The organism is Stenotrophomonas sp. AB1(2024), assembly GCF_037482345.1.
Lineage (GTDB): Bacteria > Pseudomonadota > Gammaproteobacteria > Xanthomonadales > Xanthomonadaceae > Stenotrophomonas.
This window is the reverse complement of record NZ_JBBHKO020000001.1, coordinates 1,417,480-1,472,168: the sequence shown is the minus strand read 5'-3', so window position 1 is coordinate 1,472,168 and position 54,689 is coordinate 1,417,480. Positions and strand designations below refer to the sequence as shown.

General features: G+C 67.4%; 57 protein-coding genes and 1 riboswitch (2 of these 58 only partly in view). Of the genes, 24 read left to right on the top strand and 33 right to left on the bottom strand.

Annotated features, from left to right (window positions below):
• The 9 genes from WIX41_RS06965 to WIX41_RS06925 form a co-directional block, all read right to left on the bottom strand.
• Window positions 1-58: the 5' end (the start) of a hypothetical protein gene (locus WIX41_RS06965; protein ID WP_339446373.1), read on the bottom strand. Its footprint begins 737 nt before the window's first position; 58 of the gene's 795 nt are visible here — the first part of the coding sequence; its start codon is at window positions 56-58; its stop codon lies off the left edge, out of view.
• Between the two features lie 50 nt (window positions 59-108).
• Window positions 109-669, bottom strand: a complete 561-nt coding sequence (locus tag WIX41_RS06960; RefSeq protein WP_339446372.1) for a Sua5/YciO/YrdC/YwlC family protein — start codon at window positions 667-669, stop codon at window positions 109-111.
• A 97-nt stretch (window positions 670-766) separates the two neighbouring features.
• On the bottom strand, window positions 767-2,272 hold the full coding sequence (locus tag WIX41_RS06955) for a hypothetical protein (protein WP_339446371.1): 1,506 nt from the start codon (window positions 2,270-2,272) through the stop codon (window positions 767-769).
• Between the two features lie 125 nt (window positions 2,273-2,397).
• Complete coding sequence (locus WIX41_RS06950; protein ID WP_339446370.1) at window positions 2,398-4,878, bottom strand: DNA topoisomerase I; 2,481 nt, start codon at window positions 4,876-4,878, stop codon at window positions 2,398-2,400.
• Between the two features lie 187 nt (window positions 4,879-5,065).
• Window positions 5,066-5,974, bottom strand: coding sequence for an RDD family protein (locus WIX41_RS06945; protein WP_339446369.1), 909 nt, complete (start codon window positions 5,972-5,974; stop codon window positions 5,066-5,068).
• 39 nt (window positions 5,975-6,013) lie between these two features.
• Window positions 6,014-6,754, bottom strand: coding sequence for a GYF domain-containing protein (locus WIX41_RS06940; protein WP_339446368.1), 741 nt, complete (start codon window positions 6,752-6,754; stop codon window positions 6,014-6,016).
• A gap of 39 nt (window positions 6,755-6,793) precedes the next feature.
• Entirely contained in the window at window positions 6,794-7,267 is a 474-nt protein-coding gene (locus WIX41_RS06935; protein ID WP_068854172.1) for a DUF494 family protein, read from the bottom strand.
• Window positions 7,268-7,309: 42 nt separating this feature from the next.
• A complete protein-coding gene (dprA, locus tag WIX41_RS06930) occupies window positions 7,310-8,446 on the bottom strand; it encodes a DNA-processing protein DprA (protein ID WP_339446367.1) in 1,137 nt (378 codons plus the stop codon).
• Between the two features lie 74 nt (window positions 8,447-8,520).
• On the bottom strand, window positions 8,521-9,654 hold the full coding sequence (locus tag WIX41_RS06925; protein ID WP_339446366.1) for a LysM peptidoglycan-binding domain-containing protein: 1,134 nt from the start codon (window positions 9,652-9,654) through the stop codon (window positions 8,521-8,523).
• Between the two features lie 125 nt (window positions 9,655-9,779).
• Between WIX41_RS06925 and def the strand changes: the two genes are divergently transcribed.
• From def to WIX41_RS06900, 5 genes are all read left to right on the top strand, one after another.
• Complete coding sequence (gene def, locus WIX41_RS06920; RefSeq protein ID WP_339446365.1) at window positions 9,780-10,292, top strand: peptide deformylase; 513 nt, start codon at window positions 9,780-9,782, stop codon at window positions 10,290-10,292.
• 99 nt (window positions 10,293-10,391) lie between these two features.
• A complete protein-coding gene (fmt, locus tag WIX41_RS06915) occupies window positions 10,392-11,315 on the top strand; it encodes a methionyl-tRNA formyltransferase (RefSeq protein WP_339446364.1) in 924 nt (307 codons plus the stop codon).
• A 1-nt stretch (window position 11,316) separates the two neighbouring features.
• The gene (gene rsmB / locus WIX41_RS06910) at window positions 11,317-12,657 is read left to right on the top strand and encodes a 16S rRNA (cytosine(967)-C(5))-methyltransferase RsmB (RefSeq protein ID WP_339446363.1); all 1,341 of its coding nucleotides are present in this window, start codon (window positions 11,317-11,319) and stop codon (window positions 12,655-12,657) included.
• Between the two features lie 24 nt (window positions 12,658-12,681).
• A complete protein-coding gene (locus WIX41_RS06905; RefSeq protein ID WP_339446362.1) occupies window positions 12,682-14,406 on the top strand; it encodes an ArnT family glycosyltransferase in 1,725 nt (574 codons plus the stop codon).
• 10 nt (window positions 14,407-14,416) lie between these two features.
• A complete protein-coding gene (locus WIX41_RS06900) occupies window positions 14,417-15,766 on the top strand; it encodes an O-antigen ligase family protein (RefSeq protein ID WP_339446361.1) in 1,350 nt (449 codons plus the stop codon).
• 40 nt (window positions 15,767-15,806) lie between these two features.
• Here WIX41_RS06900 and WIX41_RS06895 read toward each other — a convergent pair whose 3' ends face one another.
• Together WIX41_RS06895 and WIX41_RS06890 are read right to left on the bottom strand one after the other, a co-directional pair.
• Window positions 15,807-16,928, bottom strand: coding sequence for a glycosyltransferase (locus WIX41_RS06895; protein ID WP_339446360.1), 1,122 nt, complete (start codon window positions 16,926-16,928; stop codon window positions 15,807-15,809).
• 44 nt (window positions 16,929-16,972) lie between these two features.
• Window positions 16,973-17,794, bottom strand: a complete 822-nt coding sequence (locus WIX41_RS06890; RefSeq protein ID WP_339446359.1) for a glycosyltransferase family 2 protein — start codon at window positions 17,792-17,794, stop codon at window positions 16,973-16,975.
• Between WIX41_RS06890 and WIX41_RS06885 the strand changes: the two genes are divergently transcribed.
• Window positions 17,793-18,851: a CDP-glycerol glycerophosphotransferase family protein gene (locus WIX41_RS06885; RefSeq protein ID WP_409187465.1), complete on the top strand. Its 1,059-nt coding sequence runs from the start codon at window positions 17,793-17,795 to the stop codon at window positions 18,849-18,851. The two genes, WIX41_RS06890 and WIX41_RS06885, sit on opposite strands and share 2 nt — an antisense overlap.
• Before the next feature lie 128 nt (window positions 18,852-18,979).
• On the opposite strand, the gene WIX41_RS06880 is transcribed toward WIX41_RS06885, so the two are convergent.
• From WIX41_RS06880 to WIX41_RS06865, 4 genes are all read right to left on the bottom strand, one after another.
• Window positions 18,980-20,491 (bottom strand): PH domain-containing protein, encoded by a 1,512-nt coding sequence (locus WIX41_RS06880; protein WP_339446357.1) that lies wholly within the window; start codon window positions 20,489-20,491, stop codon window positions 18,980-18,982.
• An 8-nt stretch (window positions 20,492-20,499) separates the two neighbouring features.
• Complete coding sequence (locus tag WIX41_RS06875) at window positions 20,500-21,021, bottom strand: PH domain-containing protein (RefSeq protein WP_339446356.1); 522 nt, start codon at window positions 21,019-21,021, stop codon at window positions 20,500-20,502.
• Between the two features lie 87 nt (window positions 21,022-21,108).
• Window positions 21,109-22,245 carry a GTP cyclohydrolase II RibA gene (gene ribA / locus WIX41_RS06870; protein WP_409187340.1) on the bottom strand — a complete coding sequence of 379 codons (1,137 nt, stop codon included), beginning with the start codon at window positions 22,243-22,245 and terminating at the stop codon, window positions 21,109-21,111.
• Between the two features lie 95 nt (window positions 22,246-22,340).
• Entirely contained in the window at window positions 22,341-23,258 is a 918-nt protein-coding gene (locus WIX41_RS06865; protein WP_339446354.1) for a lauroyl acyltransferase, read from the bottom strand.
• Between the two features lie 74 nt (window positions 23,259-23,332).
• Between WIX41_RS06865 and dtd the strand changes: the two genes are divergently transcribed.
• Together dtd and rpoD are read left to right on the top strand one after the other, a co-directional pair.
• Window positions 23,333-23,773, top strand: a complete 441-nt coding sequence (gene dtd / locus WIX41_RS06860) for a D-aminoacyl-tRNA deacylase (RefSeq protein ID WP_339446353.1) — start codon at window positions 23,333-23,335, stop codon at window positions 23,771-23,773.
• 89 nt (window positions 23,774-23,862) lie between these two features.
• Window positions 23,863-25,713 (top strand): RNA polymerase sigma factor RpoD, encoded by a 1,851-nt coding sequence (gene rpoD, locus WIX41_RS06855; protein WP_339446352.1) that lies wholly within the window; start codon window positions 23,863-23,865, stop codon window positions 25,711-25,713.
• Window positions 25,714-25,761: 48 nt separating this feature from the next.
• Here rpoD and WIX41_RS06850 read toward each other — a convergent pair whose 3' ends face one another.
• The gene (locus WIX41_RS06850; RefSeq protein ID WP_339446351.1) at window positions 25,762-26,649 is read right to left on the bottom strand and encodes a LysR family transcriptional regulator; all 888 of its coding nucleotides are present in this window, start codon (window positions 26,647-26,649) and stop codon (window positions 25,762-25,764) included.
• Between the two features lie 125 nt (window positions 26,650-26,774).
• Between WIX41_RS06850 and WIX41_RS06845 the strand changes: the two genes are divergently transcribed.
• Complete coding sequence (locus WIX41_RS06845; protein ID WP_339446350.1) at window positions 26,775-27,569, top strand: DODA-type extradiol aromatic ring-opening family dioxygenase; 795 nt, start codon at window positions 26,775-26,777, stop codon at window positions 27,567-27,569.
• A 62-nt stretch (window positions 27,570-27,631) separates the two neighbouring features.
• Window positions 27,632-29,275, top strand: coding sequence for a Na+/H+ antiporter (locus tag WIX41_RS06840; protein ID WP_339446349.1), 1,644 nt, complete (start codon window positions 27,632-27,634; stop codon window positions 29,273-29,275).
• Window positions 29,276-29,353: 78 nt separating this feature from the next.
• On the opposite strand, the gene WIX41_RS06835 is transcribed toward WIX41_RS06840, so the two are convergent.
• A complete protein-coding gene (locus tag WIX41_RS06835) occupies window positions 29,354-29,605 on the bottom strand; it encodes a DUF3297 family protein (protein WP_339446348.1) in 252 nt (83 codons plus the stop codon).
• Between the two features lie 136 nt (window positions 29,606-29,741).
• Here WIX41_RS06835 and WIX41_RS06830 point away from each other — a divergent pair, with 136 nt between their 5' ends.
• Window positions 29,742-30,284 carry a DUF6630 family protein gene (locus WIX41_RS06830; protein ID WP_339446347.1) on the top strand — a complete coding sequence of 181 codons (543 nt, stop codon included), beginning with the start codon at window positions 29,742-29,744 and terminating at the stop codon, window positions 30,282-30,284.
• A gap of 30 nt (window positions 30,285-30,314) precedes the next feature.
• Here WIX41_RS06830 and WIX41_RS06825 read toward each other — a convergent pair whose 3' ends face one another.
• From WIX41_RS06825 to msrB, 5 genes are all read right to left on the bottom strand, one after another.
• Complete coding sequence (locus tag WIX41_RS06825; protein WP_339446346.1) at window positions 30,315-30,590, bottom strand: DUF4031 domain-containing protein; 276 nt, start codon at window positions 30,588-30,590, stop codon at window positions 30,315-30,317.
• Window positions 30,591-30,604: 14 nt separating this feature from the next.
• Window positions 30,605-31,087, bottom strand: coding sequence for a hypothetical protein (locus WIX41_RS06820; RefSeq protein ID WP_339446345.1), 483 nt, complete (start codon window positions 31,085-31,087; stop codon window positions 30,605-30,607).
• A 284-nt stretch (window positions 31,088-31,371) separates the two neighbouring features.
• On the bottom strand, window positions 31,372-32,370 hold the full coding sequence (gene motB, locus WIX41_RS06815) for a flagellar motor protein MotB (RefSeq protein ID WP_339446344.1): 999 nt from the start codon (window positions 32,368-32,370) through the stop codon (window positions 31,372-31,374).
• 9 nt (window positions 32,371-32,379) lie between these two features.
• Window positions 32,380-33,234: a flagellar motor stator protein MotA gene (gene motA, locus WIX41_RS06810; RefSeq protein WP_339446343.1), complete on the bottom strand. Its 855-nt coding sequence runs from the start codon at window positions 33,232-33,234 to the stop codon at window positions 32,380-32,382.
• A 149-nt stretch (window positions 33,235-33,383) separates the two neighbouring features.
• A complete protein-coding gene (msrB, locus tag WIX41_RS06805; protein ID WP_339446342.1) occupies window positions 33,384-33,851 on the bottom strand; it encodes a peptide-methionine (R)-S-oxide reductase MsrB in 468 nt (155 codons plus the stop codon).
• Window positions 33,852-33,981: 130 nt separating this feature from the next.
• On the opposite strand from msrB, the gene WIX41_RS06800 reads away from it, so the two are divergent.
• Window positions 33,982-34,410, top strand: a complete 429-nt coding sequence (locus tag WIX41_RS06800) for a hypothetical protein (protein ID WP_339446341.1) — start codon at window positions 33,982-33,984, stop codon at window positions 34,408-34,410.
• A gap of 40 nt (window positions 34,411-34,450) precedes the next feature.
• On the opposite strand, the gene WIX41_RS06795 is transcribed toward WIX41_RS06800, so the two are convergent.
• Window positions 34,451-34,744: a hypothetical protein gene (locus WIX41_RS06795; protein ID WP_339446340.1), complete on the bottom strand. Its 294-nt coding sequence runs from the start codon at window positions 34,742-34,744 to the stop codon at window positions 34,451-34,453.
• 42 nt (window positions 34,745-34,786) lie between these two features.
• Entirely contained in the window at window positions 34,787-35,266 is a 480-nt protein-coding gene (locus WIX41_RS06790) for an Lrp/AsnC ligand binding domain-containing protein (RefSeq protein WP_339446339.1), read from the bottom strand.
• A 148-nt stretch (window positions 35,267-35,414) separates the two neighbouring features.
• Here WIX41_RS06790 and WIX41_RS06785 point away from each other — a divergent pair, with 148 nt between their 5' ends.
• Together WIX41_RS06785 and alr are read left to right on the top strand one after the other, a co-directional pair.
• Complete coding sequence (locus WIX41_RS06785) at window positions 35,415-36,728, top strand: D-amino acid dehydrogenase (protein ID WP_339446338.1); 1,314 nt, start codon at window positions 35,415-35,417, stop codon at window positions 36,726-36,728.
• Window positions 36,707-37,786 (top strand): alanine racemase, encoded by a 1,080-nt coding sequence (gene alr, locus WIX41_RS06780; protein WP_339446337.1) that lies wholly within the window; start codon window positions 36,707-36,709, stop codon window positions 37,784-37,786. Before WIX41_RS06785 ends, alr begins: the two co-directional genes overlap by 22 nt.
• Here alr and WIX41_RS06775 read toward each other — a convergent pair.
• Window positions 37,770-38,339, bottom strand: a complete 570-nt coding sequence (locus tag WIX41_RS06775; protein ID WP_339446336.1) for a DUF3016 domain-containing protein — start codon at window positions 38,337-38,339, stop codon at window positions 37,770-37,772. The genes alr and WIX41_RS06775 overlap by 17 nt on opposite strands.
• 233 nt (window positions 38,340-38,572) lie before the next feature.
• Between WIX41_RS06775 and WIX41_RS06770 the strand changes: the two genes are divergently transcribed.
• Both WIX41_RS06770 and WIX41_RS06765 read left to right on the top strand, forming a co-directional pair.
• On the top strand, window positions 38,573-40,558 hold the full coding sequence (locus WIX41_RS06770; RefSeq protein ID WP_409187464.1) for a hybrid sensor histidine kinase/response regulator: 1,986 nt from the start codon (window positions 38,573-38,575) through the stop codon (window positions 40,556-40,558).
• 14 nt (window positions 40,559-40,572) lie between these two features.
• Window positions 40,573-40,863: a DUF3247 family protein gene (locus WIX41_RS06765; protein WP_339446334.1), complete on the top strand. Its 291-nt coding sequence runs from the start codon at window positions 40,573-40,575 to the stop codon at window positions 40,861-40,863.
• Window positions 40,864-40,902: 39 nt separating this feature from the next.
• On the opposite strand, the gene WIX41_RS06760 is transcribed toward WIX41_RS06765, so the two are convergent.
• A complete protein-coding gene (locus WIX41_RS06760) occupies window positions 40,903-41,166 on the bottom strand; it encodes a hypothetical protein (protein ID WP_339446333.1) in 264 nt (87 codons plus the stop codon).
• A 150-nt stretch (window positions 41,167-41,316) separates the two neighbouring features.
• On the opposite strand from WIX41_RS06760, the gene WIX41_RS06755 reads away from it, so the two are divergent.
• Genes WIX41_RS06755 through WIX41_RS06745 form a run of 3 tightly spaced genes read left to right on the top strand, consistent with a single transcriptional unit; the run spans window position 41,317 to window position 43,804 of the window.
• The gene (locus WIX41_RS06755) at window positions 41,317-42,411 is read left to right on the top strand and encodes a class I SAM-dependent methyltransferase (protein ID WP_339446332.1); all 1,095 of its coding nucleotides are present in this window, start codon (window positions 41,317-41,319) and stop codon (window positions 42,409-42,411) included.
• Window positions 42,408-43,127 carry a pseudouridine synthase gene (locus WIX41_RS06750; protein WP_339446331.1) on the top strand — a complete coding sequence of 240 codons (720 nt, stop codon included), beginning with the start codon at window positions 42,408-42,410 and terminating at the stop codon, window positions 43,125-43,127. Before WIX41_RS06755 ends, WIX41_RS06750 begins: the two co-directional genes overlap by 4 nt.
• Window positions 43,124-43,804, top strand: a complete 681-nt coding sequence (locus tag WIX41_RS06745; RefSeq protein ID WP_339446330.1) for an HAD family hydrolase — start codon at window positions 43,124-43,126, stop codon at window positions 43,802-43,804. Before WIX41_RS06750 ends, WIX41_RS06745 begins: the two co-directional genes overlap by 4 nt.
• A 248-nt stretch (window positions 43,805-44,052) precedes the next feature.
• On the opposite strand, the gene fabB is transcribed toward WIX41_RS06745, so the two are convergent.
• Both fabB and fabA read right to left on the bottom strand, forming a co-directional pair.
• Window positions 44,053-45,261: a beta-ketoacyl-ACP synthase I gene (gene fabB / locus WIX41_RS06740; protein ID WP_339446329.1), complete on the bottom strand. Its 1,209-nt coding sequence runs from the start codon at window positions 45,259-45,261 to the stop codon at window positions 44,053-44,055.
• A complete protein-coding gene (gene fabA, locus WIX41_RS06735) occupies window positions 45,261-45,776 on the bottom strand; it encodes a 3-hydroxyacyl-[acyl-carrier-protein] dehydratase FabA (RefSeq protein ID WP_093535600.1) in 516 nt (171 codons plus the stop codon). The genes fabB and fabA overlap by 1 nt, the downstream gene beginning before the upstream one ends.
• A gap of 242 nt (window positions 45,777-46,018) precedes the next feature.
• Here fabA and dinB point away from each other — a divergent pair, with 242 nt between their 5' ends.
• A complete protein-coding gene (gene dinB / locus WIX41_RS06730) occupies window positions 46,019-47,092 on the top strand; it encodes a DNA polymerase IV (protein ID WP_339446328.1) in 1,074 nt (357 codons plus the stop codon).
• A gap of 32 nt (window positions 47,093-47,124) precedes the next feature.
• On the opposite strand, the gene WIX41_RS06725 is transcribed toward dinB, so the two are convergent.
• Entirely contained in the window at window positions 47,125-47,763 is a 639-nt protein-coding gene (locus WIX41_RS06725) for an NAD(P)-dependent oxidoreductase (RefSeq protein WP_339446327.1), read from the bottom strand.
• A 97-nt stretch (window positions 47,764-47,860) separates the two neighbouring features.
• Here WIX41_RS06725 and WIX41_RS06720 point away from each other — a divergent pair, with 97 nt between their 5' ends.
• Window positions 47,861-48,763: a LysR family transcriptional regulator gene (locus WIX41_RS06720; protein ID WP_339446326.1), complete on the top strand. Its 903-nt coding sequence runs from the start codon at window positions 47,861-47,863 to the stop codon at window positions 48,761-48,763.
• Window positions 48,764-48,871: 108 nt separating this feature from the next.
• Complete coding sequence (gene gph, locus WIX41_RS06715; protein WP_339446325.1) at window positions 48,872-49,522, top strand: phosphoglycolate phosphatase; 651 nt, start codon at window positions 48,872-48,874, stop codon at window positions 49,520-49,522.
• Between the two features lie 68 nt (window positions 49,523-49,590).
• Here the strand turns inward: gph and btuB are convergent, their stop codons facing one another.
• On the bottom strand, window positions 49,591-51,432 hold the full coding sequence (btuB, locus tag WIX41_RS06710) for a TonB-dependent vitamin B12 receptor (protein ID WP_339446324.1): 1,842 nt from the start codon (window positions 51,430-51,432) through the stop codon (window positions 49,591-49,593).
• Between the two features lie 118 nt (window positions 51,433-51,550).
• Window positions 51,551-51,774, bottom strand: a riboswitch (cobalamin riboswitch).
• A gap of 115 nt (window positions 51,775-51,889) precedes the next feature.
• Here btuB and WIX41_RS06705 point away from each other — a divergent pair.
• Window positions 51,890-52,471 carry a histidine phosphatase family protein gene (locus WIX41_RS06705; protein WP_409187463.1) on the top strand — a complete coding sequence of 194 codons (582 nt, stop codon included), beginning with the start codon at window positions 51,890-51,892 and terminating at the stop codon, window positions 52,469-52,471.
• Window positions 52,472-52,531: 60 nt separating this feature from the next.
• Here WIX41_RS06705 and WIX41_RS06700 read toward each other — a convergent pair whose 3' ends face one another.
• Window positions 52,532-52,897, bottom strand: a complete 366-nt coding sequence (locus WIX41_RS06700; protein WP_339446322.1) for a TfoX/Sxy family protein — start codon at window positions 52,895-52,897, stop codon at window positions 52,532-52,534.
• Window positions 52,894-53,376, bottom strand: coding sequence for a GAF domain-containing protein (locus WIX41_RS06695; RefSeq protein WP_339446321.1), 483 nt, complete (start codon window positions 53,374-53,376; stop codon window positions 52,894-52,896). Before WIX41_RS06695 ends, WIX41_RS06700 begins: the two co-directional genes overlap by 4 nt.
• A gap of 86 nt (window positions 53,377-53,462) precedes the next feature.
• Here WIX41_RS06695 and bioD point away from each other — a divergent pair, with 86 nt between their 5' ends.
• Window positions 53,463-54,143: a dethiobiotin synthase gene (gene bioD, locus WIX41_RS06690; protein WP_339446320.1), complete on the top strand. Its 681-nt coding sequence runs from the start codon at window positions 53,463-53,465 to the stop codon at window positions 54,141-54,143.
• A gap of 3 nt (window positions 54,144-54,146) precedes the next feature.
• On the opposite strand, the gene WIX41_RS06685 is transcribed toward bioD, so the two are convergent.
• On the bottom strand, window positions 54,147-54,689 hold the 3' end of the coding sequence (locus WIX41_RS06685; protein ID WP_409187339.1) for a PLP-dependent aminotransferase family protein. 903 nt of this gene lie beyond the right edge of the window; 543 of the gene's 1,446 nt are visible here — the last part of the coding sequence; its start codon lies off the right edge, out of view; its stop codon occupies window positions 54,147-54,149.

Here is a 54,689-nt window from a genome sequence, read left to right as displayed (position 1 = left end):
GCGGGGCGCTGCCACACAGCAGCAACAGGAACAGCCACTTGGCAGGGTGTCGGCGCATGGACGCAGTGTGCGGCTTTGCCGGCGCCTGCGCAAAAACCCGCAGATGACTCAGATTCGCAGGACCTGGCCGGTGAGGGCATCGCGGATCGGGGTGGGTTGGTCCAGGCCACCGGTGGCGCCCTCGATCAGGCCGTCCAGGTCGCGCAGCAGGTTCGGATCCAGCGCGGCGCGGGTGCGCGCCGGTGGCTGGCCGGCCAGGTTGGCGCTGGTGGACACCAGCGGCCCGCCCCAGGCGCGGCCCAGTGCCGCCACCAGCGGGTGGGCGCTGATCCGCACCGCAATGCCGGTGTGCGCGCCGGTGATCCAGCGCGGCGCGCGTGGGCCGGCCGGCAGGATCCAGGTGTGCGCGCCGGGCCAGCTGGCCAGCACCTCGGCCTGGCGCTCGGCCGGCAGCGCGTCCACCCGCACCCAGCCCTCAAGCTGCGCCAGATCGGCAGCGACCAGGATCATCCCTTTCTCGACCGGGCGCTGCTTGAGCTGCAGCAGCTTCATCACGGCAGCTTCGTTGGCCGGATCGCAGCCCAGGCCCCAGACCGCTTCGGTGGGATAGGCGATGACGCCGCCGGCGCGTAGTGCCGGCACGGCGGTGTCCAGGGTGAGTTCTTTCATGACAGGGAGGTGGAAGGGCGGGGAACGCCATTATCTCCCCGCCTTGCGGTCCGTGATGTCAACTTGCGCCGGGTGCCGCAGCCGCAGCCGGTGGAAGCTACGGTGCGACAGGCAATTGCCGCAACATCTGTGCCCATTCGTCCCAGATCGTTGCCTCGCCTGGGGCGCGCTGCCTGGCCTCGTGCAAGGCAGTTGTAGCTGCATCCTTGCTGACCTGGCTGGAGAAGTGCGCGCCGTAGCCTAGAAGCGATCGTGCGGCAGCGAGTCCTGCCGCCGGCACCTTCCACATATACGGCAGGGAGACCAGTCGCTCCAGTACCGTCTTGTTGTCGCCGTCCAGCGCATTGGGGTTTGCCCCACGCTCCAGCAGCGCATCCAGCGTGCCCGTGTTCGCATGATCCAGCGCGCCGCAGAGCGCCCAACCCAGTGGCCGCATCTCACCCAGGTAGTCGCCAAACTTGGCGAGCGCCTCAAGGTCAGCTCCGGCCGTGGCCAGTCGCCGGATCACCTGGCCATCGGGCGAATGCGCGCAGGCGGCCAGGTGGATGGCGGCGATATCGTATTCCGTACTGCGTGCATTGACGTCGTGCTGCAGCAGCACGGCCAGTCTGATGGCCTCCTCCGCCTCCCTGCTGAAATCGATCGGAACGGCCTTGGAAGCGCCATGACCCAGTGCCGCAGGATCGCATTTGCGGTAGGTGCCCAGTTCCGCGAGGAATGGAATCGGATTCCCGTTCTGGTAACTCAACCCACGATTGAGCATGTCGGCTTGAAATGTGGTCACGCGGCATCCGGCGCCCACCAGAGAAGTCAGTACGCCGTATTCGTGATAGGGCGTTGCAGGTTCAACATAACGACTGTTGAGGTCGTTCCAGGCCAGTCCGCCATGCGTCTTGGCATGGCCACCCGCAATCTCCAGGCACTTCACATCCTGGATCGCAAGGGCGCGGGCCACTGCAAGGTCGGTCAACGCGGTCAGTGCGTGTTGTTTGTGTTCGTACGCGTAGGGTTTGCCGTGTGTGGACAAGACGGCTATCGCGCGGATGGAGTCGCTGATCGCGTCATCGGTGAGCGTAACGCCCGCCTCGATCAATGCTGGAATGGTCGCGCAGGCGGTGGCGGACTGCGTAAGAAATCGAGTAACCGCAGGATTGTCCAGCTCGCAACCGCCGAGCCTGCAGGTCTTCAGGTAGTCGACCCGTTGTGCATGGGGCTCGCGGGTGAGGACTTCAAGTGCTCCCTTCTGTGCATGCGTCCTGAAACCCTGCGAAATCGCGGTTTTCAGGGCAGGACCGAAGTGATTCCAGTCTGCCCAGGCCGCCGCAGTGCCGAGGTGCGCCTGTTCTGCCTTGGAAAGGCTGTCCCATTGCGATAATGAGATAACGCCATTCTTCACAAACGGGCAGTCAGGCGATTCATTCGGGGCCTTCTGCGGAGCGTGCGCAAGGCGGGAGGGTGGCTGATTGGCAACCGACTCCAAGGGTATCGCCGCCGACGGCCCCGGCACGGTCATTACCGGCACGGTCATTAGTAGGGTGGCATCGGGCAACCTGGCCGCAGCCGTGTTGGGCGCCGGGGTGAGAAGGTTCTTGGGCATGGCCATCAGTTCGGACTCGAGCTAAAAGATCGAAGTCTATGAACTGGCAACAACCACACTACAAAGAAATCGCCACTCAAACACGCTGCCGTACGCCCCCGGGCATGGCCGGGCGGCGTCAAACCGATGAATCAGGTTTTTTTAACCGCCTTCTTGACGGCGGCCTTCTTCGCCGCCGCCTTTTTCGCCGGTGCTTTTTTTGCAGCTGCCTTTTTCACTGCGGCCTTCTTGGCCGCCGGCTCCTTCTTCACCGCTGCCTTTTTTGCCGCCTTTTTGGCCACGACCTTCTTGGCCGCCTTCTTGCCGAAGCCCTTGCGCACCGGCTTGCCGGTTTCTTCCATCAGCTGCTGCACTTCGGCCAGGGTCAGCGAGGCCGGCTCGCGATCCTTGGGGATCTTGCCGTTCATCTTGCCGTCGCTCAGGTACGGGCCGAAGCGGCCGTTCAGTACCTGGATCTCGCTGCCGTCGAATTCCTTGATGATGCGGTTGCGGGCAATCTCTTCCTTTTCCTCGATCAGGAACACCGCGCGGGCCAGGTCGATGGTGTAGGGATCGTCTTCCTTCTTCAGCGAGGCATAGGTGCTGCCGCGCTTGGCGAACGGGCCGAAGCGGCCGATGCCCACGCTGACGTCTTCGCCCTTGTCCTCACCCAGCGCGCGCGGCATCAGGAACAGCTCCAGCGCGTCTTCCAGATTGATGGTGTGCATCGACTGGCCCGGGCGCAGCGAGGCGAACTTCGGCTTGTCCTCGGCGTCCTCGGCGGTGCTGCCGATGGCGGCATAGGGCCCGAAGCGGCCCAGCCGCACGCTGACCGGCTTGCCGGTCTTGGGGTCGGTGCCGAGCTCGCGCGCGCCACTGGCCTCGGCGCGGTCGACCGATTCCTTCTTCTCTTCCACCAGCTGGTTGAACGGCTCCCAGAAGCGGGCCATCAACGGAATCCAGTCTTCTTCGCCGCGCGACACCGCATCGAGCTCGTCTTCGAGCTTGGCGGTGAAGTCGTAGTCCACGTACTGGGTGAAGTGGCTGGAGAGGAACTTGGAGACCGCACGGCCCACGTCGGACGGGCGGAAGCTGCGGCCTTCCATTTCCACGTACTTGCGGAACAGCAGGGTCTGGATGATCGACGAATAGGTCGACGGACGGCCGATGCCATACTCTTCCAGCGCCTTGACCAGCGCCGCTTCGGTGAAGCGCGGCGGCGGCTGGGTGAAGTGCTGTTCGGCCAGGATGCGCTCCAGCGGCACGCGGTCGCCGGGCTTCATCGCCGGCAGCTTGCGGCCTTCGTCGTCGTCCTCGGCGCTCTTGTTGTCCTTGCCTTCCTCGTACACCGCCAGGAAGCCAGGCACCACCACGGTGGTGCCGCTGGCGCGGAACACGTGTTCGCTGCCGGCCGAGAGGTCGACGCTGACGGTGTTGAGCGTGGCCGGAATCATCTGGCTGGCCACCGCGCGTTTCCAGATCAGCTCGTACAGCTTGCGCTCGTCGTCGGTGAGGTAGCGCGCGACCGACGCCGGGGTGCGCAGGGCGGCCGTGGGGCGCACCGCTTCGTGCGCTTCCTGGGCGTTCTTGGACTTGGTCTGGTAGGCGTTGGGCTTGTCGGGCAGGGCGGCAATGCCGTAATCGCGGGCGATCACGTCGCGGATCTCGGCCAGCGCGTCCTGGGACAGGTTCACCGAGTCGGTACGCATGTATGAGATCAGGCCGACCGTGCCTTCATCGCCGATCGCCACGCCTTCATACAGCTTCTGCGCGACCTGCATGGTCTTGCGCGTGGTGAAACCGAGCTTGCGCGAGGCTTCCTGCTGCAGCGTGGAGGTGGTGAACGGAGCTGCCGGGCGACGCTTGCGCTCCTTGCTGGCCACGTCGGTGACGTGCAGGTTGCCCTGCGCGGCCTGCTGGATGCGCAGGCGGGCGGCTTCTGCGGTGTCGCCGTCGGTCACCGTGAACTGCTCGAATTTCTGGCCGTCCAGCTTGATCAGGCGGGCATTGAACGGCTGCGAGGGATGTGCGCAGGCGGCATCGATGCTCCAGTACTCGCGGGCGATGAAGGCTTCGATCTCCTCCTCGCGCTCGACGATCATGCGCAGCGCCGGGCTCTGCACGCGGCCGGCGGACAGGCCGCGCTGGACCTTGCGCCACAGCACCGGGGACAGGTTGAAGCCGACCAGGTAATCCAGCGCACGGCGTGCCTGCTGGGCATCGACCAGGTCGCTGGCGATGGCGCGCGGCTGGCTCATGGCCTCCTTGATCGCGCGCGGGGTGATCTCGGTGAACACCACCCGCTGCATCGGCTTGTCCTTGACCAGCCCGCGCTCCTTCAGGATCTCGGCGATGTGCCAGCTGATCGCTTCACCCTCGCGATCCGGGTCGGTAGCCAGGAAGATGTCGTCGGCGCTCTTGGCGGCCTTGGCGATGGCATCGACGTGCTTTTCGTTCTTCTCGATCAGGTCGTAGCGCATCGCGAAGTTGTTGTCGGGGTCGACCGCACCTTCCTTGGGGACCAGATCGCGCACATGCCCATACGAGGCCAGGACGGTGTAGTCCTTGCCGAGGTATTTGTTGATCGTCTTGGCCTTGGCGGGCGATTCGACGATGAGCAGGTGCTTGGGCATGTCGTTGATTTCTGTGGGCAGCAGCCCGGGGGAGGGCGCTAGGGTGGAGCAAAAGGCCGCATTAGTGAAGGGCGACCGTCGATTTCCATACGCTGAACGCCCGGGTATGCGCCGGGCGTTCAGGTTCTGCGCCTATTAGAGGAATCACGCCGGGCCGTTCGTGTCAAGCGGCCCGGTGTGAGGCCGGTCAGGACATGGACGCGGCGATGACCCCGAACATGGCGATTGCCAGGCCGATCATGGCCACGGTCAGGACGCCGCTGATGACCAGGATGACGATGGTGACCGTGCCCAGACCATGCTCCTGGAACTGCGCATTCTCGGTGAAGGCCCACTTGTCCACCACCAGGGTGTCGCACAGCATGTCGTGCAACGCCTGCTTGCGCTCGGTGAAGGCGGCCATGATGAAGCCGATCAGCAGGGTCAGGCTGCTCAGGATGAAGCCGAAGTAGCGGCCAACGCCACGCAGGAAGGTGATCCGCTCGCCATCGCTGCGCACCACCTTGATGCCCACGGCCATCTTGCCCAGCGTGGCGCCGCCGCGCGAGGCATGGAAGCCGGCGTAGTAGCCGATGCCGATGATGAGGCTGCCCAGCATCGCCACCAGGCTCAACGCCACGGCCAGGCTTTCGTTACCGCTGGCCGCGCCGATCAGGTTGAACACCAGGCTGACCGGGACGTTGATGATGGCCACCGCGATCGAGTCGAGGAAGTACGCCGCATAGCGCTTCCAGAACCCGGCGTAGACGACCTCGCCACCGCCGACCACGGCCGAGCCGTAGCTGCCGGTGGCCGAGGGCGCGGTGTACGGCGAATAGGTGCCGCCGCCGGTGCCGGGCAGCGGTGCGGTGCCGTTGTCGATGGCGGTGTAATCCCCGCGCAGGTCGAAGCCGTTGCCCAGGTTGCTGGTGGTGCTGGTCAGGTTCTGCAGCTGCAGTTCCTCGACGGCTTCGGAGACCGGCTTCCACTGCGGGTAGCCTTCGCGCCAGACCAGGGTGGCAAGGCTGATTTCACCGCGCTGGAAGCGCTGGCGCAGGTCTTCGGCCATCAACGGACCCTGGCGGTCCTGGCCGTCGGCGTAATACCACTCGGTCATTGCTTGCTTCCTCTTTTCATCCGTAAATTGAAGTGCTGCTCAACGGCGGCACTGTGCCGGCACGTACTTGCTGTCGGCGTCGCTGCTGCAGCTCCATTCCTGGCTCGCAGTGTCGTACTCGTACCACAGCATCCTGCCATCCAAGGCACGCTTGCCGGGCATCGAGAATTCGATTTCCACGCCGCACCTGCCCTCGCCGAAGCGGCCGATGCGCACCGCACCCACGCCTTCGGTGGCATAGGCGCCGGGGGCATGGAAGCCGTCGTCACTGTTGACCGGGCAACGGTCGTGGACATGGACGAACTCGGCCACCTGGTTCTTCAGCGGCGACAGGGTGCCCACCGCGCTGGCGAGTCTGGCGCGGTTGACGTAGTCCTGGTAGGCGGGAAGGGCGATCGCGGCAAGGATGGCCACGATGACGACCATGACCAACCCCACGACCAGGCCGATGATCAGGCAGCCGGACGTTCGCTTTGGCGGCGGCGTGGCTGCCGCCGGGCGCGGTGCGGGGGTATCGAACCCCGGAAGGCGCGGCGGCGTAGGGGCAACCGGCTCGGCGGGCGGTGGTCCATCCAGTGTTGCATCGACTGTCGGCGGCGGTGCGACCACCAACCCGACTTCATCGGCCACGCTGCGCAGCGGCTGCCACTGCGCCAGACCGTCGCGCCAGACCAGCGTGTCCAGCGCGATCCGGCTGGACTGGTACAGCGCGATCAACTCTTCAGACGTCAGCGGCCCACGCTGCTGACGGTTTCCCTCTGCATAGAACCATTGACTCACGACACGCCCCCCTGAATGCGCCAAGCACCCAGTGTACGGTCAGTGAAGGGGTTCCGGTTCGTCCACGAACATCTGGGTTTCCATCCAGGCATAGGCAGCCTCGGCGCCGGGCTGGTTGAACAGCACCATCAGCACCACCCACTTGAGGTCGTCCAGGTCCAGTTCGTCCTGGTCCAGGGCCATGGCACGGTCCAGCACCAGCTCGCGCTGGTTGGCATCCAGGATGCCGTGCTGTTCCAGGAACATCAGGAAGCCACGCCCTTCCACATCGAGCTTGTCCAGCTCCGGGCCGTGGAAAATGCGGACCGGGCCATCGACGCGGGCCAGGGTTACGGCCGGGCGCTGCTCGGCCAGGGCGTCAAGCCAGTCGAAGGCCTTGTTGATTTCGGTGGGGCTGAAGCCAGCCTGTATCAGGCCGTTCTGGAGGGAATCGCGGTCGCGGATGAGATCCGCGTCTTCGCTGAAATAGTGTTCGAACAGGTACAGCAGGACATCCAGAATGCTCTCTTTCATTGCCCCTCGGCCTGCGTCAACGACGCTGTAGAGGTGAAGAAACTAGGGTTTTCGACAGTAGCGGCCATGGTTGGCGACCACCTTTCCATCCAGTTCCATGATCAGCAGCATGGCCGACAGCTGGTCCGCCGTCAATCCGCTGCGCTGGATCAATGAATCCATACCCGTTGGGTTTTCATCCAGCACGTTCCACAAGCGCTGGTAGTGGGGGAGGGGGAAGGGCGGGGCGCCACCAGGCGCTGACCGTGCCTGTTCAGTGGGGGCGTCCAGGCGCCAACGCAAGGCCTGGCCCAGGTTGGCCGCCGCCCCGGTCAGCCCGGCGACAACCTCGGCCGGCGTTTCCACCAGCTGGGCGCCGTCGCGGATCAGCCGGTGGCAGCCGCGGGAGCGCGGGTTGCGCACCGAACCGGGCAGCGCGAACACCTCGCGCCCGATCTCGGCCGCCAGCCGTGCGGTGATCAAGGCCCCGGAGCGGGCGGCGGCCTCGATCACCAGCGTGCCCAAAGTCAGCCCGGCGACGATCCGGTTGCGGGCCGGGAACTGGCCCGGCCGCGCGGCGGTGCCCGGCGGATACTCGCTGACCACCGCGCCCCGTGCGGCGATACGCGCCTGCAGTGCCACGTGCCCGGGCGGGTAGGTGAGGTCCAGGCCGGTGGCCACTACTGCCACGGTGCGTCCGTCGGCCACCTCAAGCGCGGCCTGGTGGGCCCGCGCATCCACCCCGGCTGCCAGCCCGCTGACCACGCATAGACCGCTGCGGGCCAGCGCGCCGGCGAACTCGGTGGCCAGCTCGGCACCGGTCGGAGAGGGGGTTCGGCTGCCGACCACGGCCACCCCGGGGTGCCAGAGCGCGGCCGGGTCGCCGTGCACGAACAGCGCCAGGGGGGCCGGGTCCACCGGCTGCAGCAGGGGGACATCGTCGGTCCCCACCGACACCAGATGCCGACCCGGCAACGCCAACCACTGTAGGCCGCGGGCGAGCGCTTCGCGGTCGGGCAGGGCCAGCAGGGCCCGCTGTTCGGGGGTGCAGCCTGCCGCGCGCCACGCGGCGGGGCCCGCGCGCAGCGCCTGGGCGGGGTCATCGAAGCGGGCCAGCAGGGCGCGGCGTGGACCCGGCGCGCCGCCGGCCAGGACCAGGCGCAGCAGCGCCTCGGTGGAATCAGGCAGGTCATCGGGCATCGGCTCAGGCTAGCCCGCATGCGACGACGGCGCCCTGGGGCGCCGTCGCTTTCTTGCGTCAGTTTTTTCCGCAGTTATTGCGCGTCGGGGTGCTTGGCCGAATAGCCGACCAGCACCGGCTTCACGCCCTGCATCACCAGCGCGTAGCTGACCTTGTCGAAGGTGCGGAACACCATCGCGTGGGCAGCATACTCATCGGGCAGGGAGACGCGGCCTGCACCGGGAGTGAGCGAGTCGTCCATGCGCGAAGAGCCCGGGTACTTCATGCGATGGGCGACGTGCCGACCCTGGCGCCAGAGCGAGACCACGGTACCGTTGTCGATGCCGTTGACGCTGCCGGCCGAGATCGCGATGACATCGCGCGGGCCGCCTGCCAGGTACATGTCCGTCACCGCCAGCACGCGCATGTCCAGGCCTTCGGTCTGGGCGGCGGGTACGTGCGGGATGAACTGCAGGTCGTACGGCGTGGCTTCCACCGGTACCAGGCGGTCGCCGGCGCGCACTTCGCGCCCGTCGACCCGGCCCTGCAGGGCCAGCGCAGTCACTTCCGACTGGCCATCCGGCAGCTTCACCACCGTGCCCACGTTCAGCTGGGCCAGCTCATAGCCCAGCATCTCGTTGCGCTTGCTCGGCGCGGCCACGAAGTTCTTCCACAGGTTGCCGCTGCCCGGGGTGACATCCCCATTGGCGGTCAGGTCCTCGGTCGGCTTGGGCAGCGAATAGCGCACGGTCGGGCGGACCACGGCCCAGCGCTGGCCTACGGCAGCCCCTTCCAGTCCACGCACGTAAGCGGTCTGGCCGGTGGTGGCGCGCAGGCGGTTGTCTTCCAGGGCAACCACGTAAGGCAGCGAGTCGATCTCGTCCACCACGCTGAGCTGCTTCAGGAACGGTTCGACCTGGCTGAGCGGGATCGCGTTGATCGGCGCTTCCTGGCGCGGGCCGGGCTGGGCCACGACGCGGTCCAGGTAAGCAAGGCTCAACACGTCACCCGGATAGATCAGGTGCGGGTTCTTGACCTGCGGGTTGGCCTGCCAGATTTCCGGCCACAACCACGGCTTTTTAAGGAAGCGCGCGGAAATATCCCACAAGGTATCGCCCTTCTGGACGACGTAGGTTTCCGGGTGCCCCCCATTCACTTCAACGGCGGTAGCATAGGTAGCGACGGTCAGCATCGCGACGGCGATGACCGTACGAGTTCTTTCAAACATAGGTGTGGTGCCTGATTCCCCAACAGGTTCGAGCACTATAGTCCAGAAACCGGGGCGCAAGGCAAGCGTTGGCGATAGAATTGCGACGTACGCCGCTATAACGGCGCCCCCCAACGGTATTTGCCATGGCTATCCTGCCCATTCTCGAGTTCCCGGACCCGCGCCTGCGCACCAAGGCTGCGCTGATCGACGCCGCCGAAGTGACCACCCCGGCCTTCCAGGAACTGATCGACAACATGTTCCAGACCATGTACGAGGCCCCCGGCATCGGCTTGGCCGCGTCCCAGGTCGACGTCCACAAGCGCTTCATGGTCATCGACGTCAGCGAAGAGAAGGACACCCCGCGGGTGTTCATCAACCCGGAGATCGTGGCCAGCGAAGGCGGCCAGGTCTACCAGGAAGGCTGCCTGTCGGTGCCGGGCATCTTTGCCGACGTGACCCGCGCCGACACCATCACCGTACGCTTCCTGGACCGCCAGGGCGTGGCCCAGGAGCTGTCCACCGACGGCCTGTTGGCGGTCTGCGTGCAGCATGAGATGGACCACCTGGACGGCAAGCTGTTCATCGACTATCTCTCCCCGCTCAAGCGCGAGATGGTCCGCAAGAAGCTGGCCAAGTCGCGCAGGCACGTTGCCTGACCTGGCCACGGGCGTGGCGGCGCGGCCAGCCTGCGCCGCCCGACCGGTTGTTCGGCGCCGTCCCCCGGCGCCGTTTTTCTTTCTGCAAGTGGGAACGCCATGAAGATTGTCTTTGCCGGTACGCCTGAGTTCGCCGTCTCCTCGCTGCGCGCTGCCGCGCGCCACCATGAGGTGGTGGGCGTGTACACCCAGCCGGACCGCCCGGCGGGCCGCGGCCGCGGGCTGATGCCCTCGCCGGTGAAGCTGGAGGCGATCGCCCGCGGCATTCCGGTGTTCCAGCCCGAATCGCTCAAGACCCCCCAAGCCCAGCAGCAGCTGCGCGACCTGCAGCCGGACCTGATGGTGGTGGTGGCCTACGGGCTGATCCTGCCCAGGGCGGTGCTGGCCATCCCGACCCATGGCTGCTGGAACGTGCATGCCTCGCTGCTGCCGCGTTGGCGGGGGGCCGCGCCGATCCAGCGCGCCATCCAGGCGGGCGACGCCGAAACCGGCGTGTGCCTGATGCAGATGGAAGCCGGGCTGGATACCGGCCCGGTGCTGCTGCGCCAGCACACCCCGATCCAGGCCGGTGAACTGGGCGGTTCGCTGCACGACCGCCTGGCCGAGCTGGGCGCGCAGGTGCTGTCCGATGGCCTGGGCCTGCTGCGCGCCGGCCTCAAGCCGATCGCCCAGCCGCAGCCCGAGCAGGGCGTGACCTACGCGCACAAGCTGGACAAGGCCGAAGCGCGGCTGGACTGGTCGCAGGATGCGCAGGTGCTGGAGCGCACCGTGCGCGCCTTCAACCCATGGCCGATCGCCGAAGCGCAGCTGGCCGGGGAGCGCGTGCGCATCCATGGCGCGGTGGCCTTGGCCGACAACCAGGGCAAGGCCCCGGGCACCCTGCTGGCCGCTGGCCGCGACGGCATCGACATCGCGTGTGGCCAGGGCGCCCTGCGCCTGCGTGTGCTGCAGCGCGAGGGCGGCAAGGCGATCACCGCCGCCGACTACCTCAATGCGCGCCGCGACCTGGCCGTGGGCAACTGAGATGGCCCCGTCCCGCCAGAACAAGCCGTCCACCTCGTTGTCCGCCCTGGCCCCGGGCGTGCCCACCCGCGTGCTCGCTGCGCGCGTGCTGGCCCAGGTGATCGGCCGTGGCCGCTCGCTCAAGGCCGAACTGGCCACCGCGCTGCCCAGCCTGGACGACAGCCGCGACCGCGCGCTGCTCGAAGCCCTTTGCTTTGCCGTGCTGCGCCGACGCACCGCCTATGACGCCGCCCTGGCGAAATGGATGCAACGTCCGCTGAGCGTTCGCGAGGATGAACTGCGCGCGCTGCTGCTGGTCGGCTTTGCCCAGCTCGATGCGCTGGATCTTCCGGCGCATGCCGCGCTCTCGGCCACGGTCGAGGCCGCCCGCGCACTGGGCCGGGAGCGCCAGGCGGGGATGGTCAACGCGCTGCTGCGCCGCGCCCAGCGCGATGGCATTCCGCCGCTGCCGGCGCGCGAGGCGTTCCCGCAGTGGATGGCCGAACAGATCGAACAGGACTGGCCCGACCAGGCCGCCGATATCTTCAGCGCCAGCCTGCAGCCGGCGCCGTTGTGGCTGCGGGTCAACCGCCAGCACGGCAGCCGCGAGACGATGCTGGAGCGGCTGGAGGCAGCGGGCATTGCCGCCGAGGCCAGCGCGCTGGGGGCGGACGCGATCCGCCTGCCGGTTCCGGTGGCGGTCTCGGCGTTGCCCGGCTTCGCCGACGGTGCGCTGTCGGTGCAGGACCTGTCGGCCCAGCAGGTGGCCGATGCGATGGCCGTGCCCAAGGGCGCGCGCGTGCTCGATGCCTGCGCGGCCCCGGGCGGCAAGTCCGCGCACCTGCTCGAACGCGACCCGAGCCTGCGCCTGCTGGCCCTGGATATCGATGCGCGCCGGCTCAAGCGCATCAGCGAGACCTTCGCCCGCACCGGCGTGGGCGAACACGCCCAGGTGCGTGCGGCCGATGCCACCGACCCCGCCAGCTGGTGGGACGGGCAGCCGTTCGATGTGATCCTGCTGGACGCCCCGTGTTCGGCCACCGGCATCATCCGCCGCCAGCCAGATGTGTTGCTGCACCGCCGCGCCACCGACATTCCGGCCCTGGTCGCGCTGCAGGCGCGCCTGCTGGACGCGTGCTTCGGCATGCTCGCCCCGGGTGGAACCCTGCTGTACGCGACATGCTCGATCCTGCGCGAGGAGAACCAGTTCCAGGTCGAAGCGTTCCTGCAACGCACCCGGAGTGCGGGGTTCCTGCCATTGGGTGACGCGTTTGGCCATGATTCCTGGGCCGGGCGCCAGCGTCTGCCCGGCGAACACGGTGCTGACGGCTTCTTCTATGCGCGTCTGCTAAAGAAGGGATGACCCTGCACCGTTAGAATCGCGCCCATGCTGAAAACACGCGAATCCCGGGAGTTCTGGTTGCTTGCCCTGATGGCCCTGCTGGTACTGGGGGCAGGGCTGGGCATGCGCGACCCGTGGCCGTCGGACGAACCGCGCTTTGCGCTGGTGGCCAAGCAGATGGTGCTCAGCGGGGACTGGCTGTTCCCGCACCGCGGTACCGAGTTGTACTCGGACAAGCCGCCGATGCTGATGTGGCTGCAGGCCGCGCTGTACACGCTGCTGCGCGACTGGCGGGTGGCGTTCCTGTTGCCCACGCTGCTGGCGGCGCTGGGTACGCTGGCCTGCGTATACGACCTGGGCCGCCGGCTGTGGACCCGCAGGGTGGGCCTGTATGCCGCCTGGGCGCTGTTGTTCGCCGTGCACTTCACCTTCCAGGCCAAGAAGGCGCAGATCGACCCGTTGGTGGTGTTTTTCATCACGTTGGCCAACTACGGCCTGCTGCGCCACCTGCTGTGTGGGCCGGCGTGGCGCTGGTGGTGGGTTGGCTGGTTCGCCGCCGGGCTGGGGGTGATCACCAAGGGCGTGGGCGTACTGGCGTTGCTGATGCTGGTGCCGGCGCTGGCTGCAGTGGCCATGGGCTGGCCACGTGTGCGGCTGGACCTGCGCGACTGGCGGTTCTGGGTCGGCCCGTTGGCGTTCGTGCTGGCGGTGGCGTTGTGGCTGGTGCCGATGGTGCTGGCGGCCACCGGCAGCGGCGCGGCCGAGTATCGCGGCTACATGAACGACATCCTGTTCCGGCAAACGGCCAAGCGCTACGCGCAATCCTGGGACCACCACCAGCCGTGGTGGTATTTCCTGGCCACCATGCCGTCGATGTGGATCCCGGCGTTCCTGCTGGTGCCGTGGGCGATTCCGGCCTGGTGGCGACGCCTGCGCCGACGCGACCCGCGCTACCTGCTGCTGCTGGGTTGGTGGCTGCTGATCGTGCTGTTTTTCTCCATCCCGCATGGCAAGCGCGATGTCTACATCCTGCCGGCACTGCCGATATTCTGCCTGGCGCTGGCGCCGTTGCTGCCGGGCCTGCTGCGCCGGCGTGACGTGCAATGGGTGCTGGGCGGCTTCGCCGTGGTGCTGACCGTGGCGCTGGTGGGGGTGGGTGTGGCCATGCTGGGCGGCGAGCCTGGATTCGAGCGCAAGCTGATCCTCGAACGCGGGATCGATTCCTCGGTAACCGCCGCGCTGGGCTGGATCGGCATCGCGCTGGGTGGTTGGGGCCTGGTCAGCGTGATGTTCAGTGGGCCGCGCCGCTTCCACCTGGCCGTGGTGTCGATCCTGGCCATGGCCTGGGTGGCCTATGGCCTGGTGGGCTATCCGCTGTTCAACGATTCCAGTTCGGCGCGCGGGCTCATGTATCAGGTGGGCCAGCGCATCGGCCCGGATGCCGAGCTGGGCCTGGTGGGGTGGAAAGAGCAGAACCTGCTCATGTCCGACCGCCCGGTGCGCACCTTTGGCTTCAAGCGGCGCTGGTACCTGCAATTGCAGGATGGCGCGGCATGGCAGGCCCAGGCACCGGAGCGGCGCTGGCTGCTGGTGCAGCAGGCCGCGCTGTTGGCCTGCGTGGACCAGGCGCGGGCCGAGCGGGTGGGCGTGGCCAACCGGCGTGGCTGGTGGCTGGTGCCGGCCCATGCGTTCGTCGGCCCCTGTCAGCCCAGCGCCGTGGACGTTGCCCGTATCCGCCTGGAACAGGGCAAGGAAGACGGCGAGGACTAGCCGCACGCTAATGGATCATTCCCCACCGATCAGCGACAATGCCCGCCGCTCCGCCCGAACCGCATTGAACGTGAACAACGCGCTTTCCCGTCCTGCCGGCGTCAACCCTGTCCTGGCATGGGTGTTCACGGTGGTGCTCGGTCTTTCACCGGTGCTGTTGATGTCGACGATGGATGGCGGCAGCGCGGGCTATTACGGCCTGGTGCTGCTCAGTTTCATCACGCTGGCCTGGGTGCGCCGCCCAGCAGTGGGTACCACGTGGTGCGACAACCGCCGCGAGTACCTGTGGATGGTGCTGGGGATGGCGGTGATGCTGGCAGGCGTGCTGGTCAGTCTGCTGGTGCACGGCATCTGGAAAGGGTCCGAGGTCGAGAAGGCGGTGCGCCTGCTCACTGTGGGCCTGATCCTGGCCGCAGCGCTGCGCATGCCGCGCCCTGTCCTGGCCCATGCCGCGTTCGGCCTGTTGGGCGGGATCTGGTATGCGGTGATCAACGTCGCCTGGCTGGTGTTGAGTACCGGCACGCGCCCACAGACCCGGCAGTTCAATGCCGTCACCTACGGCGATCTGACCCTGCTGTTTTCGGTCATTGCGTTCCTGCTGCTGGGCCTGCGGATCACCCGTTTCCGCCGCACCGAGTTTGCGCTGAAGCTGGTCACCGGTATCGCCGGCATGGGGGCATTCCTGGCCACCCAGACCCGGGGTGGGTTGCTGGCCATTCCCTTTTTCCTGTTCATCGCCCTGCTGGTGCAGGGGCGGCGCATGAACCGTTTCAAGGTCCTGGCTGCCGCCCTGTTGCTCGGCACGGTCGGTATCATCGTGGCCAGCGATGCCTCGATGCGCGACCGCATCCATCTGGGCGTGAGCGAATTCGACCAGTGCCAGGTGGCGCACCTTTCCGATACTTCGGTGTGCATCCGCCTGCAGCTGTGGAGCGCGGCCGGTCACATGATCCGCAGCGAGCCGATGTTCGGCGTGGGAGGGGGCGACCGCTTCCGCGAGGAACTGGCGCAGCTTGCCGAGGCCAAGCAGGTCACCCCGACCGTGGCGCGCGATTTCGGTGAAACCCACAACGACCTGTTGTACTTCATGGCCACCTACGGGGTGCTGGGCGGGCTGGGTCTGGTGCTGCTGTACGTCGCGCCGGGCTGGGTCTTCGCAAAGCGCCTGCGGCTGGGCATGACCGACCGGCCCACGCGTCTGTTCGCCGGCGCGGGACTGATGATCTGCGTGGGCTTTGCCGTGTTCGGCCTTACCGAGATGATGTTCCGCGACATGCGCACCGCCTCGTTCTACGCCACCTGGATCGCCTTCTTCCTGGCCCTCTCCGACCCCCTGCGCCTGCGCACCGAAGAACGGTAGCGCAGGCGGTGGAGCGGACGGTTGGTCCGCTGACGTAAACCTACCCCGCCCGAAGAACCGCTTCATAGGAAGCCTCAGTCAACCCACTGAAGGTCTCCAACCCAAACGCCTCAACGGCGTGCTCACGCGCAGCCAGCCCGATCCGCGCCAGATCGCCACGTTGTTCATACAGCGCCACCACCTGCGCCGCAATGGCCGCCACATCCCGCACCGGCACGATCCACCCATTGCGCCCGTGCGTGATGTTCTCAGGCAAACCGGCGTAATCACTCACCATCACTGGCTTGCCCATTGCCATCATTTCGCGGCAGGCAAACGAAATGGTTTCCACATCGTAGGACAGCACGAAACCCGCATCGCCACTGGCCACGAACGGGCGGATGTCGTCCAGCAGCCCGGCAAAATGCACCTGCCCGGCCACCCCCAGCTGTTCTACTTCCGCCACCAGACGGGGGTCCGCCTCGCGCCCGGCCACGGCCATGTGCACCTTGCCGCGCAGCGGCTCGGGCAGCGTGGCGATGGCACGGGCCAGGTCGATCCAGCCCTTGTGGCCATCGGTACCGGCGTTGCTCACCAGCACCAGCGCATCCGGATCGAGCGTCCAGCGCGCGCGCAGCGCCGCGCCGTCGGCAGCGGCGACCGGGGCGAACCGCTGCAGGTCCACGCCATTGCGCACCACATCGATCGGGCAACGCCGGTACGGGCTGTCCAGCAGCATCTGCCGGGTGTGTTCGGACACGGCAATCACCCGGTCGGTGCCCCAACGCGCGCGCACCGCATTGCCGAAGGTGTTGCTGGGCTTGCTGTTGTGCTTGGTGAACACCAGCTTGGGGCGCTTGGGCAGCCCCGCTACCGCCTCCATCGCCACGCGGTGATCGCGCGCGCCGTTGGCATGCACGATGTCGATGCCGTGCTCGCCGATCAGGTCGCGCAGGGTGCGCAGGTCCGCCCATTGCCGGCCAAGCGTGGCCAGGCCGCTGCTGAAGGCGATTTCCACCGGTTCGGCGATGCGCTCCTGGCGCACCACCCGCAGCACCCGGCTGCCGGCCGGTGCGGCCATGAACAGCTGGTGGCGCGGCGACAGCGCACGGGCCAGCGAGGCCAGGTAGGTGGTGTGCCCACCGCCGTCACCGGCGTGGAAGTTGGTGTAGAGGATCTTCATGGGGGCCTTCGGTAATACGCCCCCAAAGTCTGACATACCCGTGTTCAGGGAGTGTCGCCAACGTCCCGTGGCGGATCGCTGACCGGCTGCCCGTGCTGCAGCATCCACAGCATGATGGTCTTCTGCCGCACGTAGTTGGCGCGCACGTAGGCATACACCAAGCCATGCCAGCCATCGCGGAAACCGCCGCGCAGCAGCAGCCCCCGCCAGAAACGCCACGCCGGGGCGAGCACCAGCTTGGCCAGCGTGGCGCGCTTGCCGCGCGCGAACTCGTGCTCGGCCATCATTCGCGCATAGCGCTGGGTCTTGGTGAGCTGCTGCTCCAGCGAGCGGTAGGGGTAGTGGATCAGGTCGCCGCGCAGCGTCCCCACGCTGCCATCCACGCTGGCCGCCTCATGGATCTCGCGTTGGCCGCGCCAGCCGCCGTGGCGGCGGTCGAACAGCCGCAGTACCCGGTCCGGGTAGGCGTTGCCATGGCGCAGGAACCTGCCGAAGTATTCGGACAGCCTGGCAAAGCGGTAGCCATGGTGACCGGCGAAGCCGCCGGCCTGGGCGGCCAGGATCGCCACGCGCAGGTCATCGCTGATGCGCTCATCGGCATCCAGGCACAACACCCAGTCGTGTGCGGCCTGCTCCACGCAGAACGCCTTCTGGCTGCGGAAGCCATCGAACGGCCGTTGCAGCACCCGGGCCCCGGCAGCCATGGCGATCGCTACCGTGGCATCGGTGGAATACGAGTCCACGACGATCACCTCGTCGCAGAAGGCCAGCGAGGCCAGGCAATCGCCGATGCGGTCGGCTTCATTGAACGCGATAATGCAGGCCGAGATGCGAGGCCGTTCAACGGGAGCGGTCGTGGAGGACATGATGGCCGAGTACCTGCTGTTTGCGACGGAGCGCTATGCGTTGCCTATTCTCGCCCCGTTGGCCCAGGCGTTGCACGCGTCCGGTCAATCGGTGTCGGCGTGGTTCGCCGACGGGGCGGCGGGTGCCAGCCTGCCCGGCGTGCCCGATGTCGGCCTGCAGCAGGCGCTGGCGCTGCGCCCGCGCGCGGTGTTCAGCGCGGCCAACTGGGTGCCGCCGTTCATCGCCGGGGCCAAGGTGCAGGTGTTCCATGGCTTCAACGTGCAGAAGCGCGACAGCGCTCGCGGCCACTTCCGCGTGCGCGGGCTGTTCGACCTGTACTGCACGCAGGGCCCGGCTACCACCACCCCATTCCGCGAGCTGGCCGCGCGCGAGGGCCACTTCGCCGTAGCCGAGACGGGCTGGCCCAAGCTGGATCCGCTGTTCCTGGACGATGGCGGCGCCAGCGCGCTGCTGCGCGTGCCGGCGCGGGGGCGGCCGGTGATCCTGTTTGGTTCGACCTTCACCGAGCGCTTGAGCGCGGCCCCGCACCTGGTTGACCAGATTGCCGCCGACATCGCGCGGGGCGAGCACTACTGGCTGCTGACCCTGCACCCCAAGTGCCCGCCGGAGGTGTTCGCGCGGTACCGTGCGCTGGCGGGTGCGAATGCCGCCTTCATCGAACCGGAGCAGGTGATGGCGGCACAGCGCGCGGCCGATGTGCTGGTATCGGATACTTCTTCGATCGTGTCCGAGTTCGTGGTGCAGCACAAACCGGTGGTGACTTTCCGCAACCGCGTGCCGCAGCCGCACATGATCGACTTCGACGATCCCGCCCTGCTGCCGGCGATGCTGGCGCGCGCGCTGCACCCCGAACCGGCATTGATCGCCGAGATCCGCCGCTATGCCGATGACATCCATCCGTGGCGCGATGGGCGTTCCAGCGAGCGGGTGATCGCCGCCACCGAGGATTTCCTGGCCGGGGAGATGGGCGCGTTGAAGCGCAAGCCGTTCGGGGCGTGGACGCGGGCGCTGCAGATCCGCAGGGATCTGGGCTATTGGGGCCCGTCGCGGCGGTGAACGCATTGCTTGGCTGCCACGCAGGGCGGTTTACGTGCGCAGGATCATGGTTTTGACACGCATGGCGTGTCACTACGACCCTTGGTCGCTCGGTCACGTAGAGCCACGCCCTGCGTGGCTGCGCATGGTCACCGGTACGGGCGACGCTTCACGAACGCAGCGTTGAGCTGCTCAAACACCGCCCGCGCTTCCTCCTTCGGCAGATAGCGCAGGCACAACGCAATGCTGCCGTTGGCCCCTGCCGTATCCAGCCACACACTGGACGTACCCAGCCAACGGTCCAGCGGCGAGCGGCTCAACCGCAGCGACTGCAGCTTGTCCAGCTCGGCAAAGCGCCACCAGCGCTGCCACCAGCCCCCACGTACCGCCACGTAACGCGCGTCCAGGTGATAGCCCATGCGCGCCATCGTGCGGTACGCGCGCAGCGCCGACCACGGCAGCCACGCCAGCACCAGCGCGCCCCACGGTCCCACCTTCCACACCGCACCGGTGGCCAGCAACGGCATGATCACCAGCGCCGGCAGGCACAGCCGCCACCAGCCGCGCTGCGGGACCGGCCGCCACTGCGCCGGCGGCCACTGCAGCTGCGGCAGCAGGTGCTGCACCAGTGCGTCGCAGGCTTCGGGGGTGGCCAGCGGCGCCAGCTCGCGCAGGTCGCGGCGCTCGCCATCGGCTGCAACGCCGACGGCAATGTCAATGCGTAGATGACGGCGCTTGAAGAAGCGTTGCAGCGCGGTTTCGCGCAGCGCCCAGGCCTGGATCCGCCGCCGCGCCACGCTGGTACGCATCCTGGTGAGCAGCCCGCTGGCCACGGTAAGCCGGCGCTCGTGTTCGGTCAGCCGGAAGCCGTGGTAACGCAGCAGCGCCATCACCACCGACAATCCCCGCAGCATGACCCAGAACCCCACCACCACCACCAGCGCGGCCACCACCCAGACCCAGGTGGCCGGGTGCAGGTTGCTGGCGTAGCCGAAGGCCTGGCGGCCGCCGTACTCGATGGCCTCGTCGACCGCACCGCGCGGGAAGAACTGGTACGACGCACCGATGGCGGCCAATACCACCACCCAGCCCCGGTTGGAGAGCAGCCCGATCCGCACCACATCAGCGGTGCCCAGCTGCAGCAGCACATCTTCGGCGGGTATGGCCGGAGCCTCTTCGGCCAGGCCATCGCCACTGACCGCGACCTGCTGCCCGCGCTGGCGTACCAGATGTTCCAGCGCCAGCGCCTGGTCCAGCTTGAGCACGCGCATTTCCGCTTCCGGGCGGTTGCCGCCAGCCGATTCCAGGCGCAGCTCGGCCACACCGAACAGCCGGTGCAGCGGGTTCTGGTGGACCACCACGTTATGGATGCGTGCGAACGGAACTTCGCGGCGGTTGCGCGAAATCACCCCGCTGCGCACGCTGATGGCGTCGCGACCGATGCGGTAATGGAAGGTGAGGTACTGAAGAATAGAGACCGCCACCAGCACCACGAGCACCGCCAACGCAGCCAGGTTCGACCACATCTCATCGCGGTCGCCACGGCCACCAAACACCACTAGCGCCACCAGTGGCAACAGGAACTGACGCAGCTGCACCAGCAGCACGAACAGCCACGACCACGGATGCAGGCGCTGGTCGGGCGCGTCGTCGTCAGCCACGGGCGTGCTCACAGCGCGTCGTCGTCCTGGTCCAGCTGGTGGCCCAGCGCATCGCGCAGGCGCTCGGCGTCGGCCTGGTCCAGGCCGCCCAGCGACACCGCGCTGAAGCGGCTGCCGGCGGTATGCACCACCAGCGTGGCCAGCTGCGCGCTGCGCTCGATCGGGCCACGGCGCAGGTCCAGGTGCTGCACGCGCGACAGCGGCACCCGGGTTTCCAGCTGCCACATCAGGTTGCGGCGCACCCCCAGCCCCTGCGCGTCCAGCCGCCACCAGGTGCGGCGCTGCCGGCGGAAACCGAAAAAGCCGCCGATCAGGGCGCCGGGCAGCAGCATCGCCACCGCGCCGATCCAGCGCATGGGCATGTCCAACACCACCCACAGCGTGCCCAGCACGCCACCGATCACGATCGCCCCGGTGAGGGCACCGGCCACGCCGGCGATGGTGGCCGCGCGCAGCGGCAGCGGCAGCCACTGGCCCTGGTCGGGCAGCGGTGGCGGGGTAGGCAAGGGGGCAGGAGAAGGGTCGGACAAGGCGGGCGCTCGGCAGGAGGAAACATGCCGGGCGCCCGCATCAGGTCGGCTGCGCCCGTCGGGCAGACGGTAGCAGGTTGGCGCGCGCTATTGCGCGGCCTGGATCAAGGCATCCACGTCCAGCAGATGGCCAGCGCGTTCGGCCTTGGTGCGCAGGTAGTGCTCGTTCTCGGCGGTGATGTCGCCGGTAACCGGCACGCAGTCCACCACCTCGATCCCCGCATGGCGCAGGCGCTGGGCTTTGGTCGGGTTGTTGCTCAGCAGCTGCACGCGCCGCACGCCCAAGCCCTGCAGCATCGCCACGGCGCTGCCATAGCGGCGCTCGTCGGCACCGAAGCCCAGCTGCGCATCGGCATCGATCGTGTCCAGCCCATCGTGCTGGTAGCCATAGGCGCGCATCTTCGCCGCGATGCCGGTGCCGCGCCCTTCCTGGTCCAGGTACAGCAGCACGCCGCCGCCCAGTTCCTTGAGCTTGCGCAGGCCGCGCCGCAGCTGGTCACCGCAGTCACACTTGAGCGAGCCGAACAGGTCGCCGGTGAGGCATGAGGAATGCACCCGCACCGGTACCACGCCGGCAAGGTCCGGGGTGCCGACGATGATCGCCACCTGGTCGCGCTGGGCCACGCCACCGCGGAACACCGCAAATTCGGTCATGCCCACCTCGCGAAGCGGCACGGGCGAGCGTGCCACCAGTTCGTAGGCGTGGGCGGCCTGCTCGGCGCCCTGGGCCAGGTCGCACAGCGATACCTGCGCGCAGCTGTCGAAGCGGGCATCGCCGGGCGCCAGCAGCACCCCGACCATGGCCGGCAGCAGCAGGCCCAGCCGGGCGATTTCCACCGCGCCCTCATCCAGCGCCTGCCCGCCGGTCCAGCCGGCCGGCATCGGCTCGGCATCGCGCAGGTAGCTCAGCGAGGGCAGGGCATCGAAATCGACACCGGCCAGCGGCACGCGCGCGCCGTCTTCGGCGGCCACGCCCAGCACCCGCGCGCGGGTGGCGGTCAGGAACAGGTAGTGCTGCCCGGCGGCCACTTCGGCAAAAGCGGTGTAGCTGCTGCGCGTGCTGCTGTCCAGAGCGATGAAGGCCAGGCGCTGGCCGTGGCCGTCATCGATCACCACCGGGCGGCCGGCACGCAGTTCGGCCACCGCGCGCTCGCAGCGGATCGCGGCCGGATCGCCGAACGGGGAAGAAGCAACTGGGGACATGGCAGGGGCCGTGGGGGACATCGTGGTTTCACAGTGGGGTCGGAAGGCGCCGATTCAATCGTGGCCGGTGCGACGCAGCGTCGCACTCCGTGCGGCGGCCGCTGGTGGGGCGGCTACTAGTGGGGATGTTCCTCGGTGGCGTACGGGTCCACTTCGTCGCTGTGCGGCGGGCGCAGCGTGTAGCGCTTGTAGGTCCACTGGTACTGGGCCGGATCGCGGCGGGCAATCGCCTCGATCCCGGCGTTGAGCGCACTGGCGGCCGTGCGCGGGTCAGGATCGGCCACGGCGGCGTCGGCCGGCGTGATGTGCAGGGCGAACTGCATGCCCGGCCCGGTGCGTTCGCACCAACCGTACAGCACCGTGGCCCCGGTGCGCTCGGCCAGCCGGTTGACCAGGGTCATGGTCAGCGCTGCCACCCCGAAGAACGGGGCGAAAACGCCATCGCCTGCCTTGGGCTGCTGGTCCGGCAGGATCCCGGTCGCACCGCCGTCCTTGAGTACCTTGAACAGCTGGCGCACCGCCGGACCTTCGGCCCGGACCTGCTGCACGTTGCTGCCGCCACGGACCAGCTGCAGGAACTGGTCGCCCACGGCCTGGTCCGGCGCCTTGTAGACGATGGCGATCGGCCCGCGCGAGGCCAGCCACTGGTTGAGCAGCTCCCAGTTGCCGTAATGCGGGGCGGCCACGATCACGCCCTTGCCGCTGGCCAGGGCCGCCTCATACAGGGCCTCGCCGTGGCGTTCGGTCAGCAGGGCCAGGTTCCGCTCGCGCGGGCGGGTCCACAGGCGCAGGGTTTCCACCGCCTGCAGCGCGGTCGAGCGCAGTACCGCCTTATGGAGGGCGGCGCGGTCGTTGGCCGACAGCTCGGGGTAGGCCAGCTCCAGGTTGCGCCGGGTGACCCGGCTCTCGCGGGCGTTCAGGGCAATCCAAAGCCCGGCCAGCGCATGGGCGAAGCCGCGCAGCCAGGACCAGGGCAGGCGGGTGAACAACGCAGCGGCGCGGTAGGCCAGGCGGGCGGTGGTTTGTGGTTTCATCGGGGCAAAGTCTAGCCGGTGCAGGCGCTTAACCCCTAAGGTAGGCCGCTTGTTCATCCCGGAAAGCCCCCGCCATGCTCGTCCTCATCCAGCGCGTCACCCAGGCCAGCGTCAGCGTGGACCAGGCCGTGGTCGGCCAGATCGGCCCGGGCCTGCTGGCCCTGGTGGGCATGGAGCCGGGCGATACCGAGGCCCAGATCCGGCGGATGGCCGATCGCCTGCTGGGTTACCGTGTGTTTGCAGATGAGAGCGGGAAAATGAACCGATCCCTGGGGGAGACAGGGGGCGGGCTGCTGCTGGTGAGCCAGTTCACCCTGGCGGCGGACACGGCCAGCGGGATGCGCCCGGGTTTCAGTACCGCCGCGCCGCCTGACGAGGCTGAACGTGGATTCAACAGATTGGTGGAGATCTGTCGGCAAAAGCACGTTTCGGGGGTGGAAACCGGGCGGTTTGGCGCCCATATGGTTGTCAGCCTGGTCAACGATGGTCCAGTGACCTTCCTGCTCAGACCCTGACCCCGGGACCACCGCCCGGGCCCGAGGGGCGCTGGGCTGGTATAATGCTAGGTTCTATTCCTCATCCCTGCCGGTGGCGCGAGCACTACATGGCCAACGAACGTCCTGCCCAGCAAAACGACATCAAGCTTCTGATCAGCAAGGGCCTGGAACAGGGCTACCTGACCTACGCCGAAGTCAATGACCACCTGCCCGACGACATTGTCGACCCGGAGCAGATTGAAGACATCATCGGCATGATCAACGGCATGGGCATTGATGTCCATGAAGTGGCGCCCGATGCCGAAACCCTGCTGCTCAACGACGGCAACACCGGTAACCGCGAAGTCGATGACACCGCGGCCGAAGAAGCTGCCGCCGCACTGAGCGCACTGGACACCGAAGGTGGCCGCACCACCGACCCGGTGCGCATGTACATGCGCGAAATGGGTACCGTCGAGCTGCTTACCCGCGAAGGCGAAATCGCCATCGCCAAGCGCATCGAAGAAGGCCTGGGCCAGGTCCAGGCTGCACTCGGCACCTTCCCGGTGTCGGTGGAATCGCTGCTGGCCGATTATGAAGCGCACAAGGAAGGCAGGAAGCGCCTGGCCGAAGTGATCGTCGGCTTCAACGACCTGGTGGAAGAAGTGCCGGCCCCGGCCGTGGCTGAAGACACCAGCGACGACGCGGACGCCGACGAAGACGACGACGAAGACGACGGCGACGACGTTGAAGAAGAAGCCGGCCCGACCGGTCCGGACCCGGAAGAAGTCGCGCGCCGCATGGGCGAGCTGGCTGCTGCCTACGCTGCCTTCAAGAAGGCCGCCACCAAGGCCGACCGCAAGCCGCTGACCAAGCTGCGCGACGACATGGCCGCCGTGTTCGTTACCCTGAAGCTGCCGTTGCCGCTGACCGACGTGCTGGTCAGGCAGCTGCGCGATGTGATGGCCGACATCAAGGGCCACGAGCGCCGCGTGCTGAACCTGGCCACCGTCACTGCCCGCATGCCGCGCAAGGATTTCATCCGTTCGTGGGAAGGCAACCAGACCAACCTGGAATGGGTGGAAGACGCACTGAAGCGCAAGCAGAAGTGGTCTTCGGCGCTGCGTGACGTCAAGGACCAGATCATTGCCGAACAGCAGTCCACCATCGACATCGAGAAGGCCACCTCGCTGGAGCTGGAAGAGCTGAAGGAAATCAGCCGGGCCATGGCCTACGGCGAAGCCAAGGCACGCAAGGCCAAGAAGGAAATGGTCGAAGCCAACCTGCGCCTGGTGATCTCCATTGCCAAGAAGTACACCAACCGTGGCCTGCAGTTCCTCGACCTGATCCAGGAAGGCAACATCGGCCTGATGAAGGCCGTGGACAAGTTCGAATACCGCCGCGGCTACAAGTTCTCCACGTATGCGACCTGGTGGATCCGCCAGGCCATCACCCGTTCGATCGCCGACCAGGCGCGCACCATCCGTATTCCGGTGCACATGATCGAAACGATCAACAAGTTGAACCGCATTTCCCGCCAGATGCTCCAGCAGTACGGCCGCGAGGCCACGCCGGAGGAGCTGGCCAAGGAAATGGACATGCCGGAAGACAAGATCCGCAAGGTGATGAAGATCGCCAAGGAGCCGATCTCGATGGAAACCCCGATCGGCGACGACGAGGATTCCCATCTGGGCGACTTCATCGAGGACACCAACGTGGAGTCCCCGATCGAGAACACCACCAACATCAACCTGTCTGAAACCGTGCGTGACGTGCTGGCCGGCCTCACCCCGAGGGAAGCCAAGGTGCTGCGCATGCGCTTCGGCATCGACATGAACACCGACCACACCCTTGAGGAAGTGGGCAAGCAGTTCGACGTCACCCGCGAGCGCATCCGCCAGATCGAAGCCAAGGCGCTGCGCAAGCTGCGCCACCCGAGCCGCTCCGAGCAGCTGCGCAGCTTCCTGGACATCGATTGATCTCCAGGCTGTCGCGTAAATGAAAAACCCCGCCTCGGCGGGGTTTTTTCATGCCCCCGCCAACGTCTCCACCAGGTAGTCAATGAAACTGCGCACCTTCGGTGCCAGGTGGCTGCGGCTGGTGTACACCGCGTAGATGCCGATCGCCGGCACCTCCCATTCCGGCAGCACCCGCCGCAGGCGGCCATCGGCCAGCGCGTCGGCCACCAGGAAATCCGGCTGCACGATGATGCCCAGACCGGCTATCGCGGCCTCACGCAGCACATCGCCGTTGTTGGCGCGCACCCCGCCACGCACCACCACCGAGACTTCGCCGCGCGGGCCGCGCAGTTGCCATGCATCGCCGCCGCCCCAGTAGCTGTAGCCCAGGCATTCGTGTGCGGCCAGGTCTTCGGGCTGCTGCGGGTGTCCATACGTGGCCAGGTAGGCGGGTGCCGCGCACAGGCTGATCCGGGTTTGGGCCAGCTTGCGCGCGATCAGCGATGGCCCGGGCTGGCGGGTGATGCGGATGGCCAGGTCATAGCCTTCTTCGACCATGTCCACGAGGCGGTCAGACAGCGAGAGATCCAGCTGCACCTGCGGGTAACGCTGGCGATAGCCGGCCAGCAGCGGCCCAAGCCGGGCGATGCCGTAGCTCACCGGTGCGTTGATGCGCAGCATGCCGGACGGTTCCAGCGCCTGTGCCCCGATGCCCGCTTCCAGCGCATCGAACTGGGCCAGCAGCTGCACGCACTGTTCGTAGTACGCCGCGCCGGTACTGGTTGGGCTCACCCGGCGGGTGGTGCGGTTGAGCAGCCGGGTGGACAGGCGCTTTTCCAGCGCGGCGATCTGCCGGGTCACCCCGGCAGTGGACATGTCCAGCGCGTGCGCGGCGGCACTGAAGCCGTTGCGCTCGACTACGGCCACGAACACGCGCATTGCCTCGAGAGTGTCCATTGTTGCGGATCCTGTAATGAACAGCGTCGGATCATCGTATTTATCCGTTCTGGTGGGCGCAATACGCTGATGGCCTGGTACCGGACCGTGGTCCGCCGCCGCCGCGTCCCCCTTGGAGCATTGCCATGACCCACCTGCCTTCGCTGTACATCTCCCACGGCTCGCCGATGACCGCCCTGCACCCGGGGCAGGTGGGCGTGCGCCTGGCCGAGCTGGCCGCGCAGCTGCCGCGCCCGCGCGCGATCGTGATGGCCTCGGCGCACTGGCTGACCCGCCAGCCGGCGGTGGGCGCGCACGCGCAGCCGCCGACCATCCACGATTTCGGCGGCTTCCCGCAGGCGCTGTTCGACCTGCAGTACCCGGCACCCGGCGATCCGGCGCTGTCCCGGGAAGTCGCACAGCGGCTGGCTGCCGCCGGGCTGCCCGCTGCGCTGGACCCGGTGCGTGGCCTCGACCACGGCGCATGGGTGCCATTGCGCCTGCTCTACCCGCAGGCCGACATTCCGGTAGTACCGCTGGCGCTGCAGCCGTTGCAGGGCCCGGCCCACCAGTTCGCACTGGGCCGGGCGCTGGCGCCGCTGCGCGAGCAGGGCGTGCTGCTGGTCGGTTCGGGCAGCATCACACACAACCTGCACGACTGGCGCGAGTACCAGAGCGGCGGCGAAGCGCCGTACGTGCGCCCCTTCATCGAATGGGTGGAGCAGCGTCTGCAGGCCAACGACAGCGCCGCGCTGCTCGATTACCGCCGCCAGGCACCGTATGCCGAACGCGCACACCCCACCGACGAGCACTTCCAACCGCTGCATTTCGCACTCGGCGCGGCCGGCGGCGAGGTGCTCGGCGCGCAGCGCATCGATGCCGGTATCGAGGCGGGCATGCTGGCGATGGATATCTACCGCTTCGACGGCAACCCGGCATGAGCACGGTCGTTCGCGGTTCGGGTTGGGTGTGGTAATTTTTTTCCAGGCTCCCTGGAAAATGCATGCATACGATTGAAGTCGTCCTGGCGATGCTGGTGGCGGTGGTCGCCAGCGGCTACCTGGTCCGCGTATTGCCGTTGTCGCTGCCGCTGCCGCTGGTGCAGATCGCCCTGGGCGCAGTGATCGCCGGGGTATTCAACCGCGGCCACGCGCTGGAACCGGAGATGTTCTTCCTGCTGTTCCTGCCGCCGCTGCTGTTCCTGGATGGCTGGCGCATTCCCAAGCAGGGCCTGTTCCGCGACAAGGGCGTGATCCTGGAGCTGGCGTTCGGGCTGGTGGTGTTCACCGTGATAGGCGCCGGGCTGCTCATCCACTGGATGATTCCGGTGATGCCGCTGGCGGTGGCGTTCGCGCTGGCGGCGATCATTTCGCCAACCGATCCGGTGGCGGTGGGCTCGATCGCCTCGCGCGCGCCGATTCCCAAGCGGCTGATGCACATCCTGGAAGGCGAGTCGCTGTTGAACGATGCCTCCGGCCTGGTCTGTTTCCGCTTCGCGGTGGCGGCAGTGATGACCGGCACCTTCTCGCTGGCCACGGCGTCACTGACCTTCCTGTGGGTGGCAGTGGCGGGGCTGGCGATCGGCGTGGCGGTCACGCTGGGCGTGTCCACCTTCCAGCGCTGGCTGTGGCGTCGCTTCGGCGAAGAGCCCGGTGCTGCCCTGCTGGTCAACCTGCTGATTCCCTTCGCGGCCTACCTGCTGGCCGAAGAGGCCAATGCCTCGGGCATTCTCTCGGCGGTGGCCGCCGGCATCACCATGAGCTACGTGGAGCTCACCGGCCGGGTGTCGGGCAGCATGCGCGTGCAACGCATGGCGGTGTGGAACATGCTGCAGTTCTCCTTCAACGGGATCATGTTCGTGCTGCTGGGCGAGCAGCTGCCGGGCATCGTGGACCGGGCGATCACCACGGTGAGCGAAAGCGGGCACCACAGCGCGTGGTGGTTGCTGGTGTATGTGGTGGTGATCAACCTGGCGCTGGTGCTGCTGCGCCTGGCCTGGGTGTGGCTGTCACTGCGCTGGAGCCTGCTGCGGGCCAGGCACCGCGGCGAAGCGCGGCAGGGCACGTCGTGGCGGGTGGTGGTGGCCACCTCCCTGGCGGGCGTGCGCGGTGCGATCACGCTGGCCGGTGTGTTGACCCTGCCGCTGTTCCTGCCAGATGGCAGTGCGTTCCCGGCGCGCGATCTGGTGATCTTCCTGGCAGCGGCGGTGATCCTGGTGTCGCTGGTGGGCGCCAGCGTGGCGCTGCCGCGTCTGCTCAAGGGGTTGGAGCTGCCGGCCGATTCGGGCGAACGCAAGGAGGAAGACCTGGCGCGGCGGCTGGCGTCCAAGGCCGCGCTGGCCGGGGTGGAGCGCATGCGCCAGCAGCTGGTGCAGAACCAGACCACCGATAACGTGCAGCTGTACAACGATGCGGCCTCACGGGTGAGCCTGCTGTACCAGCGCAATCTGGAAAAGGAGCACGGCCCGGATGCGGACCCGGAAAAGGTGCAGCGCATGGAGCAGGGCTACCGCCAGCTGCGTAGTGCGGGGCTGACTGCCGAACGCGAGGAGCTGTTCCGGTTGACCCGGCGCGGGCGGATTTCCGATGAGATCTCGCGCAAGCTGATCCGCAACCTGGATTTGCTGGAAACCCGGCAGCGCGATTGACGTAGAGCCACGCCCTGCGTGGCTGCACGGTCACCGGCGAAAAGCAGCCACGCAGGGCGTGGCTCTACGCAACCGGGGTCAGGCTTCCGGCTTCTGATCCAGGTAATACGCCACCACGTTGCCCTTGACCTTGATGGTCATCGGGTTGCCGCGGCGATCGCGGGCCTTGCCCGCCTGCACGCGGATCCAGCCTTCGCTGACCGAATACTCCTCGACGTTGTCGCGTTCGACATCGTTGAATCGGATACCGACGCCACGCTCCAACGCCGCGGCATCATGGAAGGGGCTGGCCGGGTTGATCGCCAGGTGGTCGGGAGGGGTATCGCTCATGGTCACGGGGTGCTGACGGCCACCATGGCCGTCTTCAGGCGCACAGGATAAACCGTGTGGCCGCTGCGGCCGAATTTCGCTTCCTGCCAACGCCCTCGCACGGCAGAATGCCTGCCTGTCTCCAGGAATACCGGCCATGCCCGACAACAGCGATTATTTCGACTTCGAAGAAGACGAACGCGACTTCGACGAAGACGACTTCGAGGCCCGGATCTGGAACCTGTTCGTGCTGATCAATCCCGGCGATGAAGATCTGGGCCTGCAGCAGTTCAACCGCTGGCGCGAGGCGTTGATCGAGAACGGCGAGGAGATCGACGAGGAGGCGGACTGGCTGCCGCCGTTGATGACCGCCATTGCCTGGCAGTCCGGCTTCGAGGTGGAACGTGAAGACGCCGATGCGTTGATGTCGGCGGTGAACGAACTGTCCGCGCGCTGGAACCTGCAGCTGGACTGGGGCGGCGACCTGGACGATGAGGATTTCGCCGCGAAGGTGGACGCGCCGCGGTTGATGGGCACCGCCTACGACCGCCTGCGCGAGCACAACTACTCGCTGTGGAGCGTGGATACCGGCAACGGCGGGCTGGCCGGCTGGATGGCGCTGCAGCGCGACGATGACGCCATGCTGGCGCTGTGTTCGCTGCTGGGCGTGGAAGTGCGGCCGGGGTCGGACCCGTTCTGATGGGCCCCGTGGGCCGGCCAACGGCCGGCGCTACCCGTCGAATTGCGATCTTGCGTTCGCGATGACTGCTTTGACCAGGTCCCGGTCGGTATGCCGGGAAATGGCCTTCGCACCCAGCGTGATCGCCTGGAGGCGCAATGGGGCGGGTACGTCGTAGTGGGCACCACTGCGGCGGTTCTGGAACGCCCGCCGCGGAATGCCGAGCTGCGCCGCCATGGCGTGCAGCTCGGGCAGGGTGTCGGCCATCAGATGCGCCCAGCGCTCGCCGCGCCAGGGGTGAACCGCATCGTCGATATAGACCGTCACCGGGTGGCCGTGGCTCAGGCCTGCGGCTTGTCGTCGCTGGCGGCCGGGGTGGCTTCGGCGTCGGCCTGATCGGCGTCCTCGGCGACCGTTTCGGCGTCATCGCCTTCTTCGCCTTCCACGCCTTCGAATTCGGAGACCAGCTGGCCCAGGTATTCGTCGGCGGTCTTGCCTTCGTCAGCGGCCAGGTCGTCGATCATCTGCTGCAGCTGGGTCGAGTATTCCAGGGTGACCTTGCGGCCTTCCTTTTCCTGGACGTTGGACAGGTGCTTGAGCATGGCCAGCATCGGCACCGGGTTGTCGGCGTTGCCCATGGTCTGGCCGCCGATGGCCAGCAGCCATTCGGTGCCCTGCAGGCCGATCGCGGCGACCACCTGGCCTTCTTCGTTGGTCAACACGGCGTGGTTCTGGACCGGCTGCTGGGCGTTGAGGCGGTTGATCGGGCGCTTGGGCTGGAGCTTCCTGCGCTTGTCGCGCTTGGCTTTGGACTGCTTGGACATTCGGGGGATCTTTCGTTGAACGGAAAGGCACATTGTAAGCCCTGGCGTCGGACGCACCGACTGGGCCGGCCAACGGCCGGCGGGTACGCGTCATCGCATGCGCGCTGCCGCCCCACGATCCGCTGCGCGGATCGCGGGCCCCTCTTATCGTGCCTCCCCACCCCCGCCGCTTCGCGGCCGCCCCCGTACACCGGGGGCTCTCCACCCGATGCGCCGCTTGGGCCTGGGTAGCCCCGGCCGTTGGCCGGACCAGGCGGTGCTTGCCCATGCGCACCCTGTCGGCGTCAGGGACCTGCGGATGCCTCCACCGGGGCCGCCGGGGCCAGCACGGGCACCGGCGGGCCGACCGCAGGCGCGATCTGGGCCTGCACGTCCGGATCGGTGACGGCTGGCGACAGCGCCACTTCCTGGCCCGACCCGGCCAGGGCCGCGGCTTCGGCGGCCCTGGTCATCACCACGATGCTGATGCGGCGGTTGATCGGGTTGTCCGGCTGGGTCCTGTCGAACAGCACCGACGAGGACAGGCCGACCACGCGGGTGACCTTGTCATCGGCCATGCCGCCATCGAGCAGCGCCCGCCGGGCGGCATTGGCGCGGTCGGCGCTGAGCTCCCAGTTGCTGTAGCCGTGGGTGGCGTTGTACGCGGTGATGTCGGTGTGGCCGGTGATGCTGATCCGGTTCGGCACGTGGTTGATGAACTGCGAGAGCTCGCCAAGGATGTCGCGCGTATAGGTCTTCAGTACGGCACTGCCCATGTCGAACATCGGGCGGTTCTGCTTGTCCACGATCTGGATGCGCAGGCCTTCGGGGGTCAGGTCCAGCAGCAGCTGGTCCTTGAACGGCTCCAGCGCCTGGCTCCTGCTGATCGCTTCTTCCAGCTCGCGCTTGAGCACTTCCAGCCGCTTCTTCTCACGCTCGCGTTCGTCCTGCTGGGGCACCGGGCGCTCGGCCTGCTGGTTCTGGAAGGGATCGTTGCTGGTGCCGCGCGAGATATCCGTGGCGCCGCCCAGCTTGATCATCGAGGTGCTGGCGCCACCCGGGCCGGCCATGCCCGGGGCGGGCCTGGGGCTCTGTCCGGTGAGCGGGCTGGGGTTGCGGAAGTACTCGGAAATGGAGGCGCGCTCGGGCTTGGAGGTGGCCGCCATCAACCACAGCACCAGGAAGAACGCCATCATGGCGGTCACGAAGTCGGCGTAGGCCACCTTCCAGGCACCGCCATGGTGCGTGCCATGGCGGGCCTTCCTGACCCGGCGGACGATGACGGTGGGTTTGCTCTCGGCCATGGCGGTGCTTTACTTGACCGTCTTGAGGTGCTGTTCGAATGCGCTGAACCCGGGGCGCACGTGCGACGGCAGGGTCTTGCGGGCGAACTCCAGCGCGATCTTCGGGTTGTAGCCGCGCAGGCAGGCCAGCAGGGCGGTCTTGACCGATTCGTAGATGCGGCTGTCCTGCTCGGCGCGCGCTTCCACTGCGGCGGCCAGCGGGCCGACGAAGCCGTAGGCCAGCAGGATGCCAAGGAAGGTGCCTACCAGCGCGCCGGCCACGTGCGCGCCTACTTCGGTGATGTCGCCGCCGATCGAGCCCATGGTGATCACGATGCCCAACACGGCGGCCACGATGCCGAAACCGGGCAGGCCGTCGGAGACCTTGTTGAGCACCGCTGCCGGCTGCATCGCTTCGGCGTGGTGTTTTTCCAGCTCCATCTCCAACAGCGGTTCCAGTTCGTGCGGTTCGATGTTGCTGCCGATCATCAGGCGCAGGCAGTCGGTAATGAAGTCCACCAGATGGTGGTCGGCCTGCACCTTGGGGTAGCTGGCGAAGATGGCGCTTTCGGCCGGGCGCTCGACATGGTCTTCCAGCGCCATGAAGCCTTCGCGGCGGGCCTTGTTGAGCAGTTCATAGAGCAGGCTCAGGACATCGAGGTAATCCTGCTGCCCGTAACGCGGGCCCTTGAACACGCCCACGGTGGCCTGCAGGGTCTGCTTGACGGTCTTGACCGGGGTGCCGACCAGGAACGCGCCCAGCGCCGCGCCACCGATGATGACCAGCTCATAGGGCTGCCACAGCGCGCCGAGTTTGCCGTGCGCGCCGACATAACCGCCGAACACACTGAGAATGACGATGACGAAGCCAACAAGGATGAGCATGGGGCAGACGCGGCGGGGGGGACATCTCCATGTCGGCCTGGCGCGGGAGTTCTGAAGGGTGGGGTTCGTTGGACGTCACAGTTTTGGCCCGCGCGTCGTACCCACCAACGGTGGGTACCTATCGTTGGTGGGCACGCGGTGCCGGGGGCTCAGGCTGCCGGTTCGGCCTCGGCCCCACCACGCTGCAGCGGGTCCGGATAGGGCTGGCCGTTGGGGGTGAACGACAGCGAGACCGAGTTCAGGCAGTGCCGCTCGAAGGTCGGCGGCGGACCGTCCGGAAACACGTGGCCGAGATGGCTGTCACACCGGGCGCAAACGATTTCAGTTCGCACCATGCCGTGACTGACATCGCGGATTAAGCGGACATGGGCCGGGTCGAACGGAGCGAAGAAGCTCGGCCAGCCGGTACCAGAGTCGAACTTGGTGCTGGAACGGAACAGCGGAAGGCCACACAGGCGGCAGCCGTAGACGCCATCCAGCGTGTTGTCCAGGAACACGCCGCAGAACGGGGCTTCCGTACCGTGCTGGAGCAGCACGCGGCGCTCATCGTCGCTGAGTCCGGCCGTCAGCGCCTGGCGCTGCGCGTCGTTGGGTGGGGAGAGATCGAAAGTGGTCATGGACGATCCTTGCAAGGGGTAACGCTGAAGTGGGGGCGGCGGTGGTTGCGGGCAAGCGCTTCGGGCATTCATGGTGCTGACACGCGCACGGGCGCAGGGTGAACACCTGTCCCGCCGTGAGCCTGCCATCATGAACCGCCTCTACTGGCTTGCCCTGTCGCTGGTCGTGCTGGTGCCGCTGGGCGCAGCAGCGCAGATCGCCGCGCCGAGCAGACCCACCGACACCCGTCCGGTAACCCACCCCGCGCCGACCCAGACGCCGCTGCCCACACCGGTGCGTCCGGCGCCCGCAGACAGCCTGTCCGGGCGCATGGCGCCGGTGAAATCGCCGGCGCAGACCGCGCAGCAGCTGCGCACTCATCCAATCCAGAGCCAGGGCCCGGCGCAGGTGGTACCGCCCACGCCGCCGGCTACCACGGCGCCAGTCAAGGTCTACGACCGCCACGGCCGGATCGTGCCGGGCATGAAGCAGGTGGGCCCGAACCGTGTGCTCGATACGCGCACCGGCCGCTACTACGACGCCGTGCCCAGCGGCGACGGGCAACGCATCAAGCCCTGACGCATGAACGTTTCACAACCAAAGCCCGCAGTCATCAGTGTCAACGCCGCAGCTCACTGCAATTTCGCCTGCGATTAACCGCCTTCGCCCGACCCTGTACCTGCGCCGCAAGACCGCGCATCCCCAAATGGTTGTGAAAGGTGCACTCATGTCTAATCAGCAGAAGGGCAATCCCGGCAAGATGCCGCAGGAACAGCAGGGCCAGCAGAACCAGAAGCCGGGCCAGCAGAACCAGCAGCAATGGGATCAGCAGAACCAGAAAGGTGGCAAACAGCAGGACCAGCGCCACCAGGACCAGAAACAGCAGCGTTGATGCGCTGGTCGGCAGCTGCATGGGCGGTGCGCGCAAGCGCGCCGCCTTTTGCGTTTGGGCCGTTCAATCCGGAATCGGCAGGGTCAACGTTTCCTTGACTTCTTCCATCACGATGTAGCTCTTGGATTCGCGCACGTGCGGCAGGGTCAGCAGCGTGCTGCCCAGCAGCTTGCGGTAGGACGCCATTTCACTGATGCGTGCCTTGAGCAGGTAATCGAAATCGCCCGAGACCAGGTGGCACTCCAGCACGTTGGGCAGCTTCAGTGCCGCGCGGCGGAACTCCTCGAAGATGTCGCCGGATTTGTAGGCCAGGCTGATTTCCACGAACACCAGCAGGCTGGCCTTGAGGTACTGCGGGTCGAGCCGGGCGTAGTAGCCGGTGATGGCGCCATCGCGTTCCAGCCGGCGCACCCGCTCGGTGCACGGGGTGGTGGACAGGCCCACGCGCTCGCCCAGTTCGGTGAAGGAAATACGCCCCTCGTCCTGCAGGATGCGCAGGATCTTGCGGTCGATCTTGTCCAGCTCGCGGGCACGTGCGGCCATGGCGTCAGCCTCTCGGGGATGTTGGCGGGACAATATCCTGCTTCAGGCGCAAAAAACAGCAAAATTGCTTGGTTTGGCCGGAATATACTTCCTCAATTATGGTCCCGGCACGCTCCAGTGCAGGGAATGATCGGGTTGGAGAGGTCTCATGCGCGTTCTAGTCCTTGGCAGTGGGGTAATCGGCACGACCAGTGCCTGGTACCTGCGGCAGGCCGGGTTTGAAGTCACGGTGGTGGACCGCCAGCCCGGCCCGGCGCTGGAAACCAGCTTCGCCAACGCCGGCCAGCTGTCGTTCGGGTATACCTCGCCGTGGGCCGCCCCGGGCGTGCCGTTGAAAGCGGTGAAGTGGCTGTTCTCCGAGCACGCGCCGCTGGCGATCCGCCCGGGCCTGGACTTGAACCAGTACCGCTGGCTGGCGCAGATGCTGCGCAACTGCACGCACGAGCGCTACGCCATCAACAAGGCGCGCATGGTGCGCATGTCCGAATACAGTCGCGACTGCCTCAACGAGCTGCGCGCGCAGACCGGCATCGAATTCGAAGGCCGCGACCTGGGCACCACCCAGCTGTTCCGCACCCAGCAGCAACTGGATGCGTCGGCGCAGGACATCGAAGTGCTGGCGCAGTACGGCGTGCCGTATGAAGTGCTGGACCGCGACGGCATCATTGCCCACGAACCGGCGTTGGCCAGCGTGGCCGACAAGCTGGTGGGCGCGCTGTGGTTGCCGCGCGACCAGACCGGCGACTGCCAACTGTTCACCCGCCGCCTGGCGCAGATGGCGATGGATGCCGGGGTGGAATTCCGCTTCGACCAGGACATCGCCGGCCTGGAAACCGACGGCGACCGCATCACCGGCGTGCGCATCGACGGCAAGCTGGAAACCGCCGACCGTTACGTGGTCGCGCTCGGCAGTTACTCGCCGTCGCTGGTCGCGCCGCTGGGCATGCGTCTGCCGGTGTACCCGCTGAAGGGCTACTCGCTGACCCTGCCGATCACCCATGCGGCAATGGCACCGACCTCGACCATCCTGGACGAGAGCTACAAGGTGGCGGTGACCCGTTTCGACGACCGCATCCGCGTGGGTGGCATGGCCGAAGTGGGCGGGTTCGACCTGTCGCTGTCGCCGCGTCGCCGCGCCACCCTGGAAAAAGTGGTGGGCGACCTGTACCCGGACGGCGGGGATCTGTCGCGTGCCGAGTTCTGGACCGGGCTGCGCCCGGCCACCCCGGATGGCACGCCGGTGATCGGCGCCACCCCGTACCGCAACCTGTTCCTCAATACCGGCCACGGCACGCTGGGCTGGACCATGGCCTGCGGCTCGGGCCGCTACCTGGCCGACCTGATGAGCGCGCGCCAGCCGCAGATCAGCACCGAAGGCCTGGATATCTTCCGTTATGGCGGCCACCACGCCGCTTCCGCCCAACACAGTGAACCCAAAGCATGCGCCCAGCCCGCGCGTTGATCGACCTGGACGCGTTGCGCTCCAACTTCCGCCTGGCCCGTGAACTGGGCGGCGGTCGCAAGACCCTGGCTGCGGTAAAGGCCGACGCCTATGGCCACGGCGCCGTGGCCTGCGCGCGCGCGTTGGATGGCGAGGCCGACGCGTTCGGCGTGGCCTGCATTGAAGAAGCGCTGGAACTGCGCGCGGCCGGCATCACCGCGCCGATCCTGCTGCTGGAAGGCTTCTTCGACGCCGACGAACTGCCGCTGATCGTGCAGCACAACCTGTGGTTCGCGGTGGCCGCGCCGTGGCAGGTGGATGCGGTGGAGGCGTTCCAGACCAATGCCACGCTGCAGATCTGGTTGAAGCTGGACAGCGGCATGCATCGCCTGGGCCTGGCCCCGGCCGACTTCCGCGCCGCGCATGCGCGCCTGTCGGCACTGCCGCAGGTGGCGTCGATGGTGCTGATGAGCCACATGGCCCGCGCCGACGAACTGGACAGCCCGCGCACGCGCGAGCAGGCGGCCCTGTTCGCCGCCACCATCGATGGCCTGGCCGGGGAAACCAGCCTGTGCAATTCACCGGCCCTGCTGGGCTGGCCGGAGGTGCGCAGCGACTGGGTGCGCCCGGGCCTGATGCTGTATGGGGCCAACCCGCTGCAGAAGCACAACGCTTTCACCGAGCGCCTGCGCCCGGTGATGACCATGCAGTCGAAGATCTTCGCGGTCCGTGAGATCGCCGCGGGTGAACCGGTGGGTTATGGCGCGCGCTTCGTTGCCGAACGTCCCACCCGCGTGGGCGTGGTGGCGCTGGGTTATGCCGACGGCTACCCGCAGTTCGCGCCCAACGGCACCCCGGTGCAGATCGATGGCCAACCCGGCCACCTGATCGGCCGGGTCTCGATGGACATGCTCACTGTGGACCTGACCGATCTGCCGCAGGCGGGGGTGGGCAGCACGGTGACGCTGTGGGGCGATGCGCCGCGCCTGGACGTGCTGGCACCACTGTGCAATGTCAGCGCGTACCAGTTGCCCTGCGCGGTCAAGCGCGTGGCGCGGGTGATCAGCGGCGGTCGGTAGGCAGCAGCTTGCGCAGCCACTCGTCCAGCAGTTGCTCTTCGTAACGGAGTGGATCGCTGTCGCTGCGCAGGCCGACGCCGTTGTGCAGGTAGTTCATGCCGACCAGCTTCACATCCTTGCCCTGCTGGACCACGCCGCCATTGGCATCACGCAGGGTGAAGTCGAGGGTGATCCGCGGCGGGTAGACATCGCGCATGATCCGGATGTCGCTGGTACGCGGGCCGTGCTGCGGCTCGAAATCGCCGGCGCGCTTGATGTCGGTGATCTGCACCTCCAGCGTCTGGCCCGGCGGCAGGCGTTTGACGGCGCTTTTACGCAGCGCGTCGGCCAGCTGGTACACCCAGTTGCCGCTTTGGGCCTCGAAACGATTGGAGCTGCTGCGGATTTCAGTGAATTGGGCCGGATCGGTCCAGCTCACCTGCACCGGGCTGTCGCCGGTAAGCGCGCGGGGCGCATCCGGGGCGGTAACGGTACGCGGGCCGGCGGACGCGCCGCCGGCAACAAGCAGCATCAGGCAGCTGAGAGCACCAGCCAGCAAGGGTTTGCGGTTCATGGCGTTGCCTCCGTCGGGGTTGCGGAAAGAAGACGATCTGGAGTGTGATCCTGATCACGGGCTGGAACAATTGCCAAACGCGATCCGCATGATCCGGAGTGGGGACGAATTCACTTACGTCAAATCGGCAGTCTCTGCTTGACGCTGCGAATACGCGGTCTGGAAGATGCTGTAATCCTCTGCTCTGCCAGTTGCCCCTCTTGACGCCCTTGCCCAGCCTGCCTGCCTCCACCCTGGAACGCGCCCCGTTTGCGGCCCCGGCCTCGGATCCTTCCCTGCACCGTTCGGTGCTGGAAGGGCTCAGCGCCGGGTTCTGCATCATCGAGGTGGTCATCGAAGATGGCGTCGGGGTGGACTACCGGTTCCTGGAGGTCAACGATGCCTTCGAGCGCAACACCGGCCTTGGCCAGGCCTCCGGCCGGCTGATGAGCGAGCTGCAGCCGGCCCACGAGCCCGAGTGGTACCGGGTTTACGGCCAGATCGCGCTGACCGGGCGTTCGCAGCAGTTCGAGCTGGAAGCGCGTGCGCTTGGCCGCTGGTACGCGGTGGAAGCGATGCGCGTGGGCGAACCGCACGAACACCGGGTGGCGGTGCTGTTCTTCGACATCACCAACCGCAAGCAGATCGAAGTGGAACTGGCCGAAAGCGAGGCGCGCTTCAGCGCACTGGCCGATGGCCTGCCCATGCCGGTGTGGGTGCTGGACGAGCGCGGCCATGCGCGTTTCGTCAACAGCGCGTTCACCGAATTCTTTGGTGGCGACGAACAGCGTGTGCCTGAAGACGTCTGGCGCGGCGTGGTCCATCCCGACGATGTGTCGGTGTTCGATTACGAACTGCAGGCCGCACTGAAGGCGCAGCGTTCGATGCAGGTGCTGGTGCGCGGGCTGCGCGCCGATGGCCAGTGGCGGTGGCTGGAGATGAATGCCCAGCCGCGCTTCTCGCGCATGGGCCGCTTCATCGGCTTGGCCGGCAGTAGCGGCGACGTCACCGACCGCCGCGAAATCGAGATGGCGCGCGAGGAGCTGCTGCAGTCCGAACGCGCCGCCCGCAACGCCGCCGAAAGCATGGCGCGGTTGAAGGATGAATTCCTGGCCACGCTGTCGCACGAGCTGCGCACGCCGCTGACCACCATCCTGGGCTGGAGCGAGCTGCTGCTGCAGCGCGTGGATGAGACCAGCCCGATGTTCAAGGGCCTGGGCGTGATCGCCAACAGCGCCATGGCGCAGAAGCGCCTGATCTCGGACATGCTGGACCTGAGCAGCATGCTGCTGGGCAAGGTGCAGCTGGAAGTGGAAGTGCTGGACCTGCGCGCCCAGCTGACCGAAGCCATGCGCGCCCAGGAGCTGGTGGCCGAAGGCAAGGCGCTGGAAACACGGCTGGTCATGCCCGAGGAACCGGCGCTGGTACTGGGCGATGCCACGCGCCTGCAGCAGGTGCTGTGGAACCTGCTCAGCAATGCCATTAAATTCACCCCCGCTGCCGGCTCGGTCACGGTCACCCTGGCCACCGACGGTGCGCACTGGTCGGTCACCGTGGCCGATTCGGGCGACGGCATCGCGCCGGAATTCCTGCGCCATCTGTTTGGCCGCTTCCGCCAGGCCGACGGCACCACCACGCGCCGCCATGGCGGCTTGGGCCTGGGTCTGGCGATCGTGCAGCAGCTGGTGGAACTGCACGGCGGCACGGTCACCGCCAACAGCGAAGGCCATGGGCAGGGCGCGGAGTTCACCGTGCAGTTGCCGTGTTACCAGCCGCAGGCCGACGGCCGGCCGCTGCGTGAAGTCTTCAGTGGCCCGATCCGCGAACAGCTGATCGAACCCTACCCGTTGAAGGGCCTGCGCCTGCTGGCGGTGGAAGACCAGCCCGAAGTGCTGGAGTACCTGCGCCGGTTGCTGGAAGAGCAGGGTGCGCAGGTCACTGCCGCCGCCTCGGCCGGTGAAGCGCTGGCGCTGCTGGATGCCGGTGGGCATGAGGCGGTGGATGTGCTGCTCACCGATATCGGCATGCCCGGCATGGATGGCTATGGCCTGGTAAGTACCCTGCGCGACGAGTTCGGGCTGGACGAACATGCCTTGCCCGTGGTGGCGGTCACCGCGTTGGCGCGTGCCGACGACCGCAAGCGCGCGTTGGCCTCGGGCTTCCAGGAGCACGTGGCCAAGCCGTATTCGGTCGCCCAACTGGTCTCGGCGGTACGCACCGTGCTCGCCGCCCGTCGGTGATCCAAAGGAACCCCATGTCCCGCATCGCCCCCACCATCCATACCCACCCCGCCGACATCGCCGCGCTTGAGGCCCTGCTGCCGCAGCTGAAAGGGCAGACCCAGGTCGAGGTCACGCTGAAGGACGGCCGCCGCCTGCTCGGGACGGTGGCGGTGCAGCCCACCGTGCAGCAATACCGCGACGCGGAAGAAAACGAAGGCAGCAACGGCCAGCTGCGGCTGGATGACCTGGACACCCCGGTCCAGCAACACGTGGTGTGGCTGGACCAGATCAGCGCAATCCGCGAACTGCCTCCAGTGGAATGACCCAGGCCAGTGCCGGGCCCATGCCCGGCACCGCCCCTTTCAATGCACGAACAGTTCCGGCTCCGCCTCGAACCGGCGCGCATAGGCACGCTCATTTGCAATCCGAGCCACTTCGTCATCGGCCATGTCCGGTGCGCCATACACTGCGTAGGCCACGGCACCATCGGCCTGCTTGCCGATCTGGTGCAGCCGATAGCGGGAATGCCCACCGCCGGTATCTTCGGGATAGTGAACAGGCGCCTGTTTCACGTCCAGGTCCATTTCGCTGTTGTCGACCACGCCACCGACGAACAATACGCGCATGAGCCACCTCCGTTGCGAATGAGCCTTCACCCTGACCGAGTGCATGTTGCAATGGCATCAAGGCAGCGTTGAATAAACGCAAATCGGCCATCGGACGGGGCGAATCGGCCGAAACGGTAGAATGGCGGTCTCTCTTCAAGATGTGCCCCCATGGCTGCCCAGCACGACGCCCCCCTGGAAACCCTGTTCCTGCCGTTCGCCGGCGCGCTGACCTGGCCGACCGGGCCGGTGCTGTTCCTGCGCGCCCGCGATGGCTGGCCGCTGCGTGAGCGCGCCCAGCCGGGCCAGCTGGTCTGCGAGCAGAGCTTCCGCCCGTTCGCCGACGCGCTGGAAGCCAGCGGCTGGAGCGTACGTGACGAGCAGCAGCTGGCCGACGACAGCACCCGCTACGCGGTGGTGCTGGTGCTGCCGCCGCGCCAGCGTGAAGAAGCCCGCGCGCTGTTTGCCCGCGCGCTGGCGTTGGCCGCCCCGGGCGGCATCGTGGTGGCCTGCCAGCACAACAACGAAGGTGCGCGCTCCGGCGAAGGCGACCTGCAGCAGCTGGCCGGGCTGGGTGGCAAGATGACCAAGAACCACTGCCGGGTGTACTGGACCGCGCCGCTGGACGGCCAGCACGACGCTGCGCTGGCCCAGCGCTGGGCCGCGCTGGACGCACCGCGCGCGATCCTGGGCGGGCGCTTCCAGAGCCGCCCGGGCATCTTCGCCTGGGACCGCATCGACCCGGCCTCGGCGCTGCTGGTGGAACAGCTGCCGGCCGACCTGGCCGGGCGTGGCGCGGACCTGGGTGCCGGCTTCGGCTACCTGTCCAGTGAAGTGCTGCTGCGCTGCCCGCAGGTGACCGGGCTGGATCTGTTCGAAGCCGAAGGCCGTGCGCTGGCACTGGCCCGGGTGAATCTGGAGGCGCTGGACAAGCCGGCCAAGCTGGGCTTCCACTGGCAGGATGTCACCGCCGGCATCGAAGGCCGCTACGACTTCATCGTGACCAACCCGCCGTTCCACACCCCCTCGCGCGCCGACCGCCCCGACATCGGCCAGCGCTTCATCGCCGTGGCCGCGCAGGCGCTGCGCCCGGGCGGGCGCATGTGGCTGGTGGCCAACCGCCACTTGCCGTACGAGCAGATCCTCAATGAAAGCTTCGGCCAGGTCCGCGTGGCCGCCGAACGCGATGGCTTCAAGCTGATCGAAGCGACCCGGGCCAACGCCACCCGCGAGCCGGCACGGGGCCGCAGCGGAGCCCGCGCATGAAGTTGGTGAAGCTGCTGGCCAACCTGGGCTATGGCAGCCGCAAGCAGGTGCAGGGGATGTTCCGCGAAGGGCGGGTGACCGATGCGGAAGGCGACGTGCTGTACGCCGACGACCAGGTGGCGCACGCGGCGATCCGGGTCGAAGGCGAGCCGCTGGATCCGCCGCAGGGGCTGACCCTGATGCTGCACAAGCCGCGCGACTACACCTGTTCGACCAAGGACAAGGGCCGGCTGATCTACGACCTGTTGCCGCCGCGCTTCCGCGAGCGTTCGCCGGTGCTGTCGTCGGTGGGTCGGCTGGACCGCGACACCAGCGGGCTGCTGCTGATGACCGATGATGGCGCGCTGCTGCACCGGATCGTGTCGCCGAAATCGCGACTGGACAAGGCCTACCAGGTAACCCTGGCCGAAGACCTGCGCGGCGATGAGGTCGCGCGCTTTGCCAGTGGCGCGTTGATGCTGGAAGCGGACGACAAGCCGCTGCTGCCGGCGGAGCTGCACGTGCGCTCGGCGCGCGAGGCCGAACTGGTGCTGCATGAAGGCCGCTACCACCAGGCCCGGCGCATGTTCGCCGCCGTGGGCAACCACGTGCAGGCACTGCACCGCAGCCGCATCGGCGGGCTGTCGCTGGGCGATCTTCCCGAAGGCGAGTGGCGCATGCTCGATGCCGCCGACCTGGATACCTTGTTCACCGGGCACCTGACCGACGCGTCATGACCGCCATTGCCGCATTGCCGTTCCTGCCCGAGGCGGTCATCTTCGACATGGATGGCCTGATGATCGACAGCGAGCGCGTTTCGCTGGCGTGCTGGTCGCAGGCGGCGCAGGAACAGGCGCTTCCGTTCGCCGACGCGTTCTGGCTGGGCATGGTCGGGTTGGGTGACCGCGACTGCGAGCAGCGCCTGCTGCAGCACATCGATGCTGATGCGGTGGTGGCGCTGTTCGCGCGCTGCCACGATCTGTACGAGGAGCGCACGCAGCAGGGCCTGCCGCTGCGGCCGGGCATCGTGGAGATCCTGCAGCTGCTGCAGGCGCATGGCATTCCGCGCGCGGTGGCGACCTCGACGCGGCAGCCGCGCGCCTCGCGCAAGCTGGCCGCGACCGGGCTGCTGGGGTACTTCGACCATGTGGTCACCAGCAGCGATGTGGCCCATCCCAAGCCAGCACCGGACATCTACCTGCTGGCCGCACAAAAGCTGGGCAAGGACCCGGCGCGCTGCCTGGCGCTGGAAGACTCCCCGGCCGGCATCCGTGCGGCGGTGAGCGCGGGCATGACGGCGATCCAGGTCCCGGACCTGGTGCACCCGGACGAGGCGCTGCGCGCGCTGGGCCACCGCATCGTCGATTCGCTGCGCGACGCGCACGCGCTGCTGGTGCCGCTGCTGCCGCAGTGAACGGGGCGATGCCGCCGGCGGTGCTGCTTTGCGGAAATACTGGTGCCCGGGGGCGGTAGGGTCGCATCCCGATCGACTGCCGGTGACGGTGCCGGGTTCATTGGGGCATGGACCTGAAACGAAAGCGCGTCTCCGGCAGAGGTCATGCGTCCCCGGCCGCGGCATGGGGTATCGGCGTGTCTCGCAACCGTTCCAACAATGAAAAACCCGGCGCATGGCCGGGTTTCTCATGTCGACGCCACGCGGAATCACACCCGCGCGAACACCAGCGCCGCATTGGTGCCGCCAAAGCCGAAGCTGTTGGACATCACCGTGTTCAACTGCATGTCCTGGCTTTCGCGCACGATCGGGAAACCTTCCACCGCCGGGTCCAGTTCGCCAATATTGGCCGAGCCGGCAATGAAGCCATCGCGCATCATCAGCAGGCAGTAGATCGCTTCGTGCACGCTTGCCGCACCGAGCGAGTGACCCGACAGCGCCTTGGTCGAAGACAGCGGCGGAATCGATTCGCCGAACACTTCGCGCACTGCCTTCAGCTCGGTGACATCGCCCAACGGGGTCGAGGTGCCGTGCGTGTTGAGGTAGTCGATCGGGCCACTGATGTTCTGCATGGCCATGTTCATGCAGCGCACCGCGCCTTCACCGGACGGGGCGACCATGTCGGCACCGTCGGAGGTGACGCCGTAGCCCACCAGCTCGGCATGGATGCGTGCGCCGCGCGCCACCGCGTGGTCGTAATCTTCCAGTACCAGCATGCCGCCGCCACCGGCGATGACGAAGCCGTCGCGGTCCTTGTCGTACGGGCGCGATGCGGTGGCCGGGGTCTCGTTGAAGCGGGTGGACAGCGCGCCCATCGCATCGAACATCACGCTCATCGACCAGTGCAGATCTTCACCGCCACCGGCGAACATCACGTCCTGCGCGCCGTGGCGGATCAGGTCCGCGGCAGCGCCGATGCAATGCGCGGAGGTGGCGCAGGCGGCCGACAGCGAATAGCTCAGGCCTTTGATCTGGAACGCGGTGGCCAGGCAGGCCGACACGGTGGAGCACATCGTGCGCGGCACCATGTACGGGCCCACCTTGCGCACGCCACGCGCGCGCAGGATATCGGCCGATTCCACCTGCCACTGGCTGGAGCCGCCGCCGGAACCTGCGATCAGGCCGGTACGCGGGTTGACCACCTGCGCCTGGTCCAGGCCGGCGTCGGCAATGGCATCGCGCATGGCGATGTAGGCGTACGCCGAGGCATCGCTCATGAAGCGCTTGAGCTTGCGGTCGATCTGCGCATCCAGGTCCAGCTCGACGTTGCCGCCGACATGGCTGCGCAAGCCCGCTTCTGCGTGGTCGGGAAGATTGCGGATGCCGGCGCGGCCTTCACGCAGCGCGGAGGACACCGTGTCCAGATCGTTGCCCAGGCACGAGGTAATGCCCATTCCGGTAATGACGACGCGACGCATCAGAAGTTCTCGGTGGAAGTGAACAGACCTACGCGGAGGTCCTTGGCGGTATAGATTTCGCGGCCATCGACCAGCATGCGGGCATCGGACTGCGCCATGACCAGCTTGCGGTTGATGACGCGGGTGATGTCGATTTCGTAGGTGACGAGCTTGGCGTCGGGCAGTACCTGCCCGGTGAACTTCACTTCACCGCAGCCCAGTGCACGGCCACGGCCGGGTGCGCCCAGCCAGGTCAGGTAGAAGCCGGTGAGCTGCCACATCGCGTCCAGTCCCAGGCAACCGGGCATCACCGGGTCGCCGATGAAGTGGCAGCCGAAGAACCAGAGGTCGGGGCGGATATCCAGTTCCGCGCGCACGTAGCCTTTGCCATGTGGACCGCCGTCATCGCGGATGTCGGTGATGCGATCGAACATCAGCATCGGATCGTTGGGCAGGCGACCGCTGCCCGGCCCGAACAGTTCGCCACGGGCACTGGCCAGCAGCTGTTCGCGCGAGAACGCGTTGAGACGTGTCATGGAAAACGCAATCCTGAAGAAGGTGACATCGGGTGTCGCCGGCCCGGAGGCGGCGGTTTGTTGCCGTTGAAAGCACCCAAGAGTGCAGAGTAATTTCCATTCAATCAAACGTTTTAACCGTACGCTGGCGTAGTGTTTTCAGCTTCAAAATCGCATGTCCTTGTTATGAAAAGACCATACCCAGGCGTGTGGCTGTAATCTTGTTCATCTGTTCCTGCCGCTTCAGCCCTTGAGCCGCCGCCGTGTCCGCACAACGCAAGATCATCCACGTCGACATGGACGCGTTCTACGCGTCGGTCGAGCAGCGCGACAATCCGTTGCTGCGCGGCCTGCCGGTGGTGGTGGCGTGGAAGGGGGCGCGCTCGGTGGTGTGCGCGGCATCCTACGAGGCGCGGGTATTCGGGGTCCGCTCGGCGATGCCGGCAATGCGTGCGGAACGGTTGTGCCCGGATGCGGTGTTCGTGCCGCCGGATTTCGTTCGCTACAAGGCGGTATCGCGGCAGGTGCGCGAGATCTTCCTGCGGCATACCGACCTGGTGGAGCCGTTGTCGCTGGATGAGGCGTACCTGGATGTCACCGCGCACAAGGGGGGCATGACGGTGGCGACGGAGATCGCGGCGCTGATCCGCACGCAGATCCGGGAGGAAACGCAGTTGACGGCGTCGGCGGGGATCGCGCCGAACAAGTTCCTGGCCAAGATCGCCTCGGACTGGCGCAAGCCGGACGGACAGTTCGTGGTGCCGCCGCACCGGATCGAGCAGTTCCTCACGCCGCTGCCGGTGAAGCGGGTACCGGGCGTGGGCAAGGTGATGGAAGGCAAGCTGTCGGAGCTGGGCATCGTCACGGTGGGCGATCTGCGTGCGGTGCCGCTGGAAGAGCTGGAAGGGCGCTTCGGCAGTTTTGGTGCCAGCCTGTACCGTCGCGCGCGGGGCATCGATGAGCGCCCGGTGGAACCAGACCAGCCGGTGCAGTCGATTTCGTCGGAAGACACGTTCGCGGAGGATTTGCCGCTGGAGGCGCTGGAACCGGCGATCGTGGAGCTGGCGGGCAAGACGTGGAATGCCACGCGCAAAACCGACCGCGTGGGGCACACGGTGGTGCTGAAGTTGAAGACGTCGCAGTTCCGGATCATCACGCGCAGTTTCACGCCGGAATCGCCGCCGGAAACGCTGGAGGAGCTGCGCGATATCGCGCTGGCGCTGCGCGCCCGCGTGGCTCTGCCGGCGGAGACGCGTTATCGGTTGGTGGGCGTGGGCCTGGGGGGATTCCGAGAGCGTGAGCCGATAAGCCAACCCGGATTGTTCGACGACCTGTAGAGCCACGCCCTGCGTGGCTGTACAGGGTGTGCTCAGTACGCGACGGTGGCGATCTGCTTTGCGTACTGCGGCTTCTCGATCTCACTCACGAACGCATCGGCGTAATCGGCGTAACTGATCCGGCTGTGGCCATCGGCGCCCGTCAGGAACTGCTTGGCCTGGGTACGGAAACCACCCTTCTGCGGCCCCGGACCAATCTCGGCGGCCGGCGAATAGAACGTCCAGTCCAGGTCATCCACCTTCTGCAGCAGGTTGAACGCCTGGCGCGCGGCCAGGGCCACCGGCTTGTACGCATCCGGAAACCCGTCGGTATCCACCAGCTGCACGCCCGGGGCGACTTCCAGCGTGCCGGCACCGCCCACCATCAGGAAACGCGGCACGCCGGCCTGGCGCGCGGCCTTGACCAGCTCGGCGGTGACGGTGGTGATGGTGGCCGGGTCATCGCCCGGGCGCGGGCCGAACGCGCTGGCCAGTACATCGTGGCCGGCGGTCACGGCGGCGAGGGCGTCGGTGTCGTCGAGCGCGGCGACGGCCAGTTGGGCGCCGTCAAGCTCGGTGGGCAGGCCGCTGTCGCGGCGGACGATGGCGGTGACCTGGTGGCCGCGGGCCAGGGCCTGGCGGGTGATTTCACGGCCGATGTTGCCGGTGGCACCGACGAGGGCGATCTTCATGGGGCAAGTTCCGTTGAGGGAGGAAGGCCAGCATATGCGCCTGAAAGCGGACGAAAAACCGCGTATAACGGCCTAATTTGTTGCGCGGATCGATCAAATGGACCGGCTTACGGCGATGCATGTGTTCGTGGAAGTGGCCGAGCGCGGCAGCCTCACCGCCGCGGCGGAGGCCTTGGACATGTCGCGGGCGATGGTGAGCCGCTATCTGGCCGAGGTGGAAACCTGGTTGGGGGCGCGGTTGCTGCACCGGACCACGCGGCGGATCAGCCTGACCGGGCCTGGGGAGGCGGCGCTGCTGCGCTTCCGGCAGATGCTGGCCATTGGTGATGAGCTGCAGGGCGAGGTGGCCAGCGACAATCCCGAGCCGCATGGCCTGCTGCGGGTCACCGCCAGCGTGTCGTTCGGGCAGCTGCACCTGGCGGCGGCGGTGGCCGAGTTCGTGCGGCGGCATCCGTTGACGCGGGTGGAACTGCTGCTGGTGGACCGGGTGGTGAATCTGGTGGAGGAGCGGATGGATGTGGCGGTGCGGATTTCGCGTGCGATCGATCCGAGCCTGATCGCGCGCTGGCTGGCGCCGTGCCGGTCGGTGCTGTGTGCGGCACCTTCGTACCTGGCGGAGCGGGGTAGGCCGGCCAGTGTCGACGGGTTGGCCGGGCACAACTGTCTCACGCACCACTACGTGGGGAAGAGCGTGTGGCAGCTGCAGCGGAACGGGCGCGCGGTTTCGGTGGCGGTGGGCGGCAACATCAGTGCCAACGAGGCGTCGTTGCTGTTGGAGGCGGTGCGTGCGGGTGCGGGTATTGCGATGTTGCCGACGTATCAGATCGCGCCGTTGCTGCGTTCGGGTGAGTTGGTGGAGGTGTTGCCCGAATACCAGGTGGAGGAGATGGGCATCCACGCCGTGTATGCCTCGCGGCGGCAGCTGCCGGCGTTGATGCGGAGCTTCCTGGATTTTCTGGTGGAACGGTTTTCGGGGGAGGAGTTCCTGGCGCGGATCTGACGCGTCGCGATCCTGGTATCGCATCTCTGCGCGGTGCCCGGCTGCACGCAGCCACGCAGGGCGTGGCTCTACAATCGGTGTTCCCCATGTTTAGAAGCGACCCTTGCCTTGTCCTATCCCTACCCGTTGGTGATCTTCGATCTGGACGGCACGCTGGTCGACAGCGCACCGGATATCGCCGAGGCGCTCAACCGTACGCTTGAAGACTGGCAGCTGCCGCGCGTGCCTGAGGCTACGGTGCTGACCTGGATCGGTGATGGCGTTCGACGCCTTGTTGAGCAGGCCTTCAACGCTGCAGGCAGCGACATCGACCTGGCCCGGGTCATGCCCGGTTTCATGCGCCATTACGAAGCCTGCCTGCTGCGCAGCCCGCGGCTGTACGACGGCGTGGTGCCGGCGCTGGAAGCATTGCGCGCGCGCAACGTGGCCCTGGCGATCTGCACCAACAAGCCTGCGGCCATGGTCGCGCCGCTGCTGGCGCACCTGGGGGTGCAGGACTACTTCAAGACGGTGCTGGGCGGCGATTCGCTGCCCGAGCGCAAGCCCAGTGGGGTGCCGCTCCGGCATATCGCGGACGCATTCAACGTGGCGCCGGGCGCTGCGTTGATGGTCGGCGATTCCATCACCGACTACCGCGCCGCGGTGGACGCGGGCATGCCGGTGGCGCTGGTGCGCTATGGGTATCCGCGGGGACTGGACCTGGAGACGGTGGACGCGGTGACGGTGGTGGACGACCTGCGGGCGTTGCCCGGGTTGTAGAGCGGCCGAGCCCGGACCCGGTAGCGCCGGCCGTTGGCCGGCACCTCGCGATGCCGGCCAACGCCGGGTTACTTCGGCTGGTAACGCACGCTCAAGCGGTACTCACGGCCCGGCTGGTTGTACCAGGCCACCGTTTCGTACTGGCGGTCGAACACGTTGCTGACCCGGCCCAGCACCGACCAGTCGCGGTTGATCGCGTACTCCAGGCGCAGGTCCACGGTGCCATAGCCGGCCAGGCGCACGCTGTTGTCGGCATTGTCGTAGCGCTTGCCGGCAGCGAACGCGGTGATACCTGCGCGGAAGCCGCCGAAGCGGCGGTCGATGTCCAGGCGCGCGGTGTCCTGCGCGCGGCGTGCCAGCCAGTTGTCGAACTGGGCGCTGCCGTCGGTACGGTTGCGCGGGTCGGCGTGGCTCAGCTGCGCACTGAAATCAAACCCGGCCACGGCCAGCGAGCCGGTCAGCTCGGCCCCGCGGATACGCGCCTTTTCCACCTGCGTCATCATGAACGTGGTGGCGTCGTAGGTGATCAGGTCATCGATGCGCGTTTCATACACATCCAGGCCCCAGCGCCAGCCGTCGCCCTGCTGGGCGATGCCGACGTTGGCGCTCCTGGATTTCTCCGGATCCAGCCCCGGCACGCCACTCCACGGGTCGTACAGATCGCTGAAGGTCGGTGCCTTGAACGCGGTGCCGTAGCTGGCGTTGAGGCGGAAGCCGCCACCCAGCTCCATGCCCCAGCCGAGGCTGCCGGTGGTGTGGTTGCCGAACTGTTCGTTGTCGTCGTTGCGCACGCTGGCCTGCAGGTGGTGCGCGCCGAAGCGGCCCTGGTACTGCACGAACACGCCGGTGTTGTCGCGGCTGTCAACCAGATAGCCGGCACTGCTGCCGTCCAGGTTGTCCTGGCTCCAGTCCACGCCGGCACTGAGCAGCTGGCCCTCGGCAAGGCCCACGTCGGCCTGCATCGAGGCGCTGTCGCGATGGGTCTGCGCCGCGCCCAGCCAGGTGCTGTCGTTGTAGTTGTCGGACTCGTTGTCGGCGCGGCCGACGTTGGCGGTCAGGGTGAAGCGTTCGCTCGGCGTGTAGCGGACCTTGCCGCCCAGCACCTGCTGCAGCGTTTCCGAATGGTTGTAGTAGCCGTCGTAGTGGTTCTCGCCTTCGGCGCGCAGCGCGGTACCTTCCACGCTCAGCGTGTTGGTCAGCGTGTAGCCGCCGCGCAGGCTCATCGACAGGTTGCGGTAGCCATCGCGGTCGGGCTCATCGGCACCGCACCCGGCAAAGGTGGCCGCATCGCCACGGCAGGAATTGATGCCGTCGGTGTGCTGGTACGCGATATCGGTGCCGAACCAGCCACGCGCGCCGGTACCGCCGAAGCCACCGCTGGCCTCACGCAGGCCGTTGCTGCCGCCGCCCAGCTGCAGGTGTGGGGCGAAGTCGCCGGCGTTGCGGCGGGTGAAGATCTGGATCACGCCGCCGATCGCGTCGGCACCGTACAGGCTGGATTGCGGACCGCGCACGATTTCCACGCGCTCGATCTGCGCCAGCGGCAGGTCCTGCAGCATGGCCAGGCCCAGGTCGCCGGTGTTGATGCGCACGCCATCGACCAGCACCAGGGTGTGGGCCGAATTGGTGCCGCGCAGGAACAGCGAGCTCTGCTTGCCCAGCCCGCCGCTGTTGTTGAGGTTGATGCCGGCGCGGCCGCGCAGCAGGTCCTGCAGCGATGGCGCCTGGCTGCGCTCGATCTCGGCACGGTCGATCACCTGCGCCGGCGAAATGCTGTCCTGCAGGGCGATGGAGGTACGCGTGGCGGTGACCAGCACCTGGTCCAGCGCGGTCGCCTCGTCCTGTGCGGCGGCCAGCAGGGGCAGCGCCGACAGCACGGCGAGGGAAAGGACACGGATCTGCAGCTTCATCGTTGACTCCAAGCACCGCGCACGCCCGCGCGGCTGGGGAAGGGGCGGCGGTCAACGGGAGCACGGGACGGTGGGCGGGCGCACGGCGCCGCTTGCCGCCGCCATGCCCGCCGCATCGCAACCAGTCGTGTTCCAGGCCGGTCTCCGGGCTCGCGGGCCGATGGCGGACCATCGCACCAGGCGCCTTCCCATGCCTGCGCACAGTGGCGTATTGCCTGGCTTCCACGCTTACCGTTGCGGGGGCAGCGCCGGGCTGGCAGCAGGAAGGACCTGTTGCGTCACCGGCTTCCCGTTTCAACCTGCCGGCTTGCGCCGCAGGTCACCTGAAAGTGCGCGCAGTGTAGAGCAAAGCCTGGCCGCCGGCGCAGTGCCGGGCGGGGGCGATGTGGCGTGAGCGGTTAGAATGCGCCTCGCTTTATGACGTGGTTCCCATGAAACAGACGTGGTTGCAGTACCTATGATCCTGGATCTGATCCGGCATGCCGCCACCGGCCGCGACGACCACCTGGATGGGCGTACCGATCCACCGCTGGACGGAGACGGCAGCGACCTGATCTGCGCGCGCTACGCGCACCTGCAATGGGAACGCGTGCTGAGCTCGCCCCGCGCGCGGGCACGGGTCACGGCCGATGCGCTGGCGCTGCCGCGCGGGCTGGAGGTGATCGCCGACGAGGAATGGGAGGAACTGGATTTCGGCGATTGGGACGGTCAGCCGCTGGACGCGCTGCCGATGCAGGCGTTGCAGGCGTTCCACCTGGACCCGCATGCCAACCCGCCGCCGCACGGCGAAAGCTGGGGGCATTTCGAGCGCCGCATTGCGCGTGCGCTGCACCGGCTGCTGGACGAGCCCGAGCCGGTGCCGACCCTGGTGGTCAGCCATGGCGGGCCGCTGCGCATGGTGCTGTCGCAGGTGTGCGGCCTGCCGATGGCGATGTGCTGGGCGCTGCGGATCGACCATGGGACGCGCGTGCGACTGCGCGTGGAGCGCGAAGACGGTGAACTGTGGGGAGAGCTCCTCGAGCTGCAGCAGGCGGTGTAGAGCCACGCCCTGCGTGGCTGCGCGCGGTGCCGGGTTCATGCAGCCACGCAGGGCGTGGCTCTACGTCCGGTCTTCGTTGTCCGATTCGAACGGGGCTTCGTCGCCGTCGTCTTCGCTGACCACCGTGCGGTCATACACCGGCCCCGACGCTGGCGGCGCTTTCTTCAGCGGTTTGTCGGCGATGATCGCTTCATACTCGGCGACCAGTTCGGTGCGGCGTGCTTCAGGCAGTTCCTGCCAGTGGCAGTCCTGCAGCGCACCTTCCAGCGAGTACAGCAGGTTGAGGCTGGGCTTGAAGCCGGCACGGCGTACCTTCACGAACGCGCCCACCGCACCGGCGGCGGTCAGGTCTTCGGCGGTGCGCAGGCCGACCTGGCGCAGCCAGGCGGCGCTCTTGGGGCCGATGTTGCGCAGCTTGGTGCTCATCCCAGTGCCTCGACGAACACCGCCGCGATCGCTTCCAGGCCGGCCTGGTCGTCGGCATCGAAGCGGGCCGGCACCGGGCTGTCCAGGTCGAACACGCCGATCAGCGTGTCGCCCTTGACCAGCGGCACCACCAGTTCCGAACGCGAGGCCGAATCGCAGGCGATGTGGCCGGGGAAGGCGTCCACGTCCTCGATGCGCTGGGTGGCGCGCTGCGAGGCGGCCGCACCGCACACACCCTTGTCCAGCGGAATGCGCACGCAGGCTGGCAGGCCCTGGAACGGCCCCACCACCAGTTCGGTGCCGTCGAAGAAGTAGAAGCCCACCCAGTTCAGCTGCGGCAGGGCGTGGTAGACCAGCGCCGACAGGTTGGCCGCATTGGCGATGCGGTCGCGTTCACCGTGCACCAGGGCGCGGGCCTGGGCCAGCAGCTGGCCGTACTGTTCCGGCTTGCTGCCGGTGAGCGTGGAAGTATCGAACATGGCCGCAGTCTAGCAAGGGCGGCCGGCAGCCGGACTGCCCGGCGGCGGAACGCTGATAATGACCGCCCCTGTTCATCGGTCTGGCCATGTCGTCCCCTGCCTCCCCTGCTGCCTTCTACGTCACCGGTACCGATACCGGTATCGGCAAGACCTTCAGCAGCTGCGCCCTGCTGCACGCGCTGCGCCAGCGCGGCCATCGCGCGGTGGGCATGAAGCCGGTGGCCAGCGGCTGCGCGCTGACCGCCGACGGCCTGCGCAATGAAGACGCCACCGCGCTGCTGGCGGCCAGCGACCCCAGCCCGGCCTATGCCGACCTCAACCCCTATGCGTTGCCGCTGCCGCTGGCCCCGGAACTGGCGGCCGCCGCTGCGGGGGTGACGCTTTCGCTGGCCCCGATCGAAGCGGCCTTCGCACGCCTGCGCGCGCAGGCCGACACGGTGGTGGTGGAAGGCGTGGGTGGCTGGCTGGCGCCGTTGTCGACCACGCTGGACCAGGCCCACCTGGTGCACGCGTTGCAGCTGCCGGTGGTGATGGTGGTGGGCCTGCGGCTGGGCTGCCTCAACCATGCACGGCTGACCGCGCAGGCGATCGCCGCCAGTGGCGCGACCTGCATCGGCTGGATCGCCAACGAGGTGGACCCGCAGATGGAACGCATCGACGACAACCTCGCGCTGCTGCGCGCGCGCCTGCCGCTGCCGTTCTGGGGGCGACTGCCGTATGCACCGGGCGCCGATCCCGCGCAGCTGGCCAGGCACCTGCTGGGCTGAGCGTCAGCCGCGCGCCTGCACCAGCAGCGCGGTGGCCAGCCGGCCGACGCTGGAAATGGCCGCCACGTAGCGCGCGTCCAGGTCCTGGCAGCACGACAGCCGCAGGCAGTGCCGGTAGCGTGCGCCGCGCGAATACACCTGGCCGGGCATGAACACCACGCCTTCTGCGAGCGCCTGTTCGAACAGCACACCGGTATCCACGCCCGCCGGCAGTTCGATCCACAGCAGGAAGCCGCCGCTGGGCTGGGTGGCGCGCGTGCCCGGCGGGAAGTGCTGGGCCACCAGTGCACGGACGCGGCCGACCTGTTCGCGGTACAGCCGGCGCAGGCCACGCAGGTGATGTTCGTAGCTGCCGGCTTCGAGGAACGCGCCGACCGCTTCGCCGAGCAGCTGCGATTCGGCGCCGGTGGACTGGAATTTCAGCAGCTGGATGTCGGCGGTGAAGCGCCCGCCATCGAGCCAGCCGATCCGGTAATCGGGCGCCAGGGTCTTGGAAAAGCCGTTGACCACGATCACCCAGCCGTCCTCATCGAACGCCTTCAGCAG

Excerpts from the sequence above, each read along its gene's own strand:
- WIX41_RS06960 (WP_339446372.1), bottom strand. The coding sequence starts at position 669 with ATGAAAGAACTCACCCTGGACACCGCCGTGCCGGCACTACGCGCCGGC.
- WIX41_RS06955 (WP_339446371.1), bottom strand. The coding sequence starts at position 2,272 with ATGGCCATGCCCAAGAACCTTCTCACCCCGGCGCCCAACACGGCTGCG.
- WIX41_RS06950 (WP_339446370.1), bottom strand. The coding sequence starts at position 4,878 with ATGCCCAAGCACCTGCTCATCGTCGAATCGCCCGCCAAGGCCAAGACG.
- WIX41_RS06945 (WP_339446369.1), bottom strand. The coding sequence starts at position 5,974 with ATGACCGAGTGGTATTACGCCGACGGCCAGGACCGCCAGGGTCCGTTG.
- WIX41_RS06935 (WP_068854172.1), bottom strand. The coding sequence starts at position 7,267 with ATGAAAGAGAGCATTCTGGATGTCCTGCTGTACCTGTTCGAACACTAT.
- dprA (WP_339446367.1), bottom strand. The coding sequence starts at position 8,446 with ATGCCCGATGACCTGCCTGATTCCACCGAGGCGCTGCTGCGCCTGGTC.
- WIX41_RS06925 (WP_339446366.1), bottom strand. The coding sequence starts at position 9,654 with ATGTTTGAAAGAACTCGTACGGTCATCGCCGTCGCGATGCTGACCGTC.
- def (WP_339446365.1), top strand. The coding sequence starts at position 9,780 with ATGGCTATCCTGCCCATTCTCGAGTTCCCGGACCCGCGCCTGCGCACC.
- fmt (WP_339446364.1), top strand. The coding sequence starts at position 10,392 with ATGAAGATTGTCTTTGCCGGTACGCCTGAGTTCGCCGTCTCCTCGCTG.
- rsmB (WP_339446363.1), top strand. The coding sequence starts at position 11,317 with ATGGCCCCGTCCCGCCAGAACAAGCCGTCCACCTCGTTGTCCGCCCTG.
- WIX41_RS06905 (WP_339446362.1), top strand. The coding sequence starts at position 12,682 with ATGCTGAAAACACGCGAATCCCGGGAGTTCTGGTTGCTTGCCCTGATG.
- WIX41_RS06900 (WP_339446361.1), top strand. The coding sequence starts at position 14,417 with ATGGATCATTCCCCACCGATCAGCGACAATGCCCGCCGCTCCGCCCGA.
- WIX41_RS06895 (WP_339446360.1), bottom strand. The coding sequence starts at position 16,928 with ATGAAGATCCTCTACACCAACTTCCACGCCGGTGACGGCGGTGGGCAC.
- WIX41_RS06885 (WP_409187465.1), top strand. The coding sequence starts at position 17,793 with ATGATGGCCGAGTACCTGCTGTTTGCGACGGAGCGCTATGCGTTGCCT.
- WIX41_RS06890 (WP_339446359.1), bottom strand. The coding sequence starts at position 17,794 with ATGTCCTCCACGACCGCTCCCGTTGAACGGCCTCGCATCTCGGCCTGC.
- ribA (WP_409187340.1), bottom strand. The coding sequence starts at position 22,245 with ATGTCCCCCACGGCCCCTGCCATGTCCCCAGTTGCTTCTTCCCCGTTC.
- WIX41_RS06865 (WP_339446354.1), bottom strand. The coding sequence starts at position 23,258 with ATGAAACCACAAACCACCGCCCGCCTGGCCTACCGCGCCGCTGCGTTG.
- dtd (WP_339446353.1), top strand. The coding sequence starts at position 23,333 with ATGCTCGTCCTCATCCAGCGCGTCACCCAGGCCAGCGTCAGCGTGGAC.
- rpoD (WP_339446352.1), top strand. The coding sequence starts at position 23,863 with ATGGCCAACGAACGTCCTGCCCAGCAAAACGACATCAAGCTTCTGATC.
- WIX41_RS06850 (WP_339446351.1), bottom strand. The coding sequence starts at position 26,649 with ATGGACACTCTCGAGGCAATGCGCGTGTTCGTGGCCGTAGTCGAGCGC.
- WIX41_RS06845 (WP_339446350.1), top strand. The coding sequence starts at position 26,775 with ATGACCCACCTGCCTTCGCTGTACATCTCCCACGGCTCGCCGATGACC.
- WIX41_RS06840 (WP_339446349.1), top strand. The coding sequence starts at position 27,632 with ATGCATACGATTGAAGTCGTCCTGGCGATGCTGGTGGCGGTGGTCGCC.
- WIX41_RS06835 (WP_339446348.1), bottom strand. The coding sequence starts at position 29,605 with ATGAGCGATACCCCTCCCGACCACCTGGCGATCAACCCGGCCAGCCCC.
- WIX41_RS06830 (WP_339446347.1), top strand. The coding sequence starts at position 29,742 with ATGCCCGACAACAGCGATTATTTCGACTTCGAAGAAGACGAACGCGAC.
- WIX41_RS06820 (WP_339446345.1), bottom strand. The coding sequence starts at position 31,087 with ATGTCCAAGCAGTCCAAAGCCAAGCGCGACAAGCGCAGGAAGCTCCAG.
- motB (WP_339446344.1), bottom strand. The coding sequence starts at position 32,370 with ATGGCCGAGAGCAAACCCACCGTCATCGTCCGCCGGGTCAGGAAGGCC.
- motA (WP_339446343.1), bottom strand. The coding sequence starts at position 33,234 with ATGCTCATCCTTGTTGGCTTCGTCATCGTCATTCTCAGTGTGTTCGGC.
- msrB (WP_339446342.1), bottom strand. The coding sequence starts at position 33,851 with ATGACCACTTTCGATCTCTCCCCACCCAACGACGCGCAGCGCCAGGCG.
- WIX41_RS06800 (WP_339446341.1), top strand. The coding sequence starts at position 33,982 with ATGAACCGCCTCTACTGGCTTGCCCTGTCGCTGGTCGTGCTGGTGCCG.
- WIX41_RS06795 (WP_339446340.1), bottom strand. The coding sequence starts at position 34,744 with ATGCAGCTGCCGACCAGCGCATCAACGCTGCTGTTTCTGGTCCTGGTG.
- WIX41_RS06790 (WP_339446339.1), bottom strand. The coding sequence starts at position 35,266 with ATGGCCGCACGTGCCCGCGAGCTGGACAAGATCGACCGCAAGATCCTG.
- WIX41_RS06785 (WP_339446338.1), top strand. The coding sequence starts at position 35,415 with ATGCGCGTTCTAGTCCTTGGCAGTGGGGTAATCGGCACGACCAGTGCC.
- alr (WP_339446337.1), top strand. The coding sequence starts at position 36,707 with ATGCGCCCAGCCCGCGCGTTGATCGACCTGGACGCGTTGCGCTCCAAC.
- WIX41_RS06775 (WP_339446336.1), bottom strand. The coding sequence starts at position 38,339 with ATGAACCGCAAACCCTTGCTGGCTGGTGCTCTCAGCTGCCTGATGCTG.
- WIX41_RS06765 (WP_339446334.1), top strand. The coding sequence starts at position 40,573 with ATGTCCCGCATCGCCCCCACCATCCATACCCACCCCGCCGACATCGCC.
- WIX41_RS06760 (WP_339446333.1), bottom strand. The coding sequence starts at position 41,166 with ATGCGCGTATTGTTCGTCGGTGGCGTGGTCGACAACAGCGAAATGGAC.
- WIX41_RS06755 (WP_339446332.1), top strand. The coding sequence starts at position 41,317 with ATGGCTGCCCAGCACGACGCCCCCCTGGAAACCCTGTTCCTGCCGTTC.
- WIX41_RS06750 (WP_339446331.1), top strand. The coding sequence starts at position 42,408 with ATGAAGTTGGTGAAGCTGCTGGCCAACCTGGGCTATGGCAGCCGCAAG.
- WIX41_RS06745 (WP_339446330.1), top strand. The coding sequence starts at position 43,124 with ATGACCGCCATTGCCGCATTGCCGTTCCTGCCCGAGGCGGTCATCTTC.
- fabB (WP_339446329.1), bottom strand. The coding sequence starts at position 45,261 with ATGCGTCGCGTCGTCATTACCGGAATGGGCATTACCTCGTGCCTGGGC.
- fabA (WP_093535600.1), bottom strand. The coding sequence starts at position 45,776 with ATGACACGTCTCAACGCGTTCTCGCGCGAACAGCTGCTGGCCAGTGCC.
- WIX41_RS06725 (WP_339446327.1), bottom strand. The coding sequence starts at position 47,763 with ATGAAGATCGCCCTCGTCGGTGCCACCGGCAACATCGGCCGTGAAATC.
- WIX41_RS06720 (WP_339446326.1), top strand. The coding sequence starts at position 47,861 with ATGGACCGGCTTACGGCGATGCATGTGTTCGTGGAAGTGGCCGAGCGC.
- btuB (WP_339446324.1), bottom strand. The coding sequence starts at position 51,432 with ATGAAGCTGCAGATCCGTGTCCTTTCCCTCGCCGTGCTGTCGGCGCTG.
- WIX41_RS06705 (WP_409187463.1), top strand. The coding sequence starts at position 51,890 with ATGATCCTGGATCTGATCCGGCATGCCGCCACCGGCCGCGACGACCAC.
- WIX41_RS06700 (WP_339446322.1), bottom strand. The coding sequence starts at position 52,897 with ATGAGCACCAAGCTGCGCAACATCGGCCCCAAGAGCGCCGCCTGGCTG.
- WIX41_RS06695 (WP_339446321.1), bottom strand. The coding sequence starts at position 53,376 with ATGTTCGATACTTCCACGCTCACCGGCAGCAAGCCGGAACAGTACGGC.
- bioD (WP_339446320.1), top strand. The coding sequence starts at position 53,463 with ATGTCGTCCCCTGCCTCCCCTGCTGCCTTCTACGTCACCGGTACCGAT.